Below are 52,515 nucleotides of genomic sequence, written 5' to 3'. Positions count from 1 at the left end.
ATGGACGCCGTGGCGCCGCTGCCGGCACTGGCCGTGTCCATCAGGCATCGTTGCTGGAGGGTGACGGAGGCTTCCGCCGCCGTCCGGTTATAGCTGAGGAAGCCGCCGACATTGCCCCAGATCCAGACCGACCCTGTCGCGGGTCCGCTGTCATAGACGTATTCTTCATTGCTGATGATGCTTCCAGCCGCATTGGTCAGGAAGGCCCTGGCGCGGGCGCGCGGAAGGTCGGGTGTGTAGAGGCGCAGCAGAGACGACCACGAGATGTAGAGCGTCGAGGTCAAACCGGGAAACGCGCTCAGGTAGCTCACTTCATGGGTGACGACGGCATCGGCATGGCTGGTCCCGCCCGGATAGGCGACAAGGGGGTTGGCGTCGTCGAAGATGCGCGTGAACCTCGGCGTGGAGAGATTGAGCTGCTCCTTCAGCCAGGCGGTGCGGTTGGCCAGCTGCTGGGCGGCGATATTGGGCACACCGGATTTGGTGGCGATATTGGGCGGGCCGCCAATGACCGGATCGGTGGTCTCGATCTGGTAGATCCCGTCGATCCATGTGGCGTCCTCGGTGAGGTTGGTCATGCCGCAACTCCGTAGGAATAGATGCCGTCATAGGAGATCGCGCCGTTGTAGCGGTGGGCGGCGCGGGTGAAGGACAGCCCCTTGAGATGGCAGCGGGCGGGCGCGGTCTCGCGCAGGATGGCTGTCAGCTGCTCCGCCTGATCAAGGGTGATCGGGCGGTCGAGATAGACGCGGTATTCGGCCCAGTGATCCGGCGTGCCATAGGTCTCGGCGCCGTCATGGACGAGGTCTCCATCGTACCGGTAGCCGCCAAAGCCTTCGACGATCACCGCCGTGCCATAGCCAAAGGCGGCGATGGCGGCGCGCACCGAGGCGACGGTGCCCTTGCGGCGGTGGATGGCCAGAGAGGCCGCGACGGCCGCGCGCTGTGTCGCCTCCGGCCAGTCGCGGTCCCAGATATCGACCGAGAGCGCCCAGGCGAGCCAGGGCAGGAGCGGCGCCGGGCAGGCATCGGGGTGCATCAGCCGCGCCACCGGCCCCAGATCGGGACGGGTGCGGGCAACGGCGCCCTCAAGCGCGGCCTCAAGGGGGCTGTGATTGGGCGGCAGGATCGGGACCGGCTCAGACATCGCGGCCTCCGATGCTCACGCTGCGCGCCTCGGGCGGGCAGTATGCGGCGGCCTCCGGCCCGATGACGAGATCTGCGGCGGGCGTGGTGAGGGTGACATTCTGCACGCCCGGCTGGTGGAGCGCGGCAAAGAGGCCCGAGCGGGTGATGTCATGGCCCAGCCGGTGATGATCGGAGAGATAGCGATCGAGCGCGGCGGTGCCCGCCTCCAGCACCTCCGCATCGCCGGGCCCCTCATAGAGGGTCAGCTCGGCGGTGACGCTGAAGGGGGTGATCTGGGGGGCCGCGACGATCACGGTGTCGCACAGGGGGCGGACCTCTTCGGCGGTCAGGGCCGCGGCGACGGTATCGAGGAGCGCTTGCGAGGGCGTGCCGTCTCCCGCGCGGGCCAGCACCGAGATCCGCACCTCGCCGGGGTTGGGGCGTTCGACACTGGCATCGGTCACCTCTGCCGAGGCCGACAGGGCGTGGAACAGATAGGCCCCGCGGGAGCCTGCGGTGGTGTGGGCTTCGAGGGAGAGCTGCACCCGGCGGCGGAAGGCGGCGTCGCTCTCGAGGATCTCCGGGATGGGCGGGCTGGCGGTCGCATCGGCCGCCTGCACCACCAGACGGGCGACGCTCCAGAAGGCGGCGAGCTGATCGAGCGTGCCGCCGGTGGCCTTGGCCAGCAGAAGGCCTTTGGCGTTGTCGTTGAACTCCTGCCGGTCGAGCATCCGGAAATACGCCGCGACCCGGAGGATCTTGCGCATGGGCTCGCTCTCGAGCCGGATATGGGGGCTCAGCTCGGGAAGCCTCGTCTCCACATGGGCGGTCATCTCTTCGAGAAGCGCGTCGAAGGAGACCTGTGTGATCACCTCGGCGGCGGGCAGCTCGGCCAGATCGATATCGCTGAACCGGGTCATGGCGCGGACGCCTCCTGCGGATCCAGATCCACCGGGAGCGGCAGGACCCGGCCCCCGGCATCGGTCAGCTCGAACACCGCGCGACCGGGGCGGGCGTCCACCAGTTCAATGCGCGCCAGATCGATGCGGGGCTCCCAGAGTGCCAGCGCCTCGGCGGTGGCCATATAGGCATCGACCATGGTCTCGCCGTTCAGGGGCTGGTCGATGATATCGGGCAGCTCCGAGCCATAGTCGCGCAGCATCACCAGCGTGCCCTTCGGCGTCGTCAGGATATCGAGGATCGACTGTGCGAGATGCGCGTCGCCCCCGAGCCCGAGGCCCGTATGCCGGTTCATCCCGCTCATTCGGTCGTGCGGGTCCGCCTGGCGGAGGTCGCGGGGGTGGCGGAGGTCGTGGAGGTCGAGGGCGGCTCGGGCTTTGCCGCGCCCTCCGCCGGGGTGACGTTCTCATATTGCGCCTGACGCGGTGTGAGCGAGACCGGGTCGCCGGTCTTGCGGCGCTGCCCGGCGATCCAGCCATCGGCGGTGACAAGGTAGTCGCGGGTCTGTGCGGGTTTGCTCATCGGTTGGGCGCTCCTGTGTTGCTGTTGCCGGACATGACGTCCTTGTGGGTGTGGGTGACGAGGCTGACGCCCTGGGCGATCACGTCCCCCTCGACGATCACATCGCCGGTGACGCGCAGGCTGCCGTTCAGGATCATCTGCCCGCCTTTGAGATCGATCTGCGGGGTGCTGCCATCCGAGCTGCAGGCATTGCTGGCATAGAGGCTGGCCACGATGACCCCCTGGGCGATATCCCCGCTCTCGCAGGCGACGAGGACCTGCTCGCCCTCGCCGGGCATCCACCAGAACTGCAACTGCCCGGCGCGGATCTGGCCCACGGGCAGCAGCGGGGAGTGCAGATCGCCAAAATCCACCACCGCCCGCGCGGTGCCGGCATCGACCGAGACGACCCGGCCTACGCGGATCAGGTTCTCGATGCGGCGATCGGCTTCGGCGAGCGGTTCAGACATCTCTGCCTCCGATCCGGGTGTAATCGTCCTCATGGGCCGCGCCGATCTTTGGCGCCTCGCCGAGATAGAGCGCGAGACCGAGGGGGGCGTCCGGGGGCGCGAAGAAGCTGACGGGCTGATCCCAGGTGACCGCCCAGAGCGAGACGCCATGATCGCGGGTCTTGCCGGAGATCAGCGTGTGCATGCGCACGGCCCGGGCGGCTCCAAAGGCATCAACGCCCCAGCGCTGCTCAGGGATGAGCTGCAGAAGGACCTGGCAGATATTGGCGGCGCGGATATCGCGCGGCGCGCCCAGCGCGTCCTTCACCGTGACATAGGCCGCCATCTGCAGAAGGAACCCGGCCGGGGCCCCGGCATGGGGCGTGTCCTGTCTGGCGCCCAGCATCGAGATCAGCACCGAGGGTGATGGCAGGCCGGTCTTCTTCAGCTCCTCGAGATTGAAGAGCCCCGCATGGGGGCGGCACTCGCGCAGCTCCGGCATGCGGGTGCGGACGGCTGCGCAGATCGTGTCGGGCAGATCGGAGAGCAGCGTGTCACTCATGAAAAAAGCCCCTCCAGCGTGCCGGTGACCAGATCGCGCAGATCGATCGCGTCCTCGGGGGAGAGGCCCAGATAGGGGCGTGCCGGGAGGCCGGAGCCGATCTCTGCGCCGCCGATCTGGTGATGGGCGGCATAGATGAGGTTCGAGCCCACATGGACCTCATCGCCGGTGGCATAGCTCGCAAGGCTGTCGGTCAGATCGCCTTCATTCACCAGAAGCGAGTGCTGCTCTCCCCGCGTCGCGGCATAGCCAATGGACCAGTCAGCCCAGGGGGTGCCGTCGGGGGCCTCTTTGGAAATCATCCGGCCGCGCGCGCCGCTTTCGAGCAGCGCCCCGGCGGCATCGGCGAGGCTGGCCATCTCGAAGGATGACAGGCGCGCCAGCCGGGCCAGCGCGGCGTCAAGGCCGGGGGTGGTGAGGCGGAGCGTGGCCGACATCTCAGAGCCCCCGCATCCGGTCGCGGGTGAAGACGCGCTCCGGCCCGGTGATCAGCACCGCATTGGGGCCGGTCTCCTCCGCCGCGCCGGTCTCGGGATCGATCGGCGCGGGCAGGTTCAGCGCGGCCACCCCGCGGGCGATGTCCTTGAGGTGCTTCAGCGTGTCCTCATAGCGCCGCCGGTGCTCCTCGGTCAGCACATCGCGGGCGAGCGCCAGACGGTAGAGCGCGATATCGACGCAGAACTGGGAGAGCAGCGGCAGGGCTGTGGGCAGCGGCAGCGTGTAGCGGGCGGCGAGATAGCTGTCGATCTCGCCGCTGGCGTAGTCGAGCGCCCGGTCGATCGCCACGGCATCGGCCACGCCATCATCATCGCGGTCGGCCACGAAGAGCGCGTCCTCGGAATAGAGTGTGACGATGTCGTCTTGCGTGGCGTAGGCCATGGGGTCCTCAGGTCAGGTGGGGCGGTCAGTCGGGCTCAGGGGACGATCAGGTTGGATTGGGGGCGGCAAAGCCCGCCGCGCGCATCTCCGCCCAGACCGCGTCGCGCAAATCCGGGGTGATGCGGGCCTGGACATCTGCGGGCAGGATCTTCTTCAGCGCAGGGATCTTCGGCGCGCCGTCCTTGCCGAACTCCTCCGCCGGTAGCGCGCGGATCGCCTCGTCGAGCATCGCGGCGAGCGCGGTGGCGCTCTGCTCATCGAGCGGATCCGGCCGCGCCTCAGAAGCCGCGATCTCTTCGTCCGTGGCCTCCCTGATCTGCAGATGCGGTTCGGCCTCGAGACGGGCCCAGTCGTCCGCGCCGATCTCCTCCCGATCGACCGGGGTGCCGGTGGCCGCAAAGACGCGGCCCGCCCGGCAGAAGGTTGTCTGGTCAGCCATGAGGCCGACCGCGGTGATGATATGCGTGATGCTCATCGGACCCACCCGTTACTGCAGCCACGAGGTCACGATGACCTCGCAGGCGTTGTAATGGGGGTTCGACGCGCCGTTGGCGTCGACCATGGTCTTGAAGAGCCGGTTGGCCGCGCTCTCATTGTCGGGCGAGACGAGGCAGATATTGGGCCGGATCCCCAGCGGGCGCCCGCCATCGGCGGTGAACTTGCGCATCTTCGTGCGCGCCGCCTCGAAGCTGGCCGCCGTCAGATCGGCGCGGCTGCCATAGGCCATTTGCCAGAAGCCGTAGCCCCCATTGCAGCGGTAGCGCGTCCCCCATTCGAAATTGTCGGTCTTGAAGACCTCGTCAGAGGTGGCGGCGTTGGTCTTCTGGACGAACTCGGGCCTGGTGCGCTCCTGGAAGATGAAGGGGCGCAGGGGCTTGGTGGTGTCCAGCAGAACCCAGAGCGGATCGCCCGAGCCCGCGTCGTTATCGTAATTCGACACCGCCGTAACGGCGCCGGTCCCGTCATGGTTCGCAGCCACAGGGTGATCGGTGTCGAAGAAGTTCTGGCCGTCATAACAGAGCGTCGTGGCCCCGGTCATGATGATCTCGGCGATCATACGGTCAGGGTGGTCGGCGGCACTCTGGCCCATGGACGCCATCAGCGGGCTGTAGACCCCGAGGCTGTCATCCTCGATCGCGGTGCGCGGCACACCCACCGTTGCTTCATAGAGCTTGTTGGTGATCTGGTAGCCACTGGCCTTCATGTCCTTGACGACACGGGACCCGATCCACTCGCGCAGCTGCGGCGCGTCGCCCAGCCAGCCATAGGTATTGGAGGTGCTGCCGGAGGGCACAAGGGTGGCGACGCGGTTGAAGAAACTTGCCTCGCGCGCCGCGTTATAGGCGGTCTGGAAATCGCGCCGGTAGACGGTGTTGAGATTGGTGATGAGCCCGGGGGTCAGGATTGCCATGTCGGATCAGCCTTTCTTCTCGGCGGCGAACGCCTCGCGCGCCTGATCTTCGGTCCAGCCATAGGCCGCGGCGATGGCCCGCTGGTCTGTGTTCAGAGCCACACCTCCCGAACCCGCGTCCTTGGCGCGCGGCGTGGCGGGGGTGACGATCTCGGGCAGACCCGCGACCATGGCGGTGAACGTCTCAAGCCCGCCCTCGGTGCGGCAGGCGGCGAGGTGATAGTCGCGGCTGGCGGGCGCGACCTTGCCGGCTTTGATCGCCGCGTCGACGGCGGCGGTGATCGCCTCGTCCGCGCGGGTCTTCTCGGCCGCCTCGAACGCCGCCACGCGGTTCAGCGCGAGCAGGTGATCGGCCCGGGGCACGAACTTCTCCGGATCCGGCACCGCGGCGCGGTTCAGCGCCACCTGCTCGGCCTCCTTGAGTTTGGTGATCGCCACGACCGCATCGGCCGCGCTGGCGTCGGAATTGAGGCCAAGCGCCTCAAGCACCGCCTTGTCCATGGCTGGTGTCTCCTCAGGTTGGGAAGGAAAGGCCCGGTTCAGCGCGACCAGGTCCAGATTGGGATTGTTGGTCAGACCTACCGAGACGAGGCGCCGGATCTGGCGGGCCGCGTCATAGGCAAAGACCGGCGAGCAATGGGCATAGGCGCCGGAGCGCAGAAGCTCCGTGCCGGCCGCGTTCCAGTCGACCTTCGCCCAGAGCCCGGTCTCGCGGCTCTCCAGATCGGTGATAAAGCCCATGGCCGGCGCCGGGTCCCCGACGCCGCCTTTGAGCTGGGTGGAATGCTCGATATCGACCGGCAGCTTGTTGCCGCGCCGCCGGAAGGTCTCGATCACCGCATTGGCGTCGCTGAGGGTCCAGGCGCGCCCGTCAATGCCCCGGATGCCGGGACCCGCCGGGATCACGTTGATCCAGTCGGGCACCCCGCCACCTTCGGCGTTGAGCGCAATGAGTTCGGTGGGATGGATGACCTCGTTCATGAGGCCGTTCTAGCGGGGCGCTTGGCCCCGATCTCCGCCGACAGATGTCGGGGGGCGGTCGGTCTGGCTGCGATCATGCGGGGGGAGACAGGTCGAGGCTAGCGGCTGGTCTGGCCCCTGCCAAGGGGCGACGCGCTCAGAGGCCTCAGAAAGCCCCGCTTTTGCCTCCCGGGACCCGAGACCCCCGAAAATCCATCCCGGCGCCACAGACCCGTTTAACTGGTGTTTAACGGCGAAGTCTGAGGGACACCACCGGGGCGATCCGTCGCCTGCGGGTGGGGCCGGGCCAGATCGGGGGCAAATCCGTTGAAAATCGCTCCCGAAAGGCGCATAATATCCGCGACGCGTTCGAACCAGTCGGAGCGCCAGGCATTTAAAGTCCTGGGAGGGGAATTTCCGTCCCTCCGGACGCGTCACTCCCGAATAAGCCTCCGACCGTCTCATTGAAAATCGCTCCCGAAAGGCGCATAATATCAGTGACGCGCCTGAACCAGACGGACCGCCAGGCATTTAAAGTCCTGGGAGGGTAAGCCTCCGCCCCTCCAGGCGCGTCATTCACGGATCAGCTTCCGGCCATTGTCTTTCACACGGCGCTGCCAGCGCCGCCGGGTCGTCTTGTGCGCCGTCGATAACCAGACCTCACCCGGCAGGATCTTCCACACAACCTCGAACAGCGCCCCTGTCTCATCTGTCACCGGCTGTACCAGCGCTGGCGCGCGGCCTTCGCGCGCCTCATGGTAAAGCGGCCCCTCCGCCAGCCCGTCCGATATCCGACGCATAAGCTCCGGCGTGGCGGGCGTGTCCTTCGTGCCGATCTTCAGCCCATACTCATCGGTGATCTTCGCGAACCGCGCCGTGGTGCCGACCACGTCGCCGATCTCAGGTGGCAGGAGGCCGATCGAGACCTTCGCGCCGGACTGGCCCTTCAGCACCCGCTCGACCATCCAGCTCGACGCCATATCGCGCAGCGCGGCGCGGGCGGTGGCTTCATCGGCGTCAGCGAGTTTGCCATCGAGCAGCTGCTGCATATGCGCCAGACGCATCTGGCCGGGATTGCGGTCAAAGCCCGGATCGATCCCGGCCGGCACATCCCGGACCTCGCCGGTGCGGGTGTTGACCACCTCGCTCGTCGGGATCTGCGGCGGATCGCTGACGCCCAGCGCTTCGGCCCGCGCGCGCGTGATCTGGCGCACCCAGCATTTGCAGCCCCAGCCATTGGGCGGCATCCACGCTGACCAGAACGGATCATCGACCGGCAGAACAAGCCCGGCCCGCGCCGCATGGGCGGGGCGGTGCTCCTCCGAGGGGCCAAGGCGATACTGAAGATAGGGCAGCGCCTCTTTCGTGCGCTCGATCCGCTCCCATTGCCCGGCGGCGCGGGCCGCGCGCAGGTTGGTGCGGTAGATCGTGCGCAGGCGGCGTGGGCTGCCGAGGGTCACCACTTTACTCTCGCCGGTCACCGGATCGGTCTGGCGCGCCTTACCCCACCACTCCTTCAGCCGGTCATTGCCGCGCCAGCTCTTCTGGAAGGTCTCGAAGGTCAGCCCCTCGTCAATGGCGCGCTGGACCTCGGCCTTTGCCGCTTTGAGCAGGTCCAGCTCGGCCATCTTCGCCACGGTGAAGGCCACGGCATGCTCTTCGGGCTCCACATCCTGCCAGCTGAAGGACGGGTGCAGGCCCTTGCCGCGAAAGAACCGCGCCACCTCCGGCGGCGGGCCGGGGGTGAAGCTGTAGTCCGGGCGATCCGGGCGATCCGGATGGTCAGCCATCGCGGACATCCCCGAGGCCGCGGGCCTGGACCATGGCCCTCACCAGCCGGTCGATCAGGGGCGCACTCCGCATCTGCGGCAGCACCTCGCCGAGCCGGGCAATCGCCTCCTCAAAGGACGTGCTGCCAAGGATCACCGCGTCGATGGGATCGGTCAGCGGATCCATCACTCCCTGCCAGTCCTCCGCCTCCTGTCGTTCGATCGCGTCGAGCTCCTCCCACCAGGGCGCGGTCCCGGGCTGGTTCAGGGCGTCCTTCGTCGCAGGCTCGGTCGTCTGAGGCCGGGCCTTGGCCACTGGGCCACCGAACACCTCGTCATCAGCGTCAGGATCGGAGAAGCCGAGCTTGGCTCGCACCTCGGATTGACGGAAGCGGACGCCCAGCGCGGCCAGCCGGGCCACGTTCTGCAACACCATGTCGGTGTCTTCGGCCTCGGCGATCTCGATCAGGAGCTTCGGATAGGTCGCCTGCACCCCGAAGTTCAGATCCACGAAGGGCCGGACCAGATCGCGGTTCAGCGCCGCGGTCACCGCCCTTGCATCGGCCTGGGCGATATCGTGGCGCACCTCATTGTGCACCTCGGCCTGCGCCATGGACGAGCCGTCATCGCTGGTCATGGTCTGGCCGAGCACCGCCTTGGAGATCTGCTCGTCCACATAGCGCCCGAGGTTCTCGAACACCTTGTCGCCGGTCGTGCCTTTGCTCTCGGTGAACTCGATGCGCATGTCATCGGGCAGGATCGCGGCGGCGTCCGAGCCGATATTGGCGACCGCGCGCAACAGCACCTTGCGATCTTCAGGCGTCGCGCTGGGACCATAGCGGCCGAGACGCAGGGGCAGCCCGTAGGTCTCCACGAAGGCCATCCAGTCCTTCAGCGTGTAGGCTTTGCACATCCATGAGAAGGCCACGACCCGCGCGAGCCCGCCCCGGAAGGCCAGACCTGATTTGAGCTGGGCGTCCATGCGGATGAACTTGAACGGCGTGAGCGGAACGCCGCCAACCATGTCCTCCTCATCGATAAGCCGCATCTCGCGCCCGGTCTCCCGGTCATAGGTGACAAAGCGCGGATCGACCCGGACAAACCCGGCAGGCCACCAGCGGCTGCGATCCCGGTGCCAGTCGATCTCGACCAGCGCAAACCCCTTGCCCAGACAATCGAGCAGATCCTCGATCAGCTCGGAAAACCCCTCAGCCTCCGCGATCTGCTCGGTGACGGCCTCGGCGATGGCCTTCTCCTTTGCGCTCTCCCCGGCGGGCACCACGCGGGGCGCCACGCCAGAGACCGCGCGCTTGCGGGTGCCCAGCACCGAGAAGTAATGCGGATCGCGCTCCTCCATCTCTTCGGCGAGCTGCACGAAGGCCCCGAGATCGCCCTGATCACAGGCCTGCAGGATGCCGGCGAGTTTGACCGGGGTCAGGCCCAGCGCGACGGCCTCGGCAAAGGCCGAGCGGATGCCCGTGAGCGACGGCGCGGCCTGCTCTTCGGTGAGCCTGGCGAGCTTTACAGGGCGGCCATAGGGATCGAGCACGGCCATGGGGCGCTCCTTTCTGAAGGTTACCAGATGCCGTCGCGGAGGCCGAAGCCCCCGGTCAGGGCGACGTCGCGGTCAAACTCCGCCAGATCCGGACCGGGCCGGACGGGGGTGTAGGCGTAAGGCTGGGCCCCGGTTTCCGCGCAGCCCACCGCCAGCGCGCAGGCCCAGAACCGGTCCGCATGGCCATCTGTGTCCGTATCGGCCACCAGCCGCCGGATCCCCGTCGCGCCGGTGACCGAGCGGATCGCATGCAGATCGGCCCGCAGAGCCACATCGCCCGCCGGGATCCGCACCCGGCGGTCCTGCATGGCTTCCTTCAGCCCGGTGGCGAGCTCCAGCTTTGACGCGCTCGTGAAGAGCACACCCTGCACCCGTTCGCTGCCATGGCGGCGTTTGGCATCCTCGACGGGCTTCTCGCCCATGCCGGTCTGATCCATCCCGCAGCGGATCACCCGGTAGCGGCGGAACACATCGTCGAGGAGCTGGTCCTGCTCGGCGAAGGTGATGCGCTTGCGGGCGATGATCTCGCGGGTGAAGAGCACCCCGTGGATCTCCTCCAGCACCACGATGACAAAGAGGTCGTTGCGGGTGGCGATATCGACCCCGACATAGCAGGGGCCACCCAGATAGCGGGCCGGATCCCCCAGAGCCGCGCGCTCGCAGGAGGAGATCAGATCATAGTCAAGCCAGGCGGAGGCCGCGTCGAGCCATCTGAGCTCGTATTCCTGCGCCCAGGCATCCTCGTCAGCCATGCCCGCGCGCAGCATGTCGATATCGCGATCGAGCCCTTGTGCGACGGCCTCGTAGATATCGACCACATGGCGCGACCAGACGCTGTCCTCCGAGGTCATCAGCTCGTAGAACTTGTTGCCCTTGCCGTTCGGGGTCGAGATCACCCGCAGCTTTTGCTGGCCCTTGGAGATGACCGGAAAGAGCGCGGCCCAGATCTCGCGGGATTTGGCGTGGAAGGCGAACTCGTCGAGGATCACATTGGCCGAGAAGCCGCGCGCCGTGTCGGGATTGGCGGGCAGCGCGGTGATCCGGCTGCCATTCGGGAACGCGACCTCCAGCGCCTTGTAGACCGCGTCCGGTCCCTTCTCCTGCGGGGCGCGGAACTCGGTCTCCTCAAAACGCGGCTCACCCCCTTTAACCAGGGTGTTATAGACCTCGTAATAAGCCCGGGTGAACGGCTTGATCACCTCGGTCATCATCTCCGCCGCCTGCCGCTCGCCCCGGCTCAGGATCACCCAGCGCGCCCGGCGATCCTCGGCCCAGGCGGTGAAGCAATCATCGGCGCATTCGCCGCCCGTGGAGAAGGTCTTGCCGGTCTGACGCGAGAACATCCCGATCTTGAACCGGCTCTGATCGGAGATCCACGCCTGCTGATAGGGCAGGAAGTTGATGACGGGGGCGAAGGGCGCCGACATCAGCGCGGCTCCCGCATCCGGATCAGATAGGGCTGGCCGCGCCACCAGGCGAAGGTGAGCTCCCAGTCGATCGACACCCGCCGCTCACGGCGTCCGAAGAGGTAGGCAAGCGCCGCCTTCCAGACGGGTCCACGGCGCCAGTGGTGATCGGCCACCAGCACAAGTGCGAGATCTTTCATACGTGCTGCCGTCCGCATCATCCGAACCCCATGATCGCGCGGGCCTTGTCGGCGGCGAGCTTGTCGATCTCACCGGCGGCCACGGCCTCTTCCAGCTTCTCGGATTGCGCGGTGCGTTCGGCCTTCAGGATGCCCGCGCGCAGCTCGCTTGACCGGATCAGGTTATTGAGCGCCGTGGTCAGGTCCTTCATGCCGCGCGGATCGGGCAGCTGATCGGGCTTGGCCATGGTCATCTGCAGGCGCCAGGCGATGGTGGTCAGCTGCTGGAACAGCGCCGAGGTCACGTCCACCTCATCGGCCACGCTGACCTCTTCGAGAAAGGCGCGCATCTCGTCCTGCGCCTTCTCCTGCGCCTCGGCGTAATCCTTGAACTCCTGCCCGTAGGCATGGATCGCCGACTTGCCGATCCGGAGCGTCAGCCCTTCTTCTTCCAGCCGAACGTTCAGCGCCTCCGCGAGCGCCTCATAGCCGCCGAAGCCGCGCGCCCGCAGCTCGTCCTGCAGCCAGACGCGCAGCTCTTTGGGCAACAGATCGACCTTGCGGGGCGGCGGCATGGCTCACACCCCGGGGATGCGGCGGGCGATGCCGGTGTCGAACTGATCGCCATGGGCCACGCGCAGGCCGGAGATCGTGGCCTCGACCACGACGACCTCCTCGCCGGTGATCTTCACATAGCCCCGGGCTTCCAGCCAGCGCAGGTCCTCGACCACGTCGGTATAATAGACGGTGATCCCGTCCGGCGTGCCGTTGATCACGCTGGTCAGGATATCGGCATTCGACTGGTTGTCGCGGGTGGTGTCGAGAAACTGCAGGATGATCGCCCGCCGCAGCGGTTTGACCTTGCGGTCCAGATAGTCACTCATCGCTTGCCTCCTTCGCGCAGGTGATCTTCGTGGCGGTTGAAGCCGTTCTCGAGCCGGACCATGCGCTCGCCCTGGGCTTTGACCATGACGACCAGTTCGCCCAGCGATCCCGACATGCGCGCCAGCTCCAGCTGCAGCGCATGGGTGTCGTCCTTGCCCGGCATGTGATCGAGCCGCTGCTCGACCACGGAGATGCGCTCGTCATGGCGGGCCATGCGCTTCGAGCCCTCCTTGAAGAGCGCGTCCATGTCCTTGCGCCGGTTGGCGATGTAGGAATAGACAATCGCCCCGGCCGACAGGCCGAGGCTGAGGATCTTGATCATCATGTCGGGGTCGAAGGTCACAACGCGCCTCTCATGCAAACAGGGACTTGCCGTCCGGATCAGCGCCCGAAGCGCAGTCGGAAATGCGGCGCCTGACGTTCGAGATAGGCCCAGACACTGAGGCCGAGCGAGGCGAGGATCTGGACCGCCGAGACCGCCTGTTCCCCGGTCGCGAGGATCTCGTCGGGCGTGTCGCCGAGCCCCAGCTGACCGAAGACGGCCAGCAGATCGATGCCGAAGGCCGAGGCGACCATGATCGCCACCGACAGAAGCTGGACCCAGAAGGACGTGGCCCGCCAGGCCGGAAGGTCCGGCAGGCTGCCATTCGGTCCCAGCGTCAGGCGCGATGAGGTGACAAGGTTCGGAGGGGTCATGTGCGGATCTCCTTCAGGATCTCTTGCAGAAGGCGGATGGCGTCGGTGAGGGCTGCAGCCAGCCGGTCAAAGGCCGGCGCGTCGGGTGCGGGAGGGGAAAGCGGTTTGGACGCCCGCCAGACCGCCACCTTGAAACCGGGGCAGCCCTTGGCGGCGTAGTCATTGTGGCCGGTGACCTTGCGGATCGGGAAGCGGCGCTCAAGGTCGGCGATCAGCTTGCGCAGGCTCGCATCCTGCGCGGCGGTGAAGTGATCGGTGAAGCGGTCCGTGGAGGCCGCGCCATGCCCGCCCAGAAGGCAGATCCCGACCGTGCCGGTGTTATGGCCGCGCACATGGGCGCCGGTGCGCTCGATCGGGCGGCCCGGGGCCACGGTGCCGTCCCGGTCGATCAGGACGTGATAGCCGATATCCGACCAGCGCCGTTCTTCCATATGCCAGCGCCGGATCTCGCGCGCCTTGGCGTCAGTGGTCTGCCCCGCCCACCAGTCGGGCCGGGTGGCAGAGGCGTGGATAATGATCTCGGTGATGGGTCGCATGGGCTCGCTCCGGTCTGGAGCTGTCTTGCCATGCGGGAGGGGGGCGATCTCCGCCGACAGATGTCGGGGGGATCAGAACTCCATGTCGATCTGACGGTCGTCGCGGATCTCGCTGGCGAAACGCTCGACCGTTCTCATGTGCAAGTCAAGAGCGAGGGCCACGTCCCGGATCGACCGGCCTTCGCGCAGCATCCGCTTGGCCTGCCGCCGCCGCCCGCCGCTGCCCCGGCAATGGCCGGTGGGCAGCTGCAGACGACCCGGACCAAACCCCTCTATCAGCCGCCCGACCCCGTCCGCGCCGATGATCTCCGACAGGCTGGATCCCGTCGGGCGCTGCGGGATCTCGATCCGCGTGCCGCCGCGCAGGGAGAGAAGCCGGGTGGCGGCAATCTCGCCGAGGCAGTCGATGAGCTGGTCTGCGGTGGTCATGGCTGGTGCCTGCGCATTGTGCGGCGGTCGATCACCGTCGTGATGGTGGGCTGATCGGCGTCATAGCCGATCTTGTAGGTGAAGCGGTCGATGATCACGCCGGTCGCGCCGGGCAAGGGGTGCTCGACGGTGACCTTGCGCCGGATCTCGCGGCGCACCGCTTCCACATCGAGCCCCATCACCAGCTCCATATGACGGACAAGGGCGTGATCCGAGATATGCACCTGCATCCTGCTCATCGCGTCAACTCCACACCTGCGCGCGCGCACCAGTCCTTCAGCGCGTTGATCACCTGCGAGATCTGGCCGGCATCGCGCAGCGCATCCACATCGATCGGCACCGACTGCCAGACGCCCTCGTAGCGGCTGCGGATAAACGCATTGAGCCCCGCCCGGCTCGGATCGCGCAGCGCGCCCGCCTGTCCGAGCAGGGTCCAGAGCTTGTGGACCAGCCGCAGATCGGCCCGGGGCGCGGGTTTGTACCGGCCCTTGTTGCGGGGCGCGCTGCCGCCATCCCAGCCGCGCGCCTTGAGGTGCCGCACCACCGCCTGCAGATCGGCCTCGTCCATGTCGCGCATGGACGCCTTGCCGCAGGCCACAAGCTGGAGGTCATGCCGGGCGTCACTGTCGAGGCCAAGCTCCCGGCACGCCACATGGATCTGGCGCTGGAGACTGCGGGCGGTCATGGCGGGTGTCCTTTCTATTCGGGTTGGCCGTTCAGGCGAGCCATTGCGGCTCTCATGCGGCCGTGTTCTTCGCGGATGATCCTGTTGATCGTGGTCTCGCCGAGATCCGAGGCTTTGACCTCCGCCATCAGCTCATCTGTCTCCAGATGCGTCGCCAGCTGTCGCTCGGTCTCCCGGATCAGGAGCGCCCGGAGCCGCTGGCGGAACGCTTCGGAGTGCATGGCTCACACGGCGGCCAGATCGAGGGCGATGGGCTGCCGGGCGCCATTGGACGGGTTGATCTCGTAAAACCGCAGATAGGTCTTCGAGCTCGTCACCCGGACGGCATCGGAGATCGCATCCATGGCGCGCTGCCAGTCGGTGTCCGTGATATCGAGACGCCGAAGACCCAGAACCCGACCGGTATCGATCCGGCCTTCCTTGTTGACCTGAAAGGCGTGGTTGATCAGCGCGCGGATGTTGTCATTGGCGCCTTCAGACCAGCGCTCAACGCACGTGTCGATCAGTTCCTTTGCCGCCTGCAGTTCCGCTCCGAAGCTGAGATTGTCCGAAACGGAGACTTGCATCTCCAGCTTGCCGTCAAAGCTGCGCAGGGTCATGTTGCCCTTAGCGCCGCCTTTATTGGCACCGTATTTTTCGGCGATCAGCGCACGGAACGCATCCGCCTCGCCCAGAGCAGCGCCTTTGAACTCCGCCAAAGTGTTATGCAGCGCCCGGGCCGAACCGGCCAGCCGGTGGACCAGCTCATCCTCGAGCTTGTGCTCAGGCTTGACCTTCGCCTCGGGGACCAGGTTGCCCTGGGCGTCTTCCATATATCCTTCGGGGATCATGACATCTCTCCTTCGCCCTGTGCAGCGAGCTGGTTCTCCAGCCGCTTTGTGTAAATCAGCATCGCGGTGATCGTGCGGACCATGGCGCGCGCCTCATGCAGGGTGATCTGCGTGGCGCCGCGGTCGCCCTGATCGATGACCCGGCGCATGGCGCGCGCGGTCAGACCGGTCGTCTCCTCGTCCAGAAGGTCACTCATGCGTGGCCCCTCCCTTTTGGTTATGGCTGCACGCCCGGCAGGCCCGGAACATGCGCGCATTGAGATTGTTGGAGGCGCGCAGGCGTTTGCTCTTGCGCCGCCAGTCGCGGCAGGTCGGTGTGCCGATCTCGCCAAGGATCGGACAGGCGACGACGGCGCGCTCGAACACGCCGCGCCACGCCGCCTCAAGGGTGGCAAGATTGCCGCGATAGGTCCCGGACAAGGCGCAGGAGACGGTCGCGGCGGAATAGCCCAGTTTGCGGGCCACCGCATTCTGGCTTGTCTCGGCGCAGGCCCGGGCCAGCGCCTCGATCCAGTCGGGCATGTCCTCGCCCCAGGCGGCGCGGGCCTTGGCCAGATGGTCGACCGGGGTCATCGCTGCACCCTCCGCTCCATCACCTGAAACGTCTCCTCATTGGGATCGAAGAGGACGGGCGCGCGGATCACGCGGGGCGGAAACGGACCACGCCGCCCCCGCAGGACATAGGTCGGCAGGCGTCCGCCCGCGCGCCCCTTGACCGCGACGTCCAGATATCCGGCCTCGGCGAGATCCGAGCAGTATTTGCGGACCTGCTTGAGATCGATCGGCAGCCGCTCGGTGTTGACCACGAGCTGCAGCTCATCGGGCCGGAACCGGCGGGCCCGGCGCATCTCCTGCCACATGACATATTCTGGCCGCGCGCGCTCCCGGGCATAGAGGCTGGAGCTTTCCAGCGCCTGCTCCCGCAGCCGCCAGACTGCCGTCTGGCCATCCTGCCGCACGGTCTCGATCACCCCGGCCGAGGACCACTCCCGGATGACCTTGCGCGCCCATTCGGCGCTGACCGCCAGCTCTGCCACCAGATCGAAGCTGGTAAATTCCGGCCGCTCTTCCACATAGCGCAGGGCGCGCTCACGCAATTCGCCTGCCAGCGCCGTCTTGTGGCCCCCGGATCCCCTGATAGCCTCAGCGCTCATCGCTGCGCCCCCCGGGCCAGAGGCGTGTCGCCCTTGTAGAAGTCGCGCCCCACCCAGTCCGCGAGCGTGACCCGCCCGGTGCCGATCACCCGGCTCAGCTCGTGGATCGCGTCGAGATTGACGACGATGCGCCGGGCCGAGCCGTTGCTGGCGGCTTTGCATTTGACCTCCAGCTCCGGGTCGATCTCCACATCCGGGCAGCGCAGCTCCTTCAGGAGCTCAAAATCCTGATCATCGGCATATTCGGCGGCCACGAAGCTCAGCACCCGGCTGTGGACCTTCTCCCAGCGCCGCAGTTTCTGGGGCATCAGCTCCTCGCCGATCAGGATCATCGGCGTGTCCGAGCTCTCGTAGATGTCGCGGACGACCTCGATCAGCTTGTTCTTCACGAGGAAGTCGGCCTCATCGATGAGGATCGTCACATCCTCAGCCAGCACCGCCTCGGCGATCCGGTCGACCATATCGGCCACCGTCAGCCGGGCCGCCATCTGCAGGCCCAGCTCCTCCATGATCGCTTCACACAGCCGCTTGGCGGCCCAGACTGATTTCATCTGAACGTGGATCGCGTTGGTGGCGTTGGCGCAGTAGGAGGCCGCCATGCTCTTGCCGAGCCCCGGGAACCCGTAGAACACGCCGAGACCCGGCGCGCCGGGGCGGCGGTTTTGCAGCCGGTCCACGAGCGCCAGAAACCGGCTCACGTTGCGCAATGTGGCTATGGTTGTTCCATCTGCCATTTGTTGTTACCTTTCCTTCGTCTGCTCAGACACCGGCGTCGCGGGCGGCCACCCGCGCGCCACCTATCTCTCTCCACGCGACCGCGATTGATCCGCGATCATCTTCTGCGCCCGGTAGTCCGGATGCGTCTGGTAGGCGCGCAGCCACCGCGCCTGATCCTCTGTCAGCGCCTCGCCGCGCGCCTGGCGCGCTTCGAGCATCCGGGCCTCGGCGAAGAGCTCCCGCTCGTCGGCCACCCGGCGCTCGGGGCGCCGCGCGCCGATGGAGGTGACGATCTCCTCGATGGGACGTTCCTCCTCGGCCGTGCGCGGTTTGGGTTTCGCCATGCGGTTGCCCGGCGGGACCATCTGCACGACTTGCCGCTCTGGCTTCTCAGGCGGCGGGGGCAGCGACGCGGTCGCTCGCTCTGCCAGTTCGGCGGCGCTGAGCTGGCGCTGGGCCTTGAGCATGTCGCGGGTCGCCCGGGCAAAGGTCTTGCGGGCCCGCTGGATGGTCTTTGCCCCGTGGACGTCGAAGAAGCCGACCGCCTCCTGACACTCCGCATGGCCGAGATACCGGCCCGACAGGTCGTAAATGTGCAGCCCGTTCCACAAGGCCCGGTCGTCAAAGCGGGCAATCACCCGCGCGCCGAGATGCGCGTGCAGGAACTCGCTGAAATACGCATTGCCCATGAACTGGATGCGCCCGTGGGTTTTGCTGACCGTCACGCCGGTCGCCGCCAGCAGCAGCATGCGGCGCTGCTCCTCTGTCACCCGGCGGATCGGGGCGGTCTGATAACTCTCGTTGAACACGTCATCAAAGGAGCGGTTATATGCCACCTGAGACCGGCGATCGGGCCGGGCATTGTGCGCGACGATCTCCTGCGCCACCAGCGCCTCGAAGGCCTCCTGCTCAACGACCCGCGCGCCCCAGTTCTCGGGCTTGGCGTCGGGTTTGTTGCCCGTGTAGGCGCCCTCGCAGGCCGGGTGTCGGGCGATCCGGTCACACAGATCGCGAAAGGCGCGCTCGATGGGTTTCGACTGGCCGCTATAGGGCGTGGCCCAATGCACCTGACAGCCCAGCGCCGTCAGGATCCCGTCCACGTCATCCTCTTTGACCTTGAAGCGGAACCGGGTCTTCGTCCCGCCGGTGATGGCTTTCGCGGCGAACTCCCGGCCATTGTCGAGAAGCACCTGCTCCGGAATGCCCCACTCCTCGATCAGATCGCCGAGGCAGAGCTGCACGGTCTGGCTGTTGGCACTGTAGCTCAGCCGCCAGGCGAGGATTTTGCCCGAAGCCAGATCCTGAAACGCCACCATCTGCGGGCGCAGGACCGTCAGCCCCTCGGGCGTCTGCATCCGCACGAACACATCGAACCGGTGGTAATCGCCGTTGATGGCTTGCAGGGCATGCAGATCCGAGCGGTCCCGGATCTGGGGCGGATAGAGCGCCTTGAGCGCATCGGCCCCTTTCCGGGCCAGCGTCTCGACCGCCTTCGAGGTGGTCGCCTGATACCAGCGCCGCGCCGTGTGCAAGGGCGGCACCTCGACACCTGCTGTCGTGGCCCAGTCTTTCGCCCGGTCATAACTGGACCGGAAAGAGGGCTGCCCCGAGCGCAGGTAGTCGCTCTTCAGGTGCTGGCCGAACTCCGGGTCGACGGTGGTGGGTTTGCGCGCCGCCGCCCCATGCTGCGGGGCCAGATAGGCCAGCCAGTCATCGCGCCGCACCTCCTTGACCAAAGCAAACCAGTTCCAGATCGTCCGCGTGGAGATGGCGTTTGCGTCCGAGAGCGCCTTGACGGCTTCCTCCCGGGTCAGCCCGCCCAGCTCCAGCTTCTCCACGGTCTGCAGGATCTCCAGCCGCCGCGCGGCGGTCAGTTTCGCCTTGTCGCCCAGCGCCTCGAAAATCGCCCAGACGCTCTCCCGATCGGGTCGGTCGCCCGGCTCAGCGGCAGGGGCCGTCGTCTTGACCGTCTGCGCCAGAAGCCGCGCCCGCGCCTCGGGCGGCAGGAGTGTCCAGTGATACTCCCGGCCGCCGCCGCGACCCGCTCTCCGGCGGACCTTGCCGGTCATTCCGTCCCAGCCGGTGCGCCGGATATAATCCGCAATCCGCCGCTTGCTGGCCGGAAGGCCCGGCAGGTTGGCACAGGCCAGCTCGGCCGCGCTCCACCAGAGATGGTCGGGCTGGTCAGTCATCGCTGCCCCCTCCGGCTTGCGCCTCTGCCACCAGCCGGGCCAGTTCCGTCAGCTCCTGCGCCACGAACCGGCGCTTTGCCCGCATGCCCGCCCGACGCCAGTTGCCCGCCAGCTTGCGGAACATGATGTCATCCGGGGTCTCGATCATCGCGCCCAGCGCTTCCGCCTTCATGGCGTTCAGCGCATCGCTGGCGTTCTTCGCCTCGCCGACGGCCATCCGGCGGATCACCTCGGCCCGCCTGTCGTCATCCGGGATGCCACCGATGGTCTGCAGATCGGCCAGCGTCACCGGGCGCGGCGCCTGCCGCAAATGCCGCGCTTCGTCAGACGTGATCCGCGCGCCCGCCGACACCATCCGCCGCACATGGCGCTCCGAGAGACCGAATTTCTCGGCGGTGGTGGTCGCGAAAGCTGCAACGGACATCATGTCCGTTGCACAATTTTTGTGCAAAGCTCCGGCCACACCGGCCCGCGTCTCTGGGAACTCCTCCTCATAGAGCCGCTTGCGCTCGGCGAGGAACACGGCGTTATCGAGCGGTGTGAGCTCGGCCGAGGCGAGGTTGTCGTCGATCTCCATCAGCCGGGCGAAAGCGTCGTTGCAGGTCCAGAGCGTCGCCGGGACCTCGTCCCAGCCCAGCCGCTTCGCTGCCTCCAGCCGGTGCGCCCCGGCCATCAGCACCAGCCGGTTCTCCTGGTGGCGCACCTTGCGCACATGGATCGGGTCTTTCATCACCCCCAGATCCCGGATCGACGCCATGATCGCCTCGACCCCGGCCTCGCTGGTGTCGCGCAGCCGGTCCTCAACATGGATGCCCTCCACCGGGAGCGCGGTGACGGATTTGATCTGCTCAGCGGCCATCGGTGACCTCGCTCTCAGCAGGCCAGCCGGACAGTTCCGTGTCCCCGCTCAACGGCTCGCGGATCAATACATAAGGCCACGGCTCACCCCGGGCGTTTAAGGCCACCCGCTTCATGGCAGCGGCCTGATCGGCGGTTCCGGACCATGCCCAGACCCGGCGGGGCGTGGTGCCACGACCCGACATGTGAAGGTAGCGGCCCGTCACCGGGTCGCGCAGAAGCTGGCGCGTGCCGGATGTGCGAAAGTCCGCGAAAAATCCTGTCGAGGGCATCATATGAGAGCCTCCACCACGATAAGCCCCGTCAGCAGGGCGCCCAGCAGGAGGCCGGCGACGAAGATCAGCGCGTGGACAACGGTCCCATCGGTCCTGTCACCATCGGTGCGGTTCGGGGTGCACGCCATCACGGTCGCCCCCCGTAGGTCGCCGCCATCATATCGCGCAGGTCCTGCGTCAGATCGCGGGCGGCCATCTCCGCCCAGGCGTTGACCGCCGCGCCGGTCGCCTCGTCAAAGGTCTGGTGCATCCCGGCATCGTCCAGACCGCTCGCGTGTTGCAGCCGCAGGGCCATCATGCGCGTCAACGCGGTGTCGAGCTGATCAAACAGATCGAGCGGATCGGCGGATTGGTAAAAGGTCATTGAAACCCCCATTCAAGAGCCAGTGAACCCAGCAGGATCGCGCAGAGGCACAGGAGCCCCAGCGCATCCACGAGGATCGAAAAGGCCCGGCCGGGCTCCTCGTTCGGGAGATCCTCCCGGCCGGGCAGGTGACGGGCGGTGACGGAGCTGAACCGCACCACCCGCGAGGCAACAAAACGGCGCATCAGTAGCGCCCCGTCGGCTGAGCCAGATCATGTGCGGCGTAAGCGGCATTCTCTTTGATCCGCCGCAGCACGATGGCGCTGGCAGGCTCCTGCGCGCCAATCACCCACTCCTGCGCCAGACGCAGACGCTCGGCCTCGGTCAGGCTGGAGGAGACAGCGCGCAGCTGCTCCAGCAGCGGGCGCTCGTGCGGTGTGGGGGCTGGGAAATTACTCATCACACTGATCCTTTTGCTCTGAAAGACGGAGCACACCGCAGGGCCATTCCAAGTCCGGTGGCCAGCGCTTGGAGAACCAAGAAATGACGTGGTTAGCGCGGCGGACAGTGCAGGTTTTTTGCGCCCTGAGACCGACAAAAAAGCTGCCGTCATCAACGACATACCGTCCAAGTGTTGTGAGTTTTAATCCACGGTGCTCGCTATAGGCAGTTGCCAGCTTCACCAGATCTTCTTCAGTCATTGACATACCCGATATATTTACCAAACATTATTATGGTATTTATATCATTCGTCAACGGGTTTGTTTTTGGTTAGTTTACCATGATGGGCATTGCAGAAGATTTCCGAAGTGCTTTGGAAGCGCGCCTAGTGGCGCTTGATCTAAAGCCTAGTGCAGCTGAGCAGCGTTTCGGCTTGAAAGAAGGCACAATTAGGAATGTGCTGAGACTTGATGCTCAGAAGGGTCTAGCGCGTCGGCCAAGGATAGACACGGTCGCGGAGATAATCGACGCGCTCGGTCTTGATTTCACTATCGGTCCGCCACGCGAAACCACCCCGCCCCCCGATCTCGCGGGAGACGAGCCAGACTTTGCGACCGTCGTTCGCAGTGATGCTCAGGCTGAGGGTGGGGACGGCTTTATCAATCTCGATGAAGCGCCGGTGATCGACCGTCTCGCCTTCTCAAGGAAGTGGCTTTCTCAAAACGGGATCAACCCGGCGAGATGCGTACTGATCGGGGTGAAGGGCGCCAGCATGGAGCCCAGCATTTACGAGGGCGACCTGATCATGATCGACCGCGCTCGGCGCGAGATCCGCAATGGGCGGATCTATGGGTTCAATGATCCGGATAAAGGTACACGACTGAAGCGGCTCGAAGTAATCCCAGGAGCTGCGATCGTGATTAAGTCCGACAACCCAGATCAGCAAAAATACCCTCTCGAATACGCGACGGGCGAGCGGATGAACGCCATCTCACAGGGCATTGTAGGGCAGGTTGTATGGTCAGGGCATAAATGGACATGAAGTTCCCGCGACAGCGTATCGAGCGCCTACCGGAAGACACGTATAAAATATCGTGCGACAATCCTGATCATCCGCCCGAATACCGAACCGGCCCCGAGCTCGCCGACCTTCAGGTCGTGGGCAAAGTGCTCTGGTGGGGACATCGGGCAAGGGAGTGAATTGCATCATCATGATAGCGATCATCGCATCCATGGTGGTCGACGGTGATACCGTCAGGGGAGACATGGGAAATGTCAGGTTGACCGGTGTCGGAGATCAACCCTTTGACGCACCAGAAACGTGGCGGCCTGAGTGTCGCGAGGAGGCCAAGTTGGGCGCGCGGGCCACTGCGATCGTCAGAGCGTCCATGCCGGGAAAGTTGTGTATCATCGGGAGAGGAAATGGTGGGTATGGTCGAGATTTGGGGATCCTCTATACCTTCGATGGGCGCGACATAGCCGAGGTTCTTCGAGATCGTCGCTTGGCCAAATCGGGTAAGACGGCAAAGTGGTGCGGCTAGGCGCGGCGGAAACCAGTCGTTTGCTGCCATGCTGCAAGATTTTAGGAGAACTGACGCAGCGCCCCTTTTTTGGAACAGCCCATCCGACAATTGCAAGTTATCAGCGATGTTCTGAAGGACAGGAGTACTCGGAGCAGGACCTTGGAATCCGCTTTTATCTTTGGAACGAGCGCGCCGAGGAAGATAACGGTTGGTGTTTACAAAAAAGCATAATCTCTCCTAGCGTGTATCAGAAAGCGTAGTGCGGAGTCCATAATGTCGGCTGCAATTGGTCTGCTGCAAGCGGGTGTTGGCCTGTGCGCCCTGATGCTCGGAGACGCTTTGGGTGGTGGCAAAGATGTTGCCATCGGGGCGGGCACCGCAATAATTCTTGGCAGAAATGCTAGCAAGAGGCTGAAACTGGATCTTGCGCAGCTCGAAACGCACCTCGCCTTTTCCGAGGCCGAGCGTGAACGTATGACTGCTTTGCTCAGTGACGCGACCTATCTGCTTAAACCGCCATCCGACGGCACTCTTCGCGCCGCTCTGACCAGTGCAGAGCGAAACGACGATGTTTACCGCGCAATCGCAGTGCAGATCGTTGGCGCTTTGCCATTGGATCGGGGAGAAGATGCTCTCGAAGCCAAGTTGAAGAGCTTGTTTGAGGCCGCAACGAAGGCGCTGCTGAACCAGCCTGAGTATCAAGGCCTGCGCAACAATATCTTTCAAATTGAGGTATTGCAGACCTTTCGACAGCATCAGGCTGATGCCCTGGACGTAAAACGCAGTCTGCAGACACTTCTTGAGGAGCTGAATAGAGAACGTAATCAGCGTGGTCCCAATGTCGTCCCGTTGATCCGACGGTTTCAGGATGTCGCGGCCTCGCCGGCTGCTCTGAACCGACTTAACTTTGAAGCACAGGGTACATCCTTTGTCGGTAGGGAAAGCGCAACCCAGAGCCTAAGAGATTTTATTGAAACAGATAAACCCTTGTCCTGGTGGCAGGTGAGTGGCGATGGCGGTCAGGGTAAGAGTCGTTTGGCGCTAGAATTTCTGGAACAGGTACCACCAGAATGGCACGCAGGCTTTCTTCAGCGCCGGGACCTGTCGCAGCTCAACTGGAACACGGTCGAGTTCAAAGAGCCGACCCTCTTTGTCATTGATTACGTCGCAGCTCCGGATAAGGCGAAACAATTCGTTGAAATGATGGCCAGTCTTCAGCGTCGCATAAAGCAAGGCAACCCCAGTATTGATCATCCAGTTCGAGTGCTGATCCTGGAACGGACGCCATTCAAGTTTGATACGAACCATGGAATTTCCGCAACGAGCTGGTTACGCGCGAGCGGGGCGAGTTCCGCAGATACGGCCACGCTCGACGTGACGGTATTCAAGAAAGAAAATCCACTCCAGCTTGACCCCTTGTGTGATACTACGCTGGTCAGCATCGCACAGGAATGGCGAACCGCGCGCGGGCGTGACCGATTGGATGAAGTTGGTTGCAGGGCCCTTCTTTCTTTCCTGCATCGGGGCGAGGACCGCAAAAGCACCCGCCCGTTGTTCGCGATGATCTTTGCAGAAACTTACAAGCCGTCTGATGGGGCGTTGACGCTCGACGATATCCTCGGACGATTGCTGAATGACGAGCAGAGCCATATGGCAGAAGCCCCCGGAAAGGGGGCCAGGAATCTCGCACTGCTGGCAAACATGATCGGTGGGGTAGATGTGTCCAGAGACCTCGTTAGGAGCCTCAAGGAACGTCACGCTGGCGAAACCGCCTTGCTCGAATTTTACGAACTTCAAAACTTCCCGGACAACACGAGGGATGCTGCCGCCCGGCTTTGCGGGTATGGTGGGGCGGATGGTGATAGGATTGAGGCCAGAAGCCCGGACATCGTTGCGGAGTTTCAGGTTTGCGCCGAGCTGTCCAGCGAGCTTGGAACGGTCCGTCCGGATCAACTGACAACAGACGCGGCAACGCTCGATGTCATGTCCTATCTGGGCTTTCTTGGCCGCTTGGCCGATGATTTTCCCCGTCATACAGGTGCAGCAAAGCTGTTCTGCGGCACGGTGCCCGCGCCGCTGTCCACGCTTCTTGGCGCATCATCTGGGTCAGGGCTGATTGTTGCGTCGGAAATCGGTTACGTCAGCGGCGTGCAGCTACTGCTATCGCAGGGGATCAACGCGGACGATTGTCATGAAAAATCCGGCACCTTCCCGCTGCTTCTGGCCGCGCAGAATGGCCATGCCGCCGTGGTGGACGCGCTGCTCGCCGCCGGCGCGGAGGTGAACAGAGCCAATGAGCAGAGCGGCACCTTCCCGCTGCTTATGGCCGCGCAGAATGGCCATGCCGCCGTGGTGGACGCGCTGCTCGCCGCCGGCGCGGAGGTGAACAGAGCCAATGAGCAGAACGGCCTGTTCCCGCTGCTTATGGCCGCGCAGGAGGGCCATGCCGGCGTGGTGGACGCGCTGCTCGCCGCCGGCGCGAAGGTGAACCAGATTGATGAGCAGGACGGCCCGTTCCCGCTGCTTATGGCCGCGGAGAATGGCCATGCCGCCGTGGTGGACGCGCTGCTCGCCGCCGGCGCGGAGGTGAACAGAGCCAATGAGCAAAACGGCACCTTCCCGCTGCTTATGGCCGCGCAGGAGGGCCATGCCGCCGTGGTGGACGCGCTGCTCGCCACCGGCGCGGAGGTGAACAGAGCCATTGAGCAGAACAGCCCGTTCCCGCTGCTTATGGCCGCGGAGAATGGCCATGCCGCCGTGGTGGACGCGCTGCTGGCCGCCGGCGCGGAGGTGAACAGAGCCAATGAGCAGAACGGCACCTTCCCGCTGCTTATGGCCGCGCAGGAGGGCCATGCCGCCGTGGTGGACGCGCTGCTCGCCGCCGGCGCGGAGGTGAACAGAGCCAATGAGCAGAACGGCCCGTTCCCGCTGCTTATGGCCGCGCACAATGGCCATGCCGCCGTGGTGGACGCGCTGCTCGCCGCCGGCGCGGAGGTGAACCAGATTGATGAGCAGAACGGCCTGTTCCCGCTGCTTCAGGCCGCGCAGGAGGGCCATGCCGCCGTGGTGGACGCGCTGCTCGCCGCCGGCGCGGAGGTGAACAGAGCCAATGAGCAGAACGGCACCTTGCCGCTGATTCTGGCCGCACAGCAGGGCCATGCCGCCGTGGTGGACGCGCTGCTCGCCGCCGGCGCGGAGGTAAACAGAGCCAATGAGCAGAACGGCACCTTGCCGCTGCTTCAGGCCGCGCAGGAGGGCCATGCCGCCGTGGTGGACGCGCTGCTCGCCGCCGGCGTGGAGGTGAACAGAGCCAATGAGCAGAGGGGCACCTTCCCGCTGCTTCTGGCCGCGCTGCAGGGCCATGCCGCCGTGGTGGACGCACTGCTCGCCGCCGGCGCGGATATAGAAAAAGCCAACACGAAAAATGCGAGCTGGCCATTGCTGGTTGCAGCCGCCAATGGTCAGACTGATGTCGTTTCCGTCTTGCTCCGCGCCGGTGCTGATCCTCTGAGAAGGCATAGTGGTTTGGGCGCAACCGCCGCGGAAGTTGCACTTTCACAAGGGTTCAACGAATTGGCCAGCCTGCTCAAAGAGGCCAAAGGCCACGCTGGTTGTTGACCGACGCTGAACATTAGACATGACCCTAACTCGAAACTCTGACCTGTCTGCCTGCGCACTTCATTTAGCGGACACTCGGCAGGTTAGATTGCTACGGTTTGTGTCCGATGACCGGAGTCGTGTGCCGCAGCGCGGCGTTTGAGCAGGAGATGAGTGGCCGGTTTGGGCCGGAACCGACAGCGGAGGCAGTCTGAAAGCGTCCAAGTTCTACATTCGCGTTTACACCCCTTCGATCTACCTACCTATATGGCTTTATTGAGGAAAATCTCAAACTGGGACGGCATACGTGAACTGGGCGCAAACGTCGCAGTTCATGGCCTGCCATGGTAGGCTCTCGGGGCCCCTAGACCGTCTCGCACAGTGCCATTTAACTCCGGTTTAAAAGGATATTTCCGCGCTTCGCTTCACAACGTTCCAGCTGCGCGGGCTTGTCGTGATGAGCGGCGTCACATCCCGTTTCCGTGCCTTACTGCAGAATTTCGGCTCGCCAGATCCAAGGTAGCACTGCAGCCTCAGCCGTCGCTCTAGTTCGTTGTTTCCGTTTATATTTTGCTGCGTTTGTCCGACTACTTCCGGCATCGTCCGGGGTCTTCCGGTTACTGCAATACTTACTGTTCCCTTACAGTTACATCGAATTTTTCAGTCTGTGACACTCAATTTTTCAGCAAGCGATTTTTGGTGATGATCACCCTTCCAGCCTGCACGCGGCCTACGCCCGATTCTGTCTAACACATCTGTTGACGGTCTGGCCTATGAGTCGACTGACTGGCTGTGGTCCGTCGAACCTCCTGCCCGATCCTGTCGGCACCTTGCTCAGCACCTGAAGGTTGGTACAGCGGACTAAGCGCCAATTCGCTGCGCTTGCGCCAAGGTCCGCTTAACTTCAACGCTGGCGGACTCTTGCCAATCTTATGATTTGAAAAATCGAAATAACGAACGGAGATTGCCGTCGGAGGTTTGACTAGATTTTTGCCTAATATAATTATCGGCAAGCACAAGAAGCTCCTGATCTTCCCTCGACTTCTTGTATGTCTTGTTCTCAATAAGCTTTTTATAAACCGGATCAACAAAATCGAAAATGTCGTTTTCCACCCCGAAGCGAAGAACCTTGTAGTAGCCGGGAGTTAGACCCGGAATGGCTGACCTAGCAGATCTAGCTTGCATCCATATTTTTTTGAAATTTCTGACGTCGGATTTTGCGGCCGCTATTCTGAGAAGTCCGACGAAGCCCTGCTCGATCCAAAAATCGACAGATGTATTGCCCTTTACCATCCGCTTAAGTTGCGGTTCAGCCTCATCCCACCTCCTTAGGTCCAATAGTGCGTGGGTCCTGCTGTTCAGATACCATTCGACTTGCTCACGGTTGGTAGGTTCAGTCTTTTGTGCTGCGAGCAAGAAATAATGCGCTATTTCACTAGGATCACTCGATTTATAGGCTATATCCGCAGCCTGTTTTGCATTAAATTCGCTGTCGCTCTTACTTTTGATCTTTCGAAGCCTTGCCTGCTCTGCTTTTTCAAATTTGCAGACGCGATCATATACAGAACTTGTTCGCTTTTGTTGGGCAACAAAAGAGTCAACGCGCATCAGTTCTGGGTTAAGTACTACGGCAGCCGTGAGTGCCTCCTGAGCCTCTTGGATATCGATCCAAAGGTCGTCTATAAATACTCCACTTTCGACGATTTCGGTGAGCGTCCAAGCTAGTGCGACGAGGTAATTCGGGTTTGGCCCTGCTTTGATGTCATCGCGTATCTGAACGGCTAGCCTGTAACTTTGAGCGGAGTCGTTTTCAGCCAATAGGGTTTGAGCGGCATCTGAAAGCTCCTCAACATTAAACGGATACTCGTTCAAAATACGCCTTTCCAGAACATTTGAGAAGTGTTCTCGCCTAGCTTACGGTAGCATGTATTACTGATCAGACAATAGTGCATTTTTCACAAAGCTGACAGTCGAGCTTTGCGCAGCATCGGTCAATTTGGGCTCGTTCCCGACCTTCGCTGCAGATTTGTCCGAAGGTCGGCAGCGCGGACTTTGCTGCCATTTGTGACGATATCGTAGATGACTACCTCAATGGGAGAAATACTATGCTGGTTGCCAATCAATAGCGAAAAAAGAGGCAAAAAGGCGCCAGTTATTCGCTGTGTGCGTTAGACTGAATCATCTCTAACACAGCTTCCGCGTCGGGTAGGTAGTCGAACGTAACTATTGAGGTAATCCGGTCCCGTAGAAATGAGTGCCCCGGATGGGAAAGCCCCGAACCGAATGGCTGGACTTGATCGACAGACAACAACGTTCCGATTTGTAATGACGGATACGGCCGACTTTCAATCAGGGAGTATGGGTATGTTTTTGAATGCGGACAAGAAACGACATATAATCGCACTCCCAGCCGCCAGTTCCTCCCGCGACGAAAAATTATAGCACGGCGGTCAGTCACAAGGTATACAAGGTTATAGAGGACATAATGACGTTCGCTGGCCAAGAATGCCGACACACCAAGGAACATGAGAGTGGCCGCACCGTAAATCCAGATTGCTTCTGTGCGATCAAACTGTGCTTCAGTATCAATAAAAAATAGTGTGCTCCACATGACGACAATACCAGCAAGCGCAGCGATGTGAAATTTCCTCTCATTACCGACGGCCTCAAGGAACTTCCGCCCGTAGCCCGGCACACCCGACCAAAGCAAACGCTCGCCGGCCTCGAGAATATCGTCCAATTCGGCATGATTGAAGTGCAACACTTTGATGTTCTGCATGTGATCGCTGATACTTCGGATTTCACCTTGGAGCTATCGACTAAATGTAGGTTTGGGCTCACTGCTGCCGTTCAGCGTTACGGCGCGATCGCAGCACTCACGCGATTCGTCAGCAGCGGATTTTCAGTTTTGCTGTCTTGGGTGTTTAAAGACAACGGTCACGGGCCTTGTTCAACACCTCTTTAAAGTCCTGTTTAAAGGCGCGCGCGGCGGTCAGCGGGGCTGTTCGCTGACGCGCCTTGCCGGGCTTATCGGAGCTACCCTGTTCGCCAATTCCCCACCAGCAGCTCTGCGCGCTGTCCTCGCGAATCGGCCTTTGCGGAGACCGTGTAGCTCGTAGTGACTTCGGTGAGGTGGAACGCCCCGAAGAGCGCGCGAATCTCTGGCACGTCATTGATGGACATGAGGAAGCGGCCTTTGAGGCCGGTGAGCTGGTCTGCGAGGGCGGTGAAGTCGTCGCGGGAGAAGAGGGTTTTGCCGTAATCGCCCTCTGAGCCCCAATAGGGCGGATCGAGATAGAAGAGCGTGTCGGGTCCGTCATAGCGGCGCAGGAAGTCGCTGTAGTCGAGGCATTCGATGACGACGCCGGCCAGGCGGCTGTGGAGGTCTTCGAGCATGGGCTCGAGGGTGGTGAGGTTGAATCGGCCGGGGCGATCCTTGGAGACGCCGAAGTTGCGCCCGGAGATCTTTCCGCCAAAGGCGGTGCGCTGGAGATAGAGGAAGCGGGCGGCGCGCTCGAGATCGGTCAGGGTGTCGGGATCGGTGGCGATGAGGCGCTCGAACTCGGCGCGGGTGGTGAGCTGGAAGCGCAGCACTTCGAGGAACTGGGGATAGTGGCGCTGCAGGATCCGGAAGAGATTGCTCACATCGCGGCCGCGATCGTTGATCACCTCGGCCCGGGGGCGGGCTTTGCGGCGCAGGAAGATGCCGCCCATGCCAACGAAGGGCTCCGCATAGATGCGGTGGGGTGTCGCGTCGAGGATGCGGGTGATGCGGCCTGCGAGGTTGCGTTTGCCACCGAGCCAGGGGGCGACCGGAGCGGTGGGGAGGACGGGTTGAAGAAGGTCTCTTTCCATTGGAGTGCGAATCATGCCTTTGTGGCGATCCCTGATCAGGAGTGGGAGCGGCCATAAGGCTTCTGCTGGTCGGCGGGGTTCGGTTTGGCGACTTTGGCCCCGTGTTGCAGAGCGTTGACGCGCTCTGTGACCTCCCGGTGGTCGGCCGGGATCTGTTCGCGGTGTGTTATCCGTCTGGCAGGAAGTCTCTGGCGTGCTGGCAGTATTCCTCCCAGAGCGCGGCGCGGGCGGGGGTGTCGGCGAGGCCGCCGGCGGTCAGCAGGAGGGCTGCGAAGCGCCCGTTTGCGGCGTTGATGGTGATCGGGTCGCTGGAGAGCGGCGCATCACCGATGAAGAAGCTGACCGGATCGCGGTCGTTGATCTTCAGCGTGGCGGTGCCATCGGCGCGGCGGGTGGCCTGCAGGGTGTACCAGCCGCCTTCGGTGATCCGCAGGCGCGTCCGTTCGGTCAGCGTCAGGGTGTCCTCGTAGAAGAACGGCGTGGCGCTGAAGAAGGTCATGTAGTGGACGCCCTTGCGCTTGTAGAGGCTGATGGCGGGCGGGTTGATGACAGAGGAGGTGTATTGCGCGTCCTCATCGATGTTGCCGTCTTCGTCCAGCGGCCGCAGGAACGCCTCCGAGCAGTGGATCAGCAGCCCCACCGAGTAGTCGGTCAGGTTTGCCATGGGCTGGTTGATGGTCAGGACGTCGCCCAGCGTCGGCAGGTCGTAATGGGTGGGAAAGAAGGTCCCGCCCGTGGCGATAAGCGGTGCGCTGTTGCCATACGCATCGACCTTGCGGATCAGCGGCTTCAGCCGGGTGCCATCCTGCGAGGCCAGCGCGCCCGAGGGGGCATAGATGCCATCGAGATCCGCGCCAAAGGTGGAGCGGATACGGTCGAGGATATCCGCAGAGCCCGAGAGCGGGTTGCTGATCTGGTAGGGCAAGCGCAGGGCGGTCATGGCTGGCTCTCCTCTGCGTCAGAGATCACCGCGCCCGCGTCCCAGTCCTCCCCGATCGTGCCGATCGATTGCAGGAAGGCGTGATCATCCGGCCCGAGCGGGATGTGGTCGCCCTCGGCATAGGACCGGCCCGCAAAGACCAGCGTCCCCCTGAGCGCAAACCCCCGCCGCTCGACCGGCCGGCGCCCCGGATCGCGCGCGGCGTCGGCCCGCTGCATGGCTTCGGCTTCGGCTTTGCCCTTCGCGGCCATCTCCGCCGCCGTCGGTTGGGATCGGATCATGTGAAGAACTCCGTGCTGTCGATGATGTCCGAGGGCAGCCACCGCTCCAGATCGACATCCGGCAGGATCATCGAGGGCTTGCGCCAGTCGGTGCGCAGGCGGGTGCGGTGGGCGCACCAGTTGGGGCTGGCCGTGCCCTTGAGATTGGCGCGCTGCCAGGCATGGAAGAGCGCAAAGGGGCCGGTGGGCAGCTGATCGAGGGTGAGGATATAGGCCCGGCCCGAGGGCGCGACGGCGACATTCGTCACCTGCGCGGGCGCCGTGCCGGGGGGCAGGCTGTAGCGCGCCGGCAGGTGCTCGGTGGTGCTGTCGAGGATCGAGACGATCTCAAAGCCCATGCCCTGATTGATGCCGATCCCGCCATAGGGATCGGGGGCAATGATCAGGCGCTCGTCCGGGCGGAGCCAGCCGTCATAATCGACCACCAGCTGGGTGCCCGAGAGGGTGACCTCGGGCTTGCCGATATTCCACCTCTCGCCCTGCTGCACCGCGCGGGCCGCTTCGGCGCACATCTCCGAGAACCATGTGGTGCTGACCGCATCGGGGTGGACGTTGTCATCGGCCAGCGTGATGCGGTGATTGGCCAGTGACGTGGCGAGCACGGTGTTGGGCGTTTCGGTCCCGTAGCGGATCTGCGCCAGCGCCACCTGGTAGTGCATATCCAGAGCCGAGCTCTCGGTCGCGCCTCCGCTCTGGACCATGACCCAGAGCGGGTCGGCGGGATCGTCCATATAGGTGTCGAGCAGCCCGCGCAGATCCACGTTCCGCGCCTGCGCGAGCTTCGCCAGATATGCGGACGGCAGATCCGACCGGTTGGCATGCCCCTGCATCCAGATGAAGACGGGCATATCGAGGGTGAAGCCGAAGCGGTCGGCGGCGGCGCGGGCGCTTTCGAAGGTGTTGAGGACGTGCTGCCACTGGATGCTGGTCGAGGGATCGGCCATGAAGCTCGCCCAGAGTTCCTCGATCGACGCCCCGGACTGGGCCACGGTGCGGGAGATGACCGACGGGAACTTCGGGTCGATCTGCGCCATCTCGCGCACGTAGCGGTGGGTGAAGGGATAGGCGACCCCCATGCGGGCGGGGCTGATCTGGGGAGAGATCAGGCCCGACGAGATCCCGCCATAGGAGGAGTTGCTGAAGACCGAGTTCGCGCCATTGCCGTCGATGTCGACGAAGAAGGGCGTGGCGGGCCAATAGACCGGGTTGCCATAGGGGTAGCCGAAAGCCAGCGACTGCCCCCGGGCGAGGATCAGGGAGAGGGGCCGCGCCCCGGGCTGGGTGATGGTGGGCAGACCGCCCGGCAGCTTGCGGAAGGCGCGGTGGATCTCGCTCCAGGTGGCGTCGAGGAAATCGACCGCGCCATCGGTGCGCGGTGTGATCGCCATGGCGCTCTCGGGAATGCCGGTGCGGAACCGTTCGGCCCAGAGAATGTCGCGCAGCACCTCGCGGGTGAACCGGCCCCCGATCTCGCCTGCGGCATTCACCGTCATATGGGTGCCCGATCCGCTGCCGAACACCTCCACGGCCTGCCCGCCGGCGGGCGCATCGGAGCCGCGTTGATAGGCGGCGATATGGGCGGGGGTCCGCTCCAGACGCAGGCGCGAGAGCCCCACACCGGGATAGATCCGCAGGGTGCCCATATCCCCGGCCAGTCGGATCGACCGGGCGCTCTGGTGGACCAGCCGCCCCCCCAGCACGATCGAGAGCGTGCCGCCCAGATAATGGATCACCAGATCGATGGGGCCGGAATAGAGGTTCGGCACGGTGATCTTCTGATCATTCACGATCACCTGCGGCGTGCGGCCCGAGACCTGCAGGCCCGTGCCGAGATTGAAGCTCTGGCCGCCGAGCTTCAGCAGGTTGCGGTTGCCGATATCGGCCGCCGCGAAGCCCGGGGCCACGTCGAGCAGCGCCGAGAGGACGAAATCGCCGTCGAGCTTCAGGCCCGAAAGATCGAGCTGGGCGTCCACGCTCTCCACGTCAGTGCCGGGGGCGACCATCCCCACGGGCGGGCCGTAGGGGGTGGGCGTGACCTGCACCGAGAGGTGATGCACGGTCGCGGGCGTCTGCCCCAGAAGGAAGTTGCCGCGATAATCGTTCCGCAGGGTTCGGTCGAATTGCAGGGCAAAGCCCCCCGTGCCGGACCCGATGGCCCGGAAGGCGAAGCGGATGTGATAGCTGTCTCCGCCCAGCGGCGTGACCTGCGGCTGGATATGGATGCTCGCAAAGCCTCCCGGCCCGGACACGAAGTCGCCACTGGCCGGATCGACCATCACGATGGCCCGGTCGGTGGAGTTGCCTTCGGGGTTCGTGAAGCCATTCGGCAGGCAGCGCATCCCCACCGCCTTAGCGTCCGCCATCGTCACCACGGTGTCCATTTGCACCCATTGCCCGGCAATGAAGTCCACATCCGTGAGCGTCAGGTGGCGCGAGGCTTTGTCCTCGCCGGTGGTGGTGGTCAGGTCATGGGGCGTGTCCCCAATGGCCAGAGGGGCTGCGGCAGAGGGCGCCATCGTCATCTTAGCCGGGGTTAGCGCTCCGACGCCATTGTTCCACGCCGTGCCGGGCGAGACGGGCCAGAGAGCGTGGGCGCCCAGCCGGGCGGACCAGCTGCGCCCGAAGGCCACGGTCTCGGCGGGCACAAGGCCGGTGGCCTCGGTCAGCGCCAGCCGGGGCGCGGCGCCTTTGGTGGTGAAGCTCTCCGACTTGATCGGAAGGCCCGCCAGCGACAACTGACCGCCCTCGATGTCGAGCACCAGCCCCGGCCCGCGCGCCGTCCCCGCCCGGATCTGCCCATCGAGCGCGGTGTCGGCCGCTGCCCGCTCGGCCGCCTCCGCTGCCACCTCCGCGGCGCGGGCGGCGCTCTCCCCGGCGATCTGCTGGCCGAGCGCGTCATCGACGAGCTTCGGGCTATAGGAAAGCCGCCACCACTTGCCGGTTGCGTCCTGCTTATGGACCGCCGGATCGATCGGGTCGGGCGTGGAAGACAGCGCCTTGTAGACCACCATTGCCGTGTCCGTCGCCACGACGAGCATGTCGGCGCCCGGCCGGGGCGTGACCTGGGCGAGATTGCCATTGGTCGTGCCATAGAGGCGGCCATCGCGGAACTCGGTGCGGAGCGTGTCGAGCTGGCCCTCGGTGATCGACAGCCCCGGCAGATCGCCGATCCGCGACCAGCCGCCCGCGCCGCTGTCGCCGTTCTTGCGGTAGAGGCCCTTCTCGGTCTCGGTGCCGGACCAGACCGTGGCGCGGGTGCCTGCGGGCTAGTTTAATGCCGCGTTCAAATTGGCTTTGAACTCAAAGCTCGGCCCGATCAGCCCCGAGAGCATCGCCGCGACCCGGTCCATCGGGATCCGCACCGTGCTGCCATCGTAATTGCCGATCAGCTCCGCGACGGTCGTGGCAGAGGTCAGATCAGGGGTTCTCGTGCCGGTCATGGGGCTGCCTTATGTGATGGTCACCGCCACCGGGCCACTGATGGGACCGGTCCGGCCGTCCTCTCCGACAGGCTGGACCCAGACGTAATGGGTGCCTTGCGCGAGGCAGGCCGTGCTCTCCTCGTAGAGGAGGACGTCGTCGAGCTGCCCGGTGAAGGCATTCTCCGCCTCAAAGGCGAGGGCTGTCTGGCCGGTGGCCGAGACGAGGCGCTCGCGGCTCAGGCCGTCCGAGCTGCGGGGGACACCCGCGCTGGTCGCCGCCCCCTGCAGCTGCGGTGTCACGCTGCCGCCCCCGACCTCGCTCAGACGGTAACCGAGGCGGTAGGCGGTGGCGTCCTTCAGCGTCACGGTCTGGCTGAGCCCACCGGCGCTGCCGGCGGCATGGCTGGCCGTCCCGCCCGCGATGGACCAACCCGGTCCCGGCACCCATCCGGTGGCAGAGGCAAAGCCCGGCGCGGTCAGCAGGTTGCGGCGGGTGGCGTCGCCCAGGGTGCGGCTGGCGCTTTGACCTGCGGCAAGATCCAGATCGGGGCCTGCGCGATCGCCTGCCGTGTCGAGGACGGGATCGGTGGAGCGGTAGAGCCGAAGCGCGCGCAGATGCGGATCGCTGCCACCGGCGACGGTGACGCGGAGCGCCCCGGGCAGGGCCCCGAGATCGATGGCCGAGAGCGGCAGCGCGGCCGGCGCGACGGGGGCATCATCGGCGATAACGATCGGGACGATCCCGCTCCAGGGGCTGTCCCCGCCGGTGGCGGCGCGCGCGGCCACCTGCAGCTCGACGGTATCGCCCGGACCGTAGCCCGTCAGCGCGGCCCCGCCTTCGGCGACGGGGATCTCCAGCAGCGTCCAGGGGACGGCCCCGGTCAGCCGGTGATGGAGCAGGAAGGTCTGCGTCGGGACGGGGCCTGAGCCCGGGGCCAGATCGATCTCGAGCCCGCCAATGATCCCCAGCTCTGCCCAGCCGGTCCGCACCCGGCGCAGGACCGGTGTGGCGGGTGACAGGGCCGAGAGATCGAGCGGCGTGCCCACCCGTCCGTTCCACGCGGGGATCGGGGTCGCGTCGAGGATCGCGTCGATCTCGGGCGCCTCATCGATGAGCCGCATCAGGCAGGCGCCGTCTTCGGTGGTCTCCACCTCGGTGACGATCATCCGGCGGGTCTCGGTCTCCGCCAGACCGTAGAGGACGGTCGTGCCGGGTCGGGGAACCGGGTTGTCCTCGGCGAGCGTGACCACGCCCCCGGCCACGTCCCGCAGGCGCTGGACCACCGAGAGGCCCGGATCCTCTGCGGTCTCTGCGATCCGGAACCGGATCGCGCCGGTCTGACCTTCGGGGAGATCGATCTCCTCATCGAGGATCACGGTCCGGCCGATCACCTGCAACACCCGGGCCCCGCCCATGACCGCATCGAGCTGATCGTGGCTGACGGCGACGATATCGCCGCGGGTGGCCACGCGGACGGGCCCGTCCTGGTAGAGCTCGTAGCTCTCGGGGCGATGGAGGATCTCCAGCTGGCGGCGGCGGGCCTCGCGGAAGATCTCGGCGGGGTCGGTCTTGCCGGGCAGCTCCAGCGCCTCGGTCAGGTCCACATCGCCGGTGTGGTCGGGCCATGACACGAGGCGTTCGGCGCGGGCGAAGGCCGCGGTGCGGTCGATGAAGGGCACACGAAACCCCTCAGGGGGGCTCACATAGCTGCGCCGGGCCCGAAAGCCCCAGCTGTTGCGGGGGCTGATATGATCGATCACGGGCTGGCCGGGGCGGTCGATGGCCACGGACCAGCGCAGCCCGTCATGCACCGGACGGGCGCGGCCGGCTGCGGCGATCTCGCTCAGGATCTCGCGCAGGGTCTGGCCGGTCTGATCAAGGACCCGGTCATACTGCAGCCCCCGGGCCGCGCAGAAATCATGCCAGTCGGCGAGGGCTGCGAGATCGAGGGCGCTGTCGGGCAGCGGGCGGGGCGTACCGGCACCTTGCAGAACCTGCCGGAAGGCGGTGGCGGGGTTGCGGCTCGGCCGGGCGATCCAGTCTCCGGTGGCGGCATCGTAATCGGGGGCCACGCGCCGCACCCGGGCCGAGACATTGTCGAGCTGCCCGGAGAGCTGGTAGGTCGCGCGGATCCGCAGCGCCAGCAGCGCCAGCGGGCGGGTCGGTGCGAGCGGGTATTCCGGCCGGATTGTCTGCAAGGCCGCCCAGATCAGCCGGTCGGAGATATTGGTGGCGTCGCTGGTGGTGCTGAGCCGGGTGACACGGATGTCCCAGCGACCGCGCGTGGGCAATGCGATCTCCACGGCGCGGAAGAAGGCTTCGGTCTGGCGCCCGCGGATCCAGCGCTCCGCGTCGACCGTCTCCCAGGCGCTGGTGCCGGCGGGCCGGCGCTCAAGGCGCAGGCGCACCACCTTGGTGACGAGATCGCCGTCGTCATCGACCTTGGTCAGGCCCGCGGGGAAGGCAAGGATCAGGCGCGCGGCGGTGGCATCCTCGCCGGTGGTGCGCACCACGGGGGTCTCCACGCCCTCGCTGTCGGTGGGATTGCCGGCGCTGTCGCGGGGCAAGGGTTTGACCAGATCGACGCCCACGCGCTCCTCGACCACCTGATCGGGGAACAGGGTCAGCCGGCTGTCGCCTGCATGGCCTTCGCGGATCTGGAGATCCACGTCCTCGAACTCCGACAGAGGCGTGTCCCCGATGCGGATCTGATCGATCCGCACCGGCCCGTCGCCGAAGGTGAAGAGCGCGCGGACATATTGCTCCTGTCCGACGATCTCGGTCCAGGGGGTGGCGGCGAAGGGGGGCGCATAGCGCATCTCGCCGAGGACCGAGGGTACGGCGCCGCCCGGCTCAAAGCGATTGCGCCAGCCGTCGATCTGATAGCGGGGGCGCTCTTCGCGCGGCTGGACGGGTGGCACCAGCGCGGTCGACAGAAGCGTGCCGAGGGCGGTGACCCCGAGCCCCACGAGGGCTGTGCCCACGGCGCCGGGCAGGCCCAGCGTGGCGGCCAGCGCTGGCCCGAAATACGCCCCGAGCGCGATGGAGGCGACCGAGATCACGATGGTCAGGACCGAGCGAAGGGCATCCTTGCCGGGCACGAGGCGCAGGACGACGCGCACGCCCGGCCGGGGGCGGGTGTGGGGCCAGAGCGCGGGCGGGATGTGGCGCTGGCCGGCCTCGGTGACGAGGGTCGCGCGCAGGCGGGTGTGATCGGCCGGGGCGAGATCCGGAAGGCTCGCCGCGATCATCTGGGCCACGGTCAGGCCATCGGGCAGATCGATCCCGATCCGGGCGGCGCCGGGATCAAAGGCGGGGGCGGCGAGGATACGGGTCATCGGGTGGGGCTTTCATGATGGCGCCAGAGGCTGCTGATGCGCCGGGCCCAGCGGCCGGTGTCGATCCGTTCGATCTTGGCGCAGTCATCGAGGGCGAGATGGAGCATCAGGCGGGGGGTGACGGCGAGGCCCAGATGGCTGTCGAGCGCGCCCATGCGGCAGAGGATCACATCGAAGGGGGCCTGGTCGGTGACGCGGGTCCAGGGACCGGTCCCGGCCTCCTGACCCACCAGGCGGTCGATCTCCGCGCGCTCGGTGGCACAGGGGGCGGCACTGTAGGCGGGCAGGCCGATCCCCAGTTCGCGCGCATAGATGAGACGGATCAGCCCGTAGCAGTCGCAGCCCCGCTCCGTGCGCCCGCCCTCAGCATAAGGGATGCCGATATAGGCGTCGGACCAGTTCAGGGGCCCATTCAGGGGCCAGTTGGGGGACCCGGTCATGGGAACAGCCCGGGAAAGCGGGACCGGCTCAGGCGCTGGCCGGGATAATGTTCGAGCTCGATCTCTTCGCGGCTGATGGTGAGAATGATCTCGCTGGCATCGATCTCGGCCGAGGTCAGCCTCAGATCGGCCCATTCGGCCTCCACGAGATCCGGGGAGCTGGCGAGGACCACGGCGAGGCGGAAGCTGGCGGGATCGCGGAAACTGCGCAGGAGCTGCGCGATCCCGGGGTCGAGGTTCATCAGCGCGATGCGCGCTTCGGCGGGGGCGTCCTGCTGATCGGAGGGCAGGAGCGCATCGGCCACCATGAAGAGGTAGGGATCGCTCCGGGGATCGGCGCCGCGCCAGCCCGACCGGGTGCCGTAGGTCAGCGGCTCGGTGCTCAGGCGCTCCGTGGGATCGGTGGAGAGGCGCAGCGGCGCTGCGAGCCCAGGATGGGCGATCTCCATCAGGACCGCATGGACCTCTTCAGGCGCGTCGCCATCGAGCGCGCGGCGGGTGTTGAGGCTCAGACGTCTCATCTTATTCCTCTCATCTTATCCCTCTCACGGCATCACCCAGACGGAGAAGGTCAGGCGGAACTCCACATCCCCCTCCACGCTCTCGACGGGCGGCTGGTCGCCCCAGAGGCAGAGCCAGAGGCGGCTCAGAAGGAGCGGTGTTCCGTCGCCGGTCAGGAGCGGCGTTCCGGTGTGATCGAGAAGCCGGGCCCGGGAGACGCTGGGATCGGGCATCCAGAAGAGCTGCGCCCCGCCTGCGCAGTCCTCGGTGTGAAACCGCCAGAAGCGGGCGCGTCCCGCTTGCGGGACGATCAGGGCGAGATCCACCCGGCGGGCGGTGGCCGAGAAGCGCCGGCGAAACCCCGGGGGGCCGGTCTCGTTTTGGGACCGGCGACGGCCGTCCTGCGGGGCGGCCTGCCAGCCTCCCCGTTCGAACTGCACGAGCTCTTCGGGCCAGACGGGATAGCTCATCGCGCCACCCCTCTGCGGCCCAGACCGAAGGTCTCGGTGAGGACGCGGCCGCCGCGCCCACCGGGGGCGGCGATGCCCTCTCCCACGGCCTCGGAAATAACGAGCCGGGTCTGCCGGCGCCCACGGGCATCGGTGCCCTGCTGCGCCTCGATCTGCACCGGCGTGTTCTGGATGATCTGGATCTGCGGGCGGGCATCGATGGCGACGGGCGGGCCGCCCGACGGGGGGCTGGAGGCCAGCGCGTCGACGATGGCGCCGGCATTCTCCAGCATGCGGGGCGTGAAGACCTCCTCGCCCCGGCGCAGAACCGCCAGATGCTCATCGCCGCGCAGAGAGGCGCCCGCCGACAGCGTGCGCATGATACCGGTCCCGCCGGTATGGGCGGTGGGCAGCGCGGCGGCCCCAAGCCCTCCAAGCCCTCCGGGCAAGACCGCGCCCAGGCCGCCGATGAGCGTGTTCAACACGCTGTTCAATCCCGGTTGAAGGGTTTGTTGAAAGGCCAGTTTGGCGAATTGCGCCGCCGTGTAGTCGATCAGATCGCTGATCTCGAATTTGCCTGTCTGGACCATCTTGCCGATGGCGTCGCCGATGCCGTCCGACCAGGTGGTGAAGAGATCGGCGCTGACATCGGCAAAGGTCCGGGTCTCGGCCTCGATGGCGCGCAGGCCCCGGGTGACCCCGGCCTGCCAGCTGTCGGCGCGGGCCAGCTCGGCGTCGCGCCAGCGCTCGGCCGCGGCCAGATCCCTGGCATAGGCGGGGGTGAGCGTGTCGAGCGCGCCGGTGATCTGATCGCGGGTCCGGGCATCGCGGGCATCGCGCTGCCCGGCCGCGCGGGCGCTCTCCTCCGACTGGCGGCGCGCCTCCCGATCGCGGATCTCGGCCGCCCGGCGGGCGTCGCGCTCGGCTGTGGCCTGATCGCCGAGCGCGGTGGTGTTGCGCAGCCCTTGCGCCCGGACATCGCCGAAGAGCGCGGCCTCGGCCATGCGGCGGTCGTAGTTCAGGGGCTTTCCGGTCTTGCCGGCGGCGCGCTCGGAGCGGGTGTAGTGCATCGCCATGCGGGCGATCTGTTCGGCGATGATCTGGGCATCGCCGGTCTGGAGCGCCGGGCGGAGCTGGCCGGGGATGGCGCCGTAATTGTGCTGGATCGAGGCGATGGCGGCGATCTGGGCGGGGGTGAAGCCCTGGAAGGTGGTCTCTCCGACAAGGCCGCGCAGCGCGTCATGATAGCCGCGAATGCGGCGGTCGAGATCGCGCCCGGCATCGGCCCAGGAGATCTGCATGCCTTCGGTGATCTCGCGCACGCTGCCATCGGCCAGTGTGACGGTCGAGGAGCCGTATCCGGCGCGGAAGGCGTTCTCGTCCCATTTGCCTGCAGGCGCCTTGCCCTCGAAGCGGATGATGAGATCGCGGGAGGCTTGCAGGCGATCGGTGGCCGAGAGGCGGTCGCCGGTGGCCCGGGAGCGGCCATAGGCCTGATAGGCATCGACCTGGGCGCGCGAGAGGGTGCGGCCCATCTCCGAGGCGCTGTCAGAGACACCGTCGATCAGGCTCTTCAGCGCGGCCATGGCCGCTTCGAGCGTCGAGAGGTCCGCATCGTTCAGATCGTCGATCCCGGTGCGGGCGGCCTGAAGCTGACGATCCATCTCGTAGAGAGCCTGCCGGGCGGCGCCATCCTGATCGAAGGCGATGCGCCCGGCTTCCAGCGACAGCTCCCCGAACTGTCCGGTCAGGGCGTCCACGCGGCCTTCGGTATCGGTGATCGCGCGGGCCTTCTCGTCGAGGAGATCCAGAACGGCCCGGGCCGCGCGGGCGGCCTCTGCATCTGCGGCCTCTTCGGCGGCCGCAAGCCGCGCGCGGGCATCGGCCTGTTGTTTGGTGAGGGCGTCCAGATCCCGCTGGCGCGCCGTGGCCTCGGCCAGAAGCGTCGCCCAGGTCTCGCTGGCGGCGGTCTTGACCCGGTCGAGCGTGGCTTCAAGCGCGCCTTCAAATGTGGCCAGCAGTCCGTCTTCGCTGCCGAGCGCACGGGCGGCGTCATCCCCTGTGGCTGCGGCGCGCGATAATAGCTCGGTGATGTTGCGCAGGATTTTGGCCTGCGCCTCCGCGCCGTCCGCCGCCCCGAGGGCCTCGATCTGGCCAAGAAACAGCTCAGCCGCGCTGGCCGAGAGCTTGTAGCGCTCTTCCACGCGGGCCAGCGCCCGCTCGAACTCGGTGACGGTGCTGACATCGCCGAGATAGGATTGGTCTGCACCTGTCACCCGTGTGCGGGAGATCCCGCCAAGGTCCCGGGCAATCGTGGTTCCGAGATCGCGCACCGACAGACCGGCCGCCCGCTCGGCCCCCGCGAGCTGGAGATCGCGCAGCCGCTCAATCTCATCGCCGAGATCGCCGAAGAGCGCGCGCAGCTCGGCGCCGGGAATGAGCGCGGCTTTGAGCGCGGCGGCATAGCGGTCGGTGGCCGCGTTCAGGGCATCGAGCGCCTTGCCCATATCGCTGGCGCCTTCGGCCCCGTCGAAGAGCGAGGCGGCGAACGGGACGCCAATGGCGACGGCCGCCCCGATGACCGCGCCCCAGACGCCCAGGGCGCCCAGAAGCTGGGGCAGCTGCTGGCCAAGCGCCACCGAGGCGGCGGTGCCGGCGCTGACCTGCACCGCGAAGTCCTGCAGCTGAAACGCGGTGTTCTGGATCTGACCGCGCAGCGCACGGGAGCCGCGGCCGACCCCGCCCTGGGCACCGTCGAGGGCCAGAGCCGCAGTGCGGGCGGTTTGATATTGGGCCTCAAGGCGGCGCATCACGCCTGCGGCCTCCTCGGCCGAGGCAGAGCCCGTACGCAGGGCCCGGTTCACCTGCTCTTGCGCAGCGGCGAATTGCTGTTCGGCCCGGTAGACCGGATCGATGCTGGCTTTCAGCGCCCGGAAGGAGCGTTCCTGGGCGTCGAGGCTGGCCTCGAAGGCCGCGGCCGAGCGGCGGGCATCGCTCATGGCGCGGCCGGCGCCGGTGGCGCCGTCGATGATCGATTGCGCGCTCCTTCTGGCGGGCACGCGCATGTGATCGAGGATCTGGGCGAATTCCCCGGCGGTGCCGCCGGCCTTGCGGAACTCCCGGCCCGCCTCGTCGAGGGCGCGGGTCAGGTCCTTGCTGTCGCCGGAGAGGACAAGGGAGGTGCGCAGCTGTCTCATGGGCGGTCCCGCATCTGGCGCAGGGCCTCGGCCTCGAGGATCCGGATCTCGGACAGAAGACGGGGGGATGGGGCGATCCCGAGCCAGCGGGCGGCCACATCGAGGGCGGTCAGATCGAGGGCCACAGGGCGGAGCGGGCCCAGCCCGCCCCCGGCCATGCGCCACTGGCCCGAGAGCGCAGTGATGAGCGTGATCGCCGGGCGAAACAGGGCGGGCAGCTCAAGGGGGGTGTCAGGATGGAGCTCGGCGATCATCGCGGCAATCTCTTCCTCTCCCATGCCGCTCAGCGCGAGATCCTCGCGGAGCGCGGTGGTGTCAGGCCGCCGCGCGAAGAGCCTGCGGGCGGCCTCGGTCAGTTTTTTTCCGCCAGCGCCCCGTAGATGACGGCGTCGGAATAGGCGCGGACAAGGGCCTCGCGGATCGGGCGCTGACGCAGAAGGCGGTCCCGGGCCCCGGGACTGAACGGCAGGGGCGCGTCGCCTTCGGTGGTGATCCCCGACCAGCCCACCAGCCGCTCGGCCCAGCGGTCGCGATCGGCGCGGATCAGATCCAGCGGGTCGCGGCCCGCGGTCTCGTCGCGGGCGAAAAGCGCGTCCTCATCGACCAGACGAAACCGCGCGGTGAAGCTCTCGGCCGCCTCCGCGCTCTGGCCGGGCCAGCGGACGGTGACGGGCCAGTCGAACTCGTAGGCTTCGGTGAAGGTGAACATGGGCCGCCTCCGGGTCACAGATACTCGAGGAGGATCTCGTCATCGCCCTGATCGGGCAGGAAGACGAGATCGAGGGAGGCGCCGAGATCGCGGTCGATCTCTTCTTCGCCGGCGAACTTGATCTGCACCTTCGGCCCGGTGAGGCGCAGTTTTTGCCCGGCCGTCTTGCCCAGCTCGAAGATCAGCGGCTCGGTGATGACATCGCGGGAATTGAGGATAAGGTCCTTGGCGGCGAGATCGGGCCACTCGACGGTCATCCGTCCGGTAAAGCGCCGACCCGTGATATCGGCCCCGCCGCAGTTCATGTATTTGTCGACCACGGGCTGGCGGCCATCGGTGAGGCTGAAGGAGCGCACACAAAGCTTCGTGCCCCCGAGCGTGAAGGCATTCATGTGCTCGGGCAGGCATTCGAGCGCGCGGCCCCAGGCGCTGAAGTCTCCCGGCTCATGGACAAAGGCGGTGGGCTCTCCGAAGCGGCCCCGGCGGTTGAAGTTGAACATCGCCCGGCGGCGCACCTCGGCGGTAAAGCCAAAGCCGCCCCGGCAGCCGACCACGTTCTGGACAATCCGCCCGTTGCGCATCTGCAGCGTGGTCGAGGCATGGGTCTCGCTCTGCGGGGTTGGCGTATAGGCGACGGAGGTGCCCGCCACGACGACCTCGGACAGGCCGGAGCTGAGCAGCAGCTGGCGATAGACCGGGGCCTCGCCGGGCGTGCCGGCGGGGACGGCTTCGATGTCGTACTCGGTGGCGCAGTGCAGATTGTAGAGATCTTCAGGCTGCGCGCCTTCGGGCCCGTTGATGAATTGCTGCTCCTGCCAGTCGCCATCGAGGGCGCGCATGGTCAGGTTCAGGCACAGAATGCTGTCGGCGGCCCCGGGACCGGCATCGGTCTCGAAGGTCGCTTCCAGCTTCTCGCGGATCATCCGCAGCTTGTAGCTCATCGTCTCACCCCTCCAGAGTGATGCGCCTGTCAAACGAGGCGAGGAATTCGTCTTGCCAGAACATCATGCCGTCCTGTCCGATGCCGCTTGCCAGAGAGCCCCGGTCAAAGAGGCAGGATCTGCCCGACCCTAGCGGCTGCCAGCCCGTGAGCGCCCGGTGAAGCGCTTCCCGGACCGGCCCCAGCGCCTCGCGGGCGGCCTCTCCGGTGCGGTCGGCGATGTCGCGGACCGCGAGCACCACGCCAAAGCGGATGGTGACCGGCTGCTCGACCAGATCGCAGATCTCGTAGCGGGGCGGATCGGCGGTCTCGGCCATCACGATCACCCAGGCCGAGGGTGCGCGGAGCGTCTCGGCCGTGGCGTTCCCGAGATCCTTCGCCCCGCCCACGAAGATGAGCGCGGGCACCCGGGCGCGGATGCGATCGGCCACCTCCTGAGGATCCAGAAACCCCTCGGCCATCAGAGTGATCCTTCGACAAAGAGCGCGGTCAGATCCCCGATGACCGCCTCATCCGCGTCCGAGATGCCAAGATAGGGGCGCGCGGGAATGGTGACCTTGCCGGCCGTGACCACGGTCCCGTCGGCGAGTTTGAACTGCAGGGCGCCTGCCGATTTGGGGGTTATGGTCGCGCCGAACTGGTGGACCCCGGCAGAGATGAGATTGGTGCCGATCTCGGTCTCGCGGGAGGTGGCGCGATGGGTGATCGAGGCGGCGAGCCGTCCGGTCTCAAAGAGGGTTTTGCCGCCCTGACCGACCACCACGCGAAAGGATTTGGGCCAGGGTACGCCATCGGGAGACTGGTTCGTGTCCTCGATGCGGTCGCGGGCCGATTGTTCGAGCCGGGCGCCGATCGCATCCATGAGCGGGGTCAGGTCCTGACCGCGCGCCAGAAGCCCGGCGAGCGTGCGACGCAGATCGGCATCGCGGAAGGTGGCGCGGGCGTCCATCAGTAGCCCCGCAGGCTCTGGCGCGTGAACCGGCGCTCGGGCCCGTCTGACATCGCGACCCCGCCCGAGGTGGGGGTGGCGGGGGTGTCATCATCGCCAAGGCTGATCTTGCCCTCCGAGACATCGCGCAGCCACCCGATCGCCTGATCGCGCAGCTTCTCGTTGGTCTCGCTCAGCCGTCCGAGGTTGAGATAGAGGCGGCACATGGCCAGATCGCGGCAGATGACCTTGAGGATATGAGGCGGATCGGTCAGCGGCAGGGAGACCTGCCGGGCAATGAAGCTGTCGATCTCGGCGCTGGCATCATCGAGGGCGCGGGCCAGACGGTCGGCATCCGCCGCCTCCGCCCCGCCCTCGAAATCCGACAGAAGCGCCAGATCGCGCGGTGGGATCACCGCCTGCAGGTCCGCGACGCTGGCATAGGGCATGGGTTAGCCCGCGACTTCGAGCAGGGTGAAGAACGGATCAGCCTCCAGCGCGGCCCGGTCCGCGTCGCTCAGCGCATCGACGGGCAGGACGGTGGTCCCGGCCGGCCAGCTGCGCCCGGCGCGGCGGCGCCCGGCTTTTTGCAGGCAGGTGATCTCAAAGGTCGGGCCCTCAGGCGCTTCGGCGTCTTTGGCTTTGGTCGCAGCGGGGGTCTCTTGGGTTTTGCGGGGGGGCATGGCGTGTCTCCGGTCAGAAAGGGTCCCCGGGCCGGATCAGACCGGCCCGGCGCGCGGTGGGTCAGGTTCAGAGCGTCAGGCGGCTTTCCACGTGCAGCTCGGCGGAGTTGCGCCAGATATTGGTGGCGCCTGCGGCATTGCGCTCGGCCATAAGGATCTCGCGGGCCGCGCCTTCATTGCCGGGGCTGACCACGAGGAGGTTCGGGCGCAGGTTGATCTTGCGTCCGTTCTCGCCGCGCATCTCCAGCATGGTCTGGCGGGCGGCGGCGTAGCTCGCGGGCGTCAGCGCCGCTTTGGAGGCGTGGATCAGCTGCCAGGCGCCGAAGCCCGCCGCGCAGCGCCGTTTGGCGCCCCAGAGAAACTCGTCGCGCTCGAAGACATTGTCGTCGGTGAGCGAGGTCTTCGGCGTGATCTTCGGCGCTTCGCGGTCCTGAAAGATCAGCGGCTTCATCGACCGGGTGGTGTCGATGAGATACCAGGCCGGGCCCGCCCCGTCGGTGTAGTTCGAGACCGAGCGCATCGTGCCGAACTCGTCGCTGACCGGATGGTCGGGGTCGAAGAAGAACTGCTCGTCATAATGGTTGGTGTCGAAGCCCATCTCCAGCTGATCGAAGACCAGCTCATCGGGCAGCTCCGCCGCCGCCTGCGCGAAATCCGCCACCAGCGAGGAGAAGAGCCCCACCTGATCGTCGGCGATGTCATCAGCCGAGACCGCGATCGTGTTCTCGAACTTGCGGTTGGTGATGGTGAAGCCATCGGTGGTCAGGCGCTGGACATGGCGCTCCCCGATCCACTCGCGCATGCCCTTGATCTCGGAGAGCTTCGGATAGGCCTGCGTCCGGGTGCTCGACGGCACCCGCATGGCGACCTTCATCCACGTGGAGGGTGTGTCGGTCAGCGTGGTGTTGAAGGTGGTGTTAAAGGCGGTGTTCAGCGCCGCCAGTGCCGCTTTGGTGATGTTCATGATCGGGATCTCCGGGATCAGGCGAGAGCGACGGTGACGCCTTCGGGGCGCACATCGAGGCAGGTGCCGGCGACAAGCGTGCCGGCCGCGCCGACGGTCTCGTCATCGACGATGAAGGCGGGGCTGCCGATGGCGGTGCGGGTGAGCGAGCCGTCATTCTTCAAAAGCCATGTGCCGCGACGGATAGGGACCTCGAGATCCCCGGCTGCGCCGCCGGTATTGTCGGCGCCCCCCAGCGCCACACCGCGCATCTTTGGCTGGGCCGGATCAGCGGGCACGGCATTGCCGGCGGCATCGAGGGCGACAAGCGCCCCGGTGAGGATCACGGCGCCCGCGGCGACGGGATCGAGAAACTGCTCGGCGCCGGTCAGCTCGAGCGGCATGCGCGTGTCGGTCTTCGGCATCAGCGTGCCTCCTCGGTCAGGGTTTTGCGGGTGGCGATGAAGGCCTCGGGCTCAAGGCCCATCTGCGAGCAGAGCTGGCGCTCGATCTCCGAGAGCCCGTCGGGGCTCGTCGCGGCCTTGTCGGGCACCGGCGCCCGGCCTTGCGGCAGGACCGGCGTCGCCGCGTCGAGATAGGCCTCGAGATCGGCCATATTGCGGGTGGCGAGCTGCCGCGCCCAGCCTTCCATGGCGGGGGTCAGCTTGCCGCTCTCCAGCCCGCCCGCGATCAGCGTATCGGCCTTGTCGATCGCGCGCTCGGCTTCCAGTGAGGCCAGCTGCCGCTTGACGTCCTCAAAGGCGGTCATGGGGACGAACTCGGCGAGGTTTGCCTCAACCCCCGGCGCCTTCAGGCGCGTGCAGAGCTGACGGACGGCCTCATCGTCCATGGTCTCAAGGCCAGCGGCTTCGGTGAGGGAGGCCAGAACCCGGCCGGTTGCGGCGACGGTCTCGACCGAGTGTTCGGCGGCGGCAATCACCGCCGCGTCGTCTGCGTCCCCGGAAAGTCCGAGGGCGGCCGCGATCTTTGCGCGGAAGTCCATTGTCTCTGCCTCCTTGCTGGCAAGTTGTCTCAGGGTGGGAATGGCGGGGTCATTGGTCAGCCCCCCGCCTGCGATCCGCACGACCGAGCGGTCGGGGGTGTTGTAGAAATCGGGAGAGAAGAACCGATAGGCGCGGCTGCGGAGCGCCTCTGCACCGGCCGGTGTCCAGTCGACGGCGGCCAGCACCCGGTTGCCCGCGACCCTGAGCCCGGTGATCCAGCCCGCGGCATCGCTGCGCTTCTCGGCCCGCCCGGCGATCCCGTGGCCGAAATCGATCGGCAGCACGCCCCCCGGCTTTGCGGCCAGAGAGCTTGCCAGAACCTGCCCGGCCCGGGCGGGATCGAGATGAAACGCGCCCCGGCTGTCGGCCAGGGTGAAGCGGCCCACCGGCATCAGTTCGATCTCCGATGGCGCGTCCGTCACATCGATGGCCGCGGCGGTCTGGCGTGTGAGTGTGGCGTCGGATCCCAAAGCCCCTCTCTCCCTCGTGGTGATGAGGGGGTTCTGGCGCGGGTGGACGCAAAAAGGCCCGGTGAAGGGCTTCACCGGGCGGGTCTTCGATCTGTCATCCGAGGGGACGCGCCAGACCGTTTTTAATTTTGCCTGAGCGCTTTCAAAAATGGGGGGTTTGGAGTTTTACGGGGGACAGGCCCCCAGAGGGTCACGCGGCGCTCTGTGGCGATTTTTTGGGGGTATCGCCGTCGAGGCTCTGGAGACGAAGTTCGAGAAACCTGATCGCGCCGAGGGTGCGCGTCTCACCGGGCAGCCCTCTGGCCCGCTCCAGCTCTTCCCGGGCTTCGGCCAGCGCGATGCGGACATCGCCGACTTTGTCCATGTCGAGACTTTCATCGATGAACATCGTCGAGCACCTCCAGAAGCGCGGCGCGGTCCGCAAACAGGCGATGGACCCAGCCGGACACGTCATAAGAATACGCGATTATACCCTGCCGGTCCAGCCAGCGCAGCCGGGCATGCTGGATGAGGACCTCGCGTTCCAGATCTCCGAGCCCGTCGAGATAGGGCACTGACCAGCCGGCGGAGATCTCGGTGAGGAAGTCGGTCAGGCTCCGGTCGAGCAAGACCCTGTCGCGCAGACGGGGACGCGCCTGATACACGTTGCCGGCGGGTGTGACGGCCGTGACGTCGGCGAGCTGATAGTCGATCGCCGAGGCCAGATCCTGTGGCGAAAGGGGCCGCTCGGACGGATGGGAGTGAATAAAGCTGGAGCCGGGCGGCAGCTCCAGTTCCGGCGGCAGCCCCCTGAGACGGGACGGCCGGGCCTTCGTTGCCTGAACCGGCGCGAAGATCCGGCCCTCCGGGGTGAGGAAGGCGCCACGCTCGAAGCCCTCGAAGAGGATGTTCTGGCGCAGCTGGGCCGCAAGACCGATGCGGGCCTGATGACCGGCAGGCCGGTCGTCCCCGGCGATCCGGTCCATCCGGCGCTCCATGTCGAGCCAGTCCCGGCCGGGATTGCCGTCAAAAGCCGGATCGACGCCATCCGGGACCACGTCCTCGGGTCCGCGCCGGGGATTGGGCACGGCGACCTCGTCGAGATCAAAGGGCGGTGAAACCGTGAACTCGCCCCGGTCGATCTGGCCCTGGGTGATCTGGAAGACCGCGCATTTGCAGAACCAGCCATTGGGTGGGTAGATCTGCGCCCAGACCGGATCATCCACCGGGCGCACAAGCCCGTCAAAGCGCTTGTGCTCCTCGCGCTTCGTGGGCCGGTCGATCTGGCGATAGCCCAGATAGGGGAAAGCGCGTTTGGTGCGGTCAATCCGGGCCCAGCGGCCGGCGGCCAGCGCGCTGCGCATATTGGTGTCGGAGATCACCCGCAGCCGCCGGTCGGATCCAAGGCGCACCGTCTCGATCTCGCCGGTGCGCGGATCCTCGATCAGACTGTCGCCCCACCAGCCGGCCTCCTGCAACGTGGGCTTCAGGCTGGCTTTCCAGTCTTCAAGCAGGGTCCCGTCCACCATGGCTGCGGTCAGGCTGTCGCGGATGGTCGTCAGCACATCGTCCTGCATCGCCTTGGCGACCACGAAACTGCGCGCATGCTCCTGTTGCCAGACATCGCGGTAATCGAACCGGTCATCGGGCGGAGCCAGCCCCTTCGACCGAAAATACGCCAGCGCCTCCTCGGGGAGCAGCGGCTTCAGCCCAACGCCCGGCCCAACATCCGGCCCCTCCATCTCAGAGCCCCATGCTGCCGCCGAGGCGGGCATTGAAGATCGATCGGGCGAGCAGCGCGCGCAGCTCCGGCGTCAGGCTCTCGCCTTCGAGCGCCGCGAGGATCGCCAGCGCCTCGGTGAAACTGCCGGCATCGCGGATCCGGGCCAGAAGCGCGGAGAGATCGGCGTCCACCGCCACGCTGAGGGCGCCGCTGGCCCGCAGCTGCTCTGTCAGCTCCCCGACCGGATCCCCGCCGGTCTGGCGGGAGGCCAGCTGCCGCTCTCCCGGTGCCCCGGGCGGGTCGACAGTCCCGGTCTTCGCCGGAAAGCGCAGCACCTCGTCCTCGTCATCGGGGCGCCGGATCGAGAAGGCGCGGTAAATATCGGCCGTGGCGATCTGCAGCCCCGCCGGGCCGGCCACTTCCATCAGCCGCAGCAGATGATCGGGATCGACCCGCTCGGGCGGGGCAAACCGGACGCGCGGCAGCGCCACGCCCGGACCGAGATTGTGATGCACAAGCGGCCGGGCAAGGTCGCGCATGACGGTCGTCGCGAGCTGCTCCGCATCGGCATCGCGGATATCGTCACGCACCTGCTCGTGGATCTTGCCCACGGCATGGCCCCCGGCAATGGCATCGGTGGTGGCCACCTGACCGAGCACGCCTTTGGAGATCTGCTCGTCCCACCAGCGCGCGGCGCGCTCATAGGCATCGACCGTCCCTGAGACGCTGGCCGCGATCACCTCGGCCTCCATGCCATGGGGGATGATCGCCGCCATGTCGGTCCCCATCATCTTCAGCGCCCGCAACAGCGTCCGCCGGTCTTCCGGCGAGGTCGTGTTCGGATCGTATTTGCCGAGGCGCAGAGGATGGCCATAGGCCTCCAGAAAGACCGCCCAGTCCTTCACTTCCCAGTTCTTGAACATCCACGCCCAGGCGCAGAGCCGCGCAAGCCCACCCCGGACCGGCAGGCCGGATTTGGTCTTAGCGACGTGGATCACGTATTTGTCGGGCAAGAGCGGCGCGCCGTCTCCTGCAAGGCTGAGGGCCGTTCCGGTCTCCACGTCGATGTCGAACCACGCCAGCGGCCGCCATTCGATGGCCTCGACCCGCGCGCCCTTCCAGACGATCTCACAGATCGACATCCCCTTGCCGACCGCATCGAGCATATCGAGGAGTGCCTCGCGCACCGCCGGGCCCGACAGCTCCTCGCGCACCAGATCGGCGGCATCATTGGCGGCATCGGTGTCATCGCCCGCCTCGACGATCAGATCGAGGCTGCGGATCGCGCGTTTGCGCACGCCCAGCACGGCCGCGTAATGGAGGTCTTTCTCCTCCATATCCTCCGCCAGCTCGAAATAGGCCCGCGGATCGCCCATCTCTGCCGCGAGCAGGATCTGCGCCAGCCGGTCGGGATAGATGCCCTGGGCGGCGAAGGCGCGGCCAAACTGCCGGACGCTGCCCACCTCGGGCGCGGACTGGACCTCCTTCAGTTCTCTTGTGGTCTTCCCCCACTGAAGTGGTCCTCCGCTATGTTAGGAAAACGGAGGAAACAGATGGCAAACAAGCGACCAAAGCCAGAAGAGATTGTTACGAAGTTACGGCAGGTTGAGGTTCTGACGGGGCAAGGGATGCCGCGTCTGGATGCGATCCGCCAGATCGGCGTGACTGAACAGACGTTCTACCGCTGGAAGAAAAAGTACGGTGGAATGGGCACGGACCAATTGAAGGAACTAAAGCGTCTTCAGAAAGAGAATGAGCGGCTGCGCAAGGCTGTTTCGGATCTGACCCTGGACAAGCTGATCCTGGCGGAGGCCGCAAAGGGAAACTTCTG

The 52,515-nt window shown here is 65.9% G+C and carries 66 protein-coding genes (1 of these 66 only partly in view); 3 read left to right on the top strand and 63 right to left on the bottom strand.

Features of this window, described 5'->3' with window-relative positions; translation table 11 throughout:
• The 38 genes from FEV53_RS12130 to FEV53_RS11955 form a co-directional block, all read right to left on the bottom strand.
• On the bottom strand, nt 1–578 hold the 5' portion of the coding sequence (locus FEV53_RS12130) for a hypothetical protein (RefSeq protein ID WP_142835069.1). Its footprint begins 46 nt before the window's first position; 578 of the gene's 624 nt are visible here — the first part of the coding sequence; its start codon is at nt 576–578; its stop codon lies beyond the left edge, outside the window.
• A complete protein-coding gene (locus FEV53_RS12125; protein ID WP_142835068.1) occupies nt 575–1,147 on the bottom strand; it encodes a phage tail protein I in 573 nt (190 codons plus the stop codon). Before FEV53_RS12125 ends, FEV53_RS12130 begins: the two co-directional genes overlap by 4 nt.
• The gene (locus FEV53_RS12120) at nt 1,140–2,048 is read right to left on the bottom strand and encodes a baseplate assembly protein (protein WP_142835067.1); all 909 of its coding nucleotides are present in this window, start codon (nt 2,046–2,048) and stop codon (nt 1,140–1,142) included. The genes FEV53_RS12125 and FEV53_RS12120 overlap by 8 nt, the downstream gene beginning before the upstream one ends.
• The gene (locus FEV53_RS12115) at nt 2,045–2,392 is read right to left on the bottom strand and encodes a GPW/gp25 family protein (RefSeq protein ID WP_142835066.1); all 348 of its coding nucleotides are present in this window, start codon (nt 2,390–2,392) and stop codon (nt 2,045–2,047) included. Before FEV53_RS12115 ends, FEV53_RS12120 begins: the two co-directional genes overlap by 4 nt.
• Nucleotides 2,389–2,610 carry a hypothetical protein gene (locus FEV53_RS12110; RefSeq protein ID WP_142835065.1) on the bottom strand — a complete coding sequence of 74 codons (222 nt, stop codon included), beginning with the start codon at nt 2,608–2,610 and terminating at the stop codon, nt 2,389–2,391. The genes FEV53_RS12115 and FEV53_RS12110 overlap by 4 nt, the downstream gene beginning before the upstream one ends.
• Entirely contained in the window at nt 2,607–3,059 is a 453-nt protein-coding gene (locus tag FEV53_RS12105; protein WP_185962185.1) for a phage baseplate assembly protein V, read from the bottom strand. The genes FEV53_RS12110 and FEV53_RS12105 overlap by 4 nt, the downstream gene beginning before the upstream one ends.
• Complete coding sequence (locus tag FEV53_RS20870; protein ID WP_185962184.1) at nt 3,052–3,600, bottom strand: hypothetical protein; 549 nt, start codon at nt 3,598–3,600, stop codon at nt 3,052–3,054. Before FEV53_RS20870 ends, FEV53_RS12105 begins: the two co-directional genes overlap by 8 nt.
• Nucleotides 3,597–4,037 (bottom strand): phage virion morphogenesis protein, encoded by a 441-nt coding sequence (locus FEV53_RS12100; RefSeq protein WP_142835063.1) that lies wholly within the window; start codon nt 4,035–4,037, stop codon nt 3,597–3,599. The genes FEV53_RS20870 and FEV53_RS12100 overlap by 4 nt, the downstream gene beginning before the upstream one ends.
• A gap of 1 nt (nt 4,038) precedes the next feature.
• On the bottom strand, nt 4,039–4,479 hold the full coding sequence (locus FEV53_RS12095) for a gp436 family protein (RefSeq protein WP_142835062.1): 441 nt from the start codon (nt 4,477–4,479) through the stop codon (nt 4,039–4,041).
• A 46-nt stretch (nt 4,480–4,525) separates the two neighbouring features.
• Nucleotides 4,526–4,954, bottom strand: coding sequence for a hypothetical protein (locus FEV53_RS12090; protein ID WP_142835061.1), 429 nt, complete (start codon nt 4,952–4,954; stop codon nt 4,526–4,528).
• A 12-nt stretch (nt 4,955–4,966) separates the two neighbouring features.
• Nucleotides 4,967–5,890 carry a Mu-like prophage major head subunit gpT family protein gene (locus tag FEV53_RS12085; protein ID WP_142835060.1) on the bottom strand — a complete coding sequence of 308 codons (924 nt, stop codon included), beginning with the start codon at nt 5,888–5,890 and terminating at the stop codon, nt 4,967–4,969.
• Nucleotides 5,891–5,896: 6 nt separating this feature from the next.
• Nucleotides 5,897–6,871, bottom strand: a complete 975-nt coding sequence (locus FEV53_RS12080; protein WP_142835059.1) for a phage protease — start codon at nt 6,869–6,871, stop codon at nt 5,897–5,899.
• A 551-nt stretch (nt 6,872–7,422) separates the two neighbouring features.
• Nucleotides 7,423–8,640, bottom strand: a complete 1,218-nt coding sequence (locus FEV53_RS12075; RefSeq protein ID WP_142835058.1) for a phage head morphogenesis protein — start codon at nt 8,638–8,640, stop codon at nt 7,423–7,425.
• Complete coding sequence (locus tag FEV53_RS12070) at nt 8,633–10,174, bottom strand: DUF935 domain-containing protein (protein ID WP_142835057.1); 1,542 nt, start codon at nt 10,172–10,174, stop codon at nt 8,633–8,635. The genes FEV53_RS12075 and FEV53_RS12070 overlap by 8 nt, the downstream gene beginning before the upstream one ends.
• 20 nt (nt 10,175–10,194) lie before the next feature.
• Nucleotides 10,195–11,601, bottom strand: coding sequence for a terminase large subunit domain-containing protein (locus tag FEV53_RS12065; protein WP_142835056.1), 1,407 nt, complete (start codon nt 11,599–11,601; stop codon nt 10,195–10,197).
• Nucleotides 11,601–11,780 carry a hypothetical protein gene (locus FEV53_RS12060; RefSeq protein WP_142835055.1) on the bottom strand — a complete coding sequence of 60 codons (180 nt, stop codon included), beginning with the start codon at nt 11,778–11,780 and terminating at the stop codon, nt 11,601–11,603. Before FEV53_RS12060 ends, FEV53_RS12065 begins: the two co-directional genes overlap by 1 nt.
• Nucleotides 11,781–11,797: 17 nt before the next feature.
• Nucleotides 11,798–12,334 carry a phage protein Gp27 family protein gene (locus FEV53_RS12055; protein WP_142835054.1) on the bottom strand — a complete coding sequence of 179 codons (537 nt, stop codon included), beginning with the start codon at nt 12,332–12,334 and terminating at the stop codon, nt 11,798–11,800.
• Nucleotides 12,335–12,337: 3 nt separating this feature from the next.
• Nucleotides 12,338–12,643, bottom strand: a complete 306-nt coding sequence (locus FEV53_RS12050) for a hypothetical protein (RefSeq protein WP_142835053.1) — start codon at nt 12,641–12,643, stop codon at nt 12,338–12,340.
• Nucleotides 12,640–12,987: a DUF2730 family protein gene (locus tag FEV53_RS12045; protein ID WP_142835052.1), complete on the bottom strand. Its 348-nt coding sequence runs from the start codon at nt 12,985–12,987 to the stop codon at nt 12,640–12,642. The genes FEV53_RS12050 and FEV53_RS12045 overlap by 4 nt, the downstream gene beginning before the upstream one ends.
• Before the next feature lie 38 nt (nt 12,988–13,025).
• The gene (locus FEV53_RS12040) at nt 13,026–13,340 is read right to left on the bottom strand and encodes a hypothetical protein (protein ID WP_142835051.1); all 315 of its coding nucleotides are present in this window, start codon (nt 13,338–13,340) and stop codon (nt 13,026–13,028) included.
• Nucleotides 13,337–13,876, bottom strand: coding sequence for an N-acetylmuramoyl-L-alanine amidase (locus tag FEV53_RS12035; protein ID WP_142835050.1), 540 nt, complete (start codon nt 13,874–13,876; stop codon nt 13,337–13,339). Before FEV53_RS12035 ends, FEV53_RS12040 begins: the two co-directional genes overlap by 4 nt.
• A 72-nt stretch (nt 13,877–13,948) precedes the next feature.
• Entirely contained in the window at nt 13,949–14,305 is a 357-nt protein-coding gene (locus FEV53_RS12030; RefSeq protein WP_142835049.1) for a hypothetical protein, read from the bottom strand.
• Nucleotides 14,302–14,544, bottom strand: a complete 243-nt coding sequence (locus FEV53_RS12025) for a hypothetical protein (protein ID WP_142835048.1) — start codon at nt 14,542–14,544, stop codon at nt 14,302–14,304. Before FEV53_RS12025 ends, FEV53_RS12030 begins: the two co-directional genes overlap by 4 nt.
• Nucleotides 14,541–14,990 (bottom strand): gp16 family protein, encoded by a 450-nt coding sequence (locus tag FEV53_RS12020; RefSeq protein ID WP_142835047.1) that lies wholly within the window; start codon nt 14,988–14,990, stop codon nt 14,541–14,543. The genes FEV53_RS12025 and FEV53_RS12020 overlap by 4 nt, the downstream gene beginning before the upstream one ends.
• 14 nt (nt 14,991–15,004) lie before the next feature.
• Entirely contained in the window at nt 15,005–15,211 is a 207-nt protein-coding gene (locus tag FEV53_RS12015; RefSeq protein WP_142835046.1) for a hypothetical protein, read from the bottom strand.
• 3 nt (nt 15,212–15,214) lie between these two features.
• Complete coding sequence (locus tag FEV53_RS12010) at nt 15,215–15,820, bottom strand: DUF3164 family protein (RefSeq protein ID WP_142835045.1); 606 nt, start codon at nt 15,818–15,820, stop codon at nt 15,215–15,217.
• A complete protein-coding gene (locus tag FEV53_RS12005; RefSeq protein WP_142835044.1) occupies nt 15,817–16,017 on the bottom strand; it encodes a hypothetical protein in 201 nt (66 codons plus the stop codon). The genes FEV53_RS12010 and FEV53_RS12005 overlap by 4 nt, the downstream gene beginning before the upstream one ends.
• Nucleotides 16,010–16,393 (bottom strand): hypothetical protein, encoded by a 384-nt coding sequence (locus FEV53_RS12000; RefSeq protein ID WP_142835043.1) that lies wholly within the window; start codon nt 16,391–16,393, stop codon nt 16,010–16,012. Before FEV53_RS12000 ends, FEV53_RS12005 begins: the two co-directional genes overlap by 8 nt.
• Nucleotides 16,390–16,974 (bottom strand): hypothetical protein, encoded by a 585-nt coding sequence (locus FEV53_RS11995; protein WP_142835042.1) that lies wholly within the window; start codon nt 16,972–16,974, stop codon nt 16,390–16,392. Before FEV53_RS11995 ends, FEV53_RS12000 begins: the two co-directional genes overlap by 4 nt.
• On the bottom strand, nt 16,971–17,708 hold the full coding sequence (locus FEV53_RS11990; protein ID WP_142835041.1) for an AAA family ATPase: 738 nt from the start codon (nt 17,706–17,708) through the stop codon (nt 16,971–16,973). The genes FEV53_RS11995 and FEV53_RS11990 overlap by 4 nt, the downstream gene beginning before the upstream one ends.
• Before the next feature lie 63 nt (nt 17,709–17,771).
• Nucleotides 17,772–19,883: a transposase domain-containing protein gene (locus FEV53_RS11985; protein WP_142835040.1), complete on the bottom strand. Its 2,112-nt coding sequence runs from the start codon at nt 19,881–19,883 to the stop codon at nt 17,772–17,774.
• Nucleotides 19,876–20,742, bottom strand: coding sequence for a ParB/RepB/Spo0J family partition protein (locus tag FEV53_RS11980; RefSeq protein ID WP_142835039.1), 867 nt, complete (start codon nt 20,740–20,742; stop codon nt 19,876–19,878). The genes FEV53_RS11985 and FEV53_RS11980 overlap by 8 nt, the downstream gene beginning before the upstream one ends.
• The gene (locus FEV53_RS11975) at nt 20,732–21,016 is read right to left on the bottom strand and encodes a hypothetical protein (protein WP_142835038.1); all 285 of its coding nucleotides are present in this window, start codon (nt 21,014–21,016) and stop codon (nt 20,732–20,734) included. Before FEV53_RS11975 ends, FEV53_RS11980 begins: the two co-directional genes overlap by 11 nt.
• Nucleotides 21,013–21,144: a hypothetical protein gene (locus FEV53_RS21895; RefSeq protein WP_281283485.1), complete on the bottom strand. Its 132-nt coding sequence runs from the start codon at nt 21,142–21,144 to the stop codon at nt 21,013–21,015. The genes FEV53_RS11975 and FEV53_RS21895 overlap by 4 nt, the downstream gene beginning before the upstream one ends.
• Complete coding sequence (locus FEV53_RS11970; protein ID WP_142835037.1) at nt 21,144–21,380, bottom strand: hypothetical protein; 237 nt, start codon at nt 21,378–21,380, stop codon at nt 21,144–21,146. The genes FEV53_RS21895 and FEV53_RS11970 overlap by 1 nt, the downstream gene beginning before the upstream one ends.
• Nucleotides 21,377–21,565, bottom strand: a complete 189-nt coding sequence (locus FEV53_RS11965; protein WP_142835036.1) for a hypothetical protein — start codon at nt 21,563–21,565, stop codon at nt 21,377–21,379. Before FEV53_RS11965 ends, FEV53_RS11970 begins: the two co-directional genes overlap by 4 nt.
• Nucleotides 21,565–21,780, bottom strand: coding sequence for a hypothetical protein (locus FEV53_RS11960; RefSeq protein ID WP_142835035.1), 216 nt, complete (start codon nt 21,778–21,780; stop codon nt 21,565–21,567). The genes FEV53_RS11965 and FEV53_RS11960 overlap by 1 nt, the downstream gene beginning before the upstream one ends.
• Nucleotides 21,773–22,021: a hypothetical protein gene (locus tag FEV53_RS11955; protein WP_142835034.1), complete on the bottom strand. Its 249-nt coding sequence runs from the start codon at nt 22,019–22,021 to the stop codon at nt 21,773–21,775. Before FEV53_RS11955 ends, FEV53_RS11960 begins: the two co-directional genes overlap by 8 nt.
• Before the next feature lie 80 nt (nt 22,022–22,101).
• On the opposite strand from FEV53_RS11955, the gene FEV53_RS11950 reads away from it, so the two are divergent.
• Nucleotides 22,102–22,803: a S24 family peptidase gene (locus FEV53_RS11950; protein WP_142835033.1), complete on the top strand. Its 702-nt coding sequence runs from the start codon at nt 22,102–22,104 to the stop codon at nt 22,801–22,803.
• A gap of 754 nt (nt 22,804–23,557) precedes the next feature.
• Nucleotides 23,558–26,902 (top strand): ankyrin repeat domain-containing protein, encoded by a 3,345-nt coding sequence (locus FEV53_RS11945; RefSeq protein WP_142835032.1) that lies wholly within the window; start codon nt 23,558–23,560, stop codon nt 26,900–26,902.
• 909 nt (nt 26,903–27,811) lie between these two features.
• Here FEV53_RS11945 and FEV53_RS11940 read toward each other — a convergent pair.
• The 25 genes from FEV53_RS11940 to FEV53_RS11825 all read right to left on the bottom strand — a co-directional run bounded on the left by FEV53_RS11940 (nt 27,812) and on the right by FEV53_RS11825 (nt 52,147).
• Entirely contained in the window at nt 27,812–28,753 is a 942-nt protein-coding gene (locus FEV53_RS11940) for a hypothetical protein (protein ID WP_142835031.1), read from the bottom strand.
• Nucleotides 28,754–29,033: 280 nt separating this feature from the next.
• Nucleotides 29,034–29,660, bottom strand: coding sequence for a hypothetical protein (locus tag FEV53_RS11935; protein WP_142835030.1), 627 nt, complete (start codon nt 29,658–29,660; stop codon nt 29,034–29,036).
• Between the two features lie 257 nt (nt 29,661–29,917).
• Complete coding sequence (locus FEV53_RS11930) at nt 29,918–30,736, bottom strand: DNA adenine methylase (protein ID WP_142835029.1); 819 nt, start codon at nt 30,734–30,736, stop codon at nt 29,918–29,920.
• A 166-nt stretch (nt 30,737–30,902) separates the two neighbouring features.
• Nucleotides 30,903–31,676: a hypothetical protein gene (locus tag FEV53_RS11925; protein WP_142835028.1), complete on the bottom strand. Its 774-nt coding sequence runs from the start codon at nt 31,674–31,676 to the stop codon at nt 30,903–30,905.
• Nucleotides 31,673–31,957 (bottom strand): hypothetical protein, encoded by a 285-nt coding sequence (locus FEV53_RS11920; RefSeq protein WP_142835027.1) that lies wholly within the window; start codon nt 31,955–31,957, stop codon nt 31,673–31,675. Before FEV53_RS11920 ends, FEV53_RS11925 begins: the two co-directional genes overlap by 4 nt.
• Nucleotides 31,954–34,995 carry a hypothetical protein gene (locus FEV53_RS11915; RefSeq protein WP_142835026.1) on the bottom strand — a complete coding sequence of 1,014 codons (3,042 nt, stop codon included), beginning with the start codon at nt 34,993–34,995 and terminating at the stop codon, nt 31,954–31,956. Before FEV53_RS11915 ends, FEV53_RS11920 begins: the two co-directional genes overlap by 4 nt.
• 228 nt (nt 34,996–35,223) lie before the next feature.
• Nucleotides 35,224–35,397 carry a hypothetical protein gene (locus FEV53_RS20865; protein ID WP_185962181.1) on the bottom strand — a complete coding sequence of 58 codons (174 nt, stop codon included), beginning with the start codon at nt 35,395–35,397 and terminating at the stop codon, nt 35,224–35,226.
• 9 nt (nt 35,398–35,406) lie between these two features.
• On the bottom strand, nt 35,407–38,718 hold the full coding sequence (gene gpJ / locus FEV53_RS11910) for a TipJ family phage tail tip protein (protein WP_142835025.1): 3,312 nt from the start codon (nt 38,716–38,718) through the stop codon (nt 35,407–35,409).
• The gene (locus FEV53_RS11905; protein WP_142835024.1) at nt 38,715–39,158 is read right to left on the bottom strand and encodes an NlpC/P60 family protein; all 444 of its coding nucleotides are present in this window, start codon (nt 39,156–39,158) and stop codon (nt 38,715–38,717) included. Before FEV53_RS11905 ends, gpJ begins: the two co-directional genes overlap by 4 nt.
• The gene (locus FEV53_RS11900; RefSeq protein WP_142835023.1) at nt 39,155–39,679 is read right to left on the bottom strand and encodes a hypothetical protein; all 525 of its coding nucleotides are present in this window, start codon (nt 39,677–39,679) and stop codon (nt 39,155–39,157) included. The genes FEV53_RS11905 and FEV53_RS11900 overlap by 4 nt, the downstream gene beginning before the upstream one ends.
• Before the next feature lie 24 nt (nt 39,680–39,703).
• A complete protein-coding gene (locus FEV53_RS11895; RefSeq protein ID WP_142835022.1) occupies nt 39,704–40,129 on the bottom strand; it encodes a hypothetical protein in 426 nt (141 codons plus the stop codon).
• The gene (locus FEV53_RS11890) at nt 40,126–43,305 is read right to left on the bottom strand and encodes a phage tail tape measure C-terminal domain-containing protein (RefSeq protein ID WP_142835021.1); all 3,180 of its coding nucleotides are present in this window, start codon (nt 43,303–43,305) and stop codon (nt 40,126–40,128) included. The genes FEV53_RS11895 and FEV53_RS11890 overlap by 4 nt, the downstream gene beginning before the upstream one ends.
• On the bottom strand, nt 43,302–43,583 hold the full coding sequence (locus FEV53_RS11885) for a DUF1799 domain-containing protein (protein ID WP_142835020.1): 282 nt from the start codon (nt 43,581–43,583) through the stop codon (nt 43,302–43,304). Before FEV53_RS11885 ends, FEV53_RS11890 begins: the two co-directional genes overlap by 4 nt.
• A gap of 74 nt (nt 43,584–43,657) precedes the next feature.
• Nucleotides 43,658–44,014 (bottom strand): hypothetical protein, encoded by a 357-nt coding sequence (locus FEV53_RS11880; RefSeq protein WP_142835019.1) that lies wholly within the window; start codon nt 44,012–44,014, stop codon nt 43,658–43,660.
• A gap of 14 nt (nt 44,015–44,028) precedes the next feature.
• Nucleotides 44,029–44,955, bottom strand: a complete 927-nt coding sequence (locus tag FEV53_RS11875; RefSeq protein WP_142835018.1) for a phage tail tube protein — start codon at nt 44,953–44,955, stop codon at nt 44,029–44,031.
• A gap of 4 nt (nt 44,956–44,959) precedes the next feature.
• Entirely contained in the window at nt 44,960–45,415 is a 456-nt protein-coding gene (locus FEV53_RS11870; RefSeq protein ID WP_142835017.1) for a phage tail terminator protein, read from the bottom strand.
• The gene (locus tag FEV53_RS11865; RefSeq protein WP_142835016.1) at nt 45,415–45,903 is read right to left on the bottom strand and encodes a phage virion morphogenesis protein; all 489 of its coding nucleotides are present in this window, start codon (nt 45,901–45,903) and stop codon (nt 45,415–45,417) included. Before FEV53_RS11865 ends, FEV53_RS11870 begins: the two co-directional genes overlap by 1 nt.
• Nucleotides 45,903–46,331, bottom strand: coding sequence for a gp436 family protein (locus tag FEV53_RS11860; protein WP_142835015.1), 429 nt, complete (start codon nt 46,329–46,331; stop codon nt 45,903–45,905). The genes FEV53_RS11865 and FEV53_RS11860 overlap by 1 nt, the downstream gene beginning before the upstream one ends.
• Nucleotides 46,332–46,334: 3 nt before the next feature.
• Entirely contained in the window at nt 46,335–46,565 is a 231-nt protein-coding gene (locus FEV53_RS11855) for a hypothetical protein (RefSeq protein ID WP_142835014.1), read from the bottom strand.
• A 67-nt stretch (nt 46,566–46,632) separates the two neighbouring features.
• Entirely contained in the window at nt 46,633–47,529 is an 897-nt protein-coding gene (locus tag FEV53_RS11850; RefSeq protein WP_142835013.1) for a Mu-like prophage major head subunit gpT family protein, read from the bottom strand.
• 17 nt (nt 47,530–47,546) lie between these two features.
• Nucleotides 47,547–47,933, bottom strand: coding sequence for a hypothetical protein (locus tag FEV53_RS11845; protein ID WP_142835012.1), 387 nt, complete (start codon nt 47,931–47,933; stop codon nt 47,547–47,549).
• The gene (locus tag FEV53_RS11840; protein ID WP_142835011.1) at nt 47,933–48,982 is read right to left on the bottom strand and encodes a phage protease; all 1,050 of its coding nucleotides are present in this window, start codon (nt 48,980–48,982) and stop codon (nt 47,933–47,935) included. The genes FEV53_RS11845 and FEV53_RS11840 overlap by 1 nt, the downstream gene beginning before the upstream one ends.
• A 190-nt stretch (nt 48,983–49,172) precedes the next feature.
• On the bottom strand, nt 49,173–49,370 hold the full coding sequence (locus tag FEV53_RS11835; protein ID WP_142835010.1) for a hypothetical protein: 198 nt from the start codon (nt 49,368–49,370) through the stop codon (nt 49,173–49,175).
• Nucleotides 49,357–50,703 (bottom strand): phage head morphogenesis protein, encoded by a 1,347-nt coding sequence (locus FEV53_RS11830; RefSeq protein WP_185962180.1) that lies wholly within the window; start codon nt 50,701–50,703, stop codon nt 49,357–49,359. Before FEV53_RS11830 ends, FEV53_RS11835 begins: the two co-directional genes overlap by 14 nt.
• Nucleotide 50,704: 1 nt before the next feature.
• On the bottom strand, nt 50,705–52,147 hold the full coding sequence (locus tag FEV53_RS11825; RefSeq protein WP_185962179.1) for a DUF935 domain-containing protein: 1,443 nt from the start codon (nt 52,145–52,147) through the stop codon (nt 50,705–50,707).
• Nucleotides 52,148–52,237: 90 nt separating this feature from the next.
• Here FEV53_RS11825 and FEV53_RS11820 point away from each other — a divergent pair.
• Nucleotides 52,238–52,515: transposase (locus tag FEV53_RS11820; protein ID WP_142835007.1), on the top strand; the 278-nt coding region annotated here is incomplete at its 3' end.

Origin of the sequence: Palleronia caenipelagi, from assembly GCF_007004065.1 — a bacterium.
In the GTDB taxonomy this organism is placed as follows: domain Bacteria; phylum Pseudomonadota; class Alphaproteobacteria; order Rhodobacterales; family Rhodobacteraceae; genus Palleronia; species Palleronia caenipelagi.
The sequence above is the reverse complement of the archived record's forward strand: the minus strand, read 5'-3'. Positions and strand labels throughout refer to the sequence as shown.

What these genes read in the sequence shown, in the direction of transcription:
- FEV53_RS12125 (WP_142835068.1), bottom strand. Translation starts at nt 1,147, where the DNA reads ATGTCTGAGCCGGTCCCGATCCTGCCGCCCAATCACAGCCCCCTTGAG.
- FEV53_RS12120 (WP_142835067.1), bottom strand. Translation starts at nt 2,048, where the DNA reads ATGACCCGGTTCAGCGATATCGATCTGGCCGAGCTGCCCGCCGCCGAG.
- FEV53_RS12115 (WP_142835066.1), bottom strand. Translation starts at nt 2,392, where the DNA reads ATGAGCGGGATGAACCGGCATACGGGCCTCGGGCTCGGGGGCGACGCG.
- FEV53_RS12110 (WP_142835065.1), bottom strand. Translation starts at nt 2,610, where the DNA reads ATGAGCAAACCCGCACAGACCCGCGACTACCTTGTCACCGCCGATGGC.
- FEV53_RS12105 (WP_185962185.1), bottom strand. Translation starts at nt 3,059, where the DNA reads ATGTCTGAACCGCTCGCCGAAGCCGATCGCCGCATCGAGAACCTGATC.
- FEV53_RS20870 (WP_185962184.1), bottom strand. Translation starts at nt 3,600, where the DNA reads ATGAGTGACACGCTGCTCTCCGATCTGCCCGACACGATCTGCGCAGCC.
- FEV53_RS12100 (WP_142835063.1), bottom strand. Translation starts at nt 4,037, where the DNA reads ATGTCGGCCACGCTCCGCCTCACCACCCCCGGCCTTGACGCCGCGCTG.
- FEV53_RS12095 (WP_142835062.1), bottom strand. Translation starts at nt 4,479, where the DNA reads ATGGCCTACGCCACGCAAGACGACATCGTCACACTCTATTCCGAGGAC.
- FEV53_RS12090 (WP_142835061.1), bottom strand. Translation starts at nt 4,954, where the DNA reads ATGAGCATCACGCATATCATCACCGCGGTCGGCCTCATGGCTGACCAG.
- FEV53_RS12085 (WP_142835060.1), bottom strand. Translation starts at nt 5,890, where the DNA reads ATGGCAATCCTGACCCCCGGGCTCATCACCAATCTCAACACCGTCTAC.
- FEV53_RS12080 (WP_142835059.1), bottom strand. Translation starts at nt 6,871, where the DNA reads ATGAACGAGGTCATCCATCCCACCGAACTCATTGCGCTCAACGCCGAA.
- FEV53_RS12075 (WP_142835058.1), bottom strand. Translation starts at nt 8,640, where the DNA reads ATGGCTGACCATCCGGATCGCCCGGATCGCCCGGACTACAGCTTCACC.
- FEV53_RS12070 (WP_142835057.1), bottom strand. Translation starts at nt 10,174, where the DNA reads ATGGCCGTGCTCGATCCCTATGGCCGCCCTGTAAAGCTCGCCAGGCTC.
- FEV53_RS12065 (WP_142835056.1), bottom strand. Translation starts at nt 11,601, where the DNA reads ATGTCGGCGCCCTTCGCCCCCGTCATCAACTTCCTGCCCTATCAGCAG.
- FEV53_RS12060 (WP_142835055.1), bottom strand. Translation starts at nt 11,780, where the DNA reads ATGAAAGATCTCGCACTTGTGCTGGTGGCCGATCACCACTGGCGCCGT.
- FEV53_RS12055 (WP_142835054.1), bottom strand. Translation starts at nt 12,334, where the DNA reads ATGCCGCCGCCCCGCAAGGTCGATCTGTTGCCCAAAGAGCTGCGCGTC.
- FEV53_RS12050 (WP_142835053.1), bottom strand. Translation starts at nt 12,643, where the DNA reads ATGAGTGACTATCTGGACCGCAAGGTCAAACCGCTGCGGCGGGCGATC.
- FEV53_RS12040 (WP_142835051.1), bottom strand. Translation starts at nt 13,340, where the DNA reads ATGACCCCTCCGAACCTTGTCACCTCATCGCGCCTGACGCTGGGACCG.
- FEV53_RS12035 (WP_142835050.1), bottom strand. Translation starts at nt 13,876, where the DNA reads ATGCGACCCATCACCGAGATCATTATCCACGCCTCTGCCACCCGGCCC.
- FEV53_RS12030 (WP_142835049.1), bottom strand. Translation starts at nt 14,305, where the DNA reads ATGACCACCGCAGACCAGCTCATCGACTGCCTCGGCGAGATTGCCGCC.
- FEV53_RS12025 (WP_142835048.1), bottom strand. Translation starts at nt 14,544, where the DNA reads ATGAGCAGGATGCAGGTGCATATCTCGGATCACGCCCTTGTCCGTCAT.
- FEV53_RS12020 (WP_142835047.1), bottom strand. Translation starts at nt 14,990, where the DNA reads ATGACCGCCCGCAGTCTCCAGCGCCAGATCCATGTGGCGTGCCGGGAG.
- FEV53_RS12015 (WP_142835046.1), bottom strand. Translation starts at nt 15,211, where the DNA reads ATGCACTCCGAAGCGTTCCGCCAGCGGCTCCGGGCGCTCCTGATCCGG.
- FEV53_RS12010 (WP_142835045.1), bottom strand. Translation starts at nt 15,820, where the DNA reads ATGATCCCCGAAGGATATATGGAAGACGCCCAGGGCAACCTGGTCCCC.
- FEV53_RS12005 (WP_142835044.1), bottom strand. Translation starts at nt 16,017, where the DNA reads ATGAGTGACCTTCTGGACGAGGAGACGACCGGTCTGACCGCGCGCGCC.
- FEV53_RS12000 (WP_142835043.1), bottom strand. Translation starts at nt 16,393, where the DNA reads ATGACCCCGGTCGACCATCTGGCCAAGGCCCGCGCCGCCTGGGGCGAG.
- FEV53_RS11995 (WP_142835042.1), bottom strand. Translation starts at nt 16,974, where the DNA reads ATGAGCGCTGAGGCTATCAGGGGATCCGGGGGCCACAAGACGGCGCTG.
- FEV53_RS11990 (WP_142835041.1), bottom strand. Translation starts at nt 17,708, where the DNA reads ATGGCAGATGGAACAACCATAGCCACATTGCGCAACGTGAGCCGGTTT.
- FEV53_RS11985 (WP_142835040.1), bottom strand. Translation starts at nt 19,883, where the DNA reads ATGACTGACCAGCCCGACCATCTCTGGTGGAGCGCGGCCGAGCTGGCC.
- FEV53_RS11980 (WP_142835039.1), bottom strand. Translation starts at nt 20,742, where the DNA reads ATGGCCGCTGAGCAGATCAAATCCGTCACCGCGCTCCCGGTGGAGGGC.
- FEV53_RS11975 (WP_142835038.1), bottom strand. Translation starts at nt 21,016, where the DNA reads ATGATGCCCTCGACAGGATTTTTCGCGGACTTTCGCACATCCGGCACG.
- FEV53_RS21895 (WP_281283485.1), bottom strand. Translation starts at nt 21,144, where the DNA reads ATGGCGTGCACCCCGAACCGCACCGATGGTGACAGGACCGATGGGACC.
- FEV53_RS11970 (WP_142835037.1), bottom strand. Translation starts at nt 21,380, where the DNA reads ATGACCTTTTACCAATCCGCCGATCCGCTCGATCTGTTTGATCAGCTC.
- FEV53_RS11965 (WP_142835036.1), bottom strand. Translation starts at nt 21,565, where the DNA reads ATGCGCCGTTTTGTTGCCTCGCGGGTGGTGCGGTTCAGCTCCGTCACC.
- FEV53_RS11960 (WP_142835035.1), bottom strand. Translation starts at nt 21,780, where the DNA reads ATGAGTAATTTCCCAGCCCCCACACCGCACGAGCGCCCGCTGCTGGAG.
- FEV53_RS11955 (WP_142835034.1), bottom strand. Translation starts at nt 22,021, where the DNA reads ATGACTGAAGAAGATCTGGTGAAGCTGGCAACTGCCTATAGCGAGCAC.
- FEV53_RS11950 (WP_142835033.1), top strand. Translation starts at nt 22,102, where the DNA reads ATGATGGGCATTGCAGAAGATTTCCGAAGTGCTTTGGAAGCGCGCCTA.
- FEV53_RS11945 (WP_142835032.1), top strand. Translation starts at nt 23,558, where the DNA reads ATGTCGGCTGCAATTGGTCTGCTGCAAGCGGGTGTTGGCCTGTGCGCC.
- FEV53_RS11935 (WP_142835030.1), bottom strand. Translation starts at nt 29,660, where the DNA reads ATGCAGAACATCAAAGTGTTGCACTTCAATCATGCCGAATTGGACGAT.
- FEV53_RS11930 (WP_142835029.1), bottom strand. Translation starts at nt 30,736, where the DNA reads ATGGAAAGAGACCTTCTTCAACCCGTCCTCCCCACCGCTCCGGTCGCC.
- FEV53_RS11925 (WP_142835028.1), bottom strand. Translation starts at nt 31,676, where the DNA reads ATGACCGCCCTGCGCTTGCCCTACCAGATCAGCAACCCGCTCTCGGGC.
- FEV53_RS11920 (WP_142835027.1), bottom strand. Translation starts at nt 31,957, where the DNA reads ATGATCCGATCCCAACCGACGGCGGCGGAGATGGCCGCGAAGGGCAAA.
- FEV53_RS11915 (WP_142835026.1), bottom strand. Translation starts at nt 34,995, where the DNA reads ATGCTCGTCGTGGCGACGGACACGGCAATGGTGGTCTACAAGGCGCTG.
- FEV53_RS20865 (WP_185962181.1), bottom strand. Translation starts at nt 35,397, where the DNA reads ATGACCGGCACGAGAACCCCTGATCTGACCTCTGCCACGACCGTCGCG.
- gpJ (WP_142835025.1), bottom strand. Translation starts at nt 38,718, where the DNA reads ATGACCCGTATCCTCGCCGCCCCCGCCTTTGATCCCGGCGCCGCCCGG.
- FEV53_RS11905 (WP_142835024.1), bottom strand. Translation starts at nt 39,158, where the DNA reads ATGACCGGGTCCCCCAACTGGCCCCTGAATGGGCCCCTGAACTGGTCC.
- FEV53_RS11900 (WP_142835023.1), bottom strand. Translation starts at nt 39,679, where the DNA reads ATGAGACGTCTGAGCCTCAACACCCGCCGCGCGCTCGATGGCGACGCG.
- FEV53_RS11895 (WP_142835022.1), bottom strand. Translation starts at nt 40,129, where the DNA reads ATGAGCTATCCCGTCTGGCCCGAAGAGCTCGTGCAGTTCGAACGGGGA.
- FEV53_RS11890 (WP_142835021.1), bottom strand. Translation starts at nt 43,305, where the DNA reads ATGAGACAGCTGCGCACCTCCCTTGTCCTCTCCGGCGACAGCAAGGAC.
- FEV53_RS11885 (WP_142835020.1), bottom strand. Translation starts at nt 43,583, where the DNA reads ATGGGAGAGGAAGAGATTGCCGCGATGATCGCCGAGCTCCATCCTGAC.
- FEV53_RS11880 (WP_142835019.1), bottom strand. Translation starts at nt 44,014, where the DNA reads ATGTTCACCTTCACCGAAGCCTACGAGTTCGACTGGCCCGTCACCGTC.
- FEV53_RS11875 (WP_142835018.1), bottom strand. Translation starts at nt 44,955, where the DNA reads ATGAGCTACAAGCTGCGGATGATCCGCGAGAAGCTGGAAGCGACCTTC.
- FEV53_RS11870 (WP_142835017.1), bottom strand. Translation starts at nt 45,415, where the DNA reads ATGGCCGAGGGGTTTCTGGATCCTCAGGAGGTGGCCGATCGCATCCGC.
- FEV53_RS11865 (WP_142835016.1), bottom strand. Translation starts at nt 45,903, where the DNA reads ATGGACGCCCGCGCCACCTTCCGCGATGCCGATCTGCGTCGCACGCTC.
- FEV53_RS11860 (WP_142835015.1), bottom strand. Translation starts at nt 46,331, where the DNA reads ATGCCCTATGCCAGCGTCGCGGACCTGCAGGCGGTGATCCCACCGCGC.
- FEV53_RS11855 (WP_142835014.1), bottom strand. Translation starts at nt 46,565, where the DNA reads ATGCCCCCCCGCAAAACCCAAGAGACCCCCGCTGCGACCAAAGCCAAA.
- FEV53_RS11850 (WP_142835013.1), bottom strand. Translation starts at nt 47,529, where the DNA reads ATGAACATCACCAAAGCGGCACTGGCGGCGCTGAACACCGCCTTTAAC.
- FEV53_RS11845 (WP_142835012.1), bottom strand. Translation starts at nt 47,933, where the DNA reads ATGCCGAAGACCGACACGCGCATGCCGCTCGAGCTGACCGGCGCCGAG.
- FEV53_RS11835 (WP_142835010.1), bottom strand. Translation starts at nt 49,370, where the DNA reads ATGTTCATCGATGAAAGTCTCGACATGGACAAAGTCGGCGATGTCCGC.
- FEV53_RS11830 (WP_185962180.1), bottom strand. Translation starts at nt 50,703, where the DNA reads ATGGAGGGGCCGGATGTTGGGCCGGGCGTTGGGCTGAAGCCGCTGCTC.